General features: G+C 68.3%; 46 protein-coding genes and 1 tRNA gene. 27 read left to right on the top strand and 20 right to left on the bottom strand.

Annotated features, from left to right (window positions below; genetic code table 11):
* Nucleotides 1–127: 127 nt before the first annotated feature.
* The 3 genes from MOQ72_RS35060 (at nucleotide 128) to MOQ72_RS35070 (ending at nucleotide 3536) form a co-directional block, all read left to right on the top strand.
* A complete protein-coding gene (locus MOQ72_RS35060; RefSeq protein WP_242190130.1) occupies nucleotides 128–1381 on the top strand; it encodes an aromatic ring-hydroxylating oxygenase subunit alpha in 1254 nt (417 codons plus the stop codon).
* Complete coding sequence (locus MOQ72_RS35065; protein ID WP_242190131.1) at nucleotides 1378–2445, top strand: FAD-binding oxidoreductase; 1068 nt, start codon at nucleotides 1378–1380, stop codon at nucleotides 2443–2445. The genes MOQ72_RS35060 and MOQ72_RS35065 overlap by 4 nt, the downstream gene beginning before the upstream one ends.
* Nucleotides 2446–2609: 164 nt before the next feature.
* Nucleotides 2610–3536 (top strand): acyl-CoA desaturase, encoded by a 927-nt coding sequence (locus MOQ72_RS35070; RefSeq protein WP_242190132.1) that lies wholly within the window; start codon nucleotides 2610–2612, stop codon nucleotides 3534–3536.
* A 5-nt stretch (nucleotides 3537–3541) separates the two neighbouring features.
* Here the strand turns inward: MOQ72_RS35070 and MOQ72_RS35075 are convergent, their stop codons facing one another.
* Nucleotides 3542–3745 carry a hypothetical protein gene (locus tag MOQ72_RS35075; RefSeq protein WP_242190133.1) on the bottom strand — a complete coding sequence of 68 codons (204 nt, stop codon included), beginning with the start codon at nucleotides 3743–3745 and terminating at the stop codon, nucleotides 3542–3544.
* A 123-nt stretch (nucleotides 3746–3868) separates the two neighbouring features.
* On the opposite strand from MOQ72_RS35075, the gene MOQ72_RS35080 reads away from it, so the two are divergent.
* Nucleotides 3869–4831, top strand: a complete 963-nt coding sequence (locus MOQ72_RS35080) for a GlxA family transcriptional regulator (protein ID WP_242190134.1) — start codon at nucleotides 3869–3871, stop codon at nucleotides 4829–4831.
* Nucleotides 4832–4838: 7 nt separating this feature from the next.
* Here the strand turns inward: MOQ72_RS35080 and MOQ72_RS35085 are convergent, their stop codons facing one another.
* The 5 genes from MOQ72_RS35085 to MOQ72_RS35105 form a co-directional block, all read right to left on the bottom strand.
* Nucleotides 4839–5228, bottom strand: coding sequence for a TraR/DksA family transcriptional regulator (locus MOQ72_RS35085; RefSeq protein WP_242190135.1), 390 nt, complete (start codon nucleotides 5226–5228; stop codon nucleotides 4839–4841).
* A gap of 146 nt (nucleotides 5229–5374) precedes the next feature.
* The gene (locus MOQ72_RS35090; protein ID WP_242190136.1) at nucleotides 5375–6397 is read right to left on the bottom strand and encodes a TerC family protein; all 1023 of its coding nucleotides are present in this window, start codon (nucleotides 6395–6397) and stop codon (nucleotides 5375–5377) included.
* 370 nt (nucleotides 6398–6767) lie between these two features.
* The gene (locus tag MOQ72_RS35095) at nucleotides 6768–7439 is read right to left on the bottom strand and encodes a class I SAM-dependent methyltransferase (protein WP_242190137.1); all 672 of its coding nucleotides are present in this window, start codon (nucleotides 7437–7439) and stop codon (nucleotides 6768–6770) included.
* Complete coding sequence (locus MOQ72_RS35100; protein ID WP_372495611.1) at nucleotides 7436–8104, bottom strand: TIGR04282 family arsenosugar biosynthesis glycosyltransferase; 669 nt, start codon at nucleotides 8102–8104, stop codon at nucleotides 7436–7438. The genes MOQ72_RS35095 and MOQ72_RS35100 overlap by 4 nt, the downstream gene beginning before the upstream one ends.
* The gene (locus tag MOQ72_RS35105) at nucleotides 8098–8751 is read right to left on the bottom strand and encodes a glycosyltransferase family 2 protein (protein ID WP_277955157.1); all 654 of its coding nucleotides are present in this window, start codon (nucleotides 8749–8751) and stop codon (nucleotides 8098–8100) included. The genes MOQ72_RS35100 and MOQ72_RS35105 overlap by 7 nt, the downstream gene beginning before the upstream one ends.
* Before the next feature lie 143 nt (nucleotides 8752–8894).
* On the opposite strand from MOQ72_RS35105, the gene MOQ72_RS35110 reads away from it, so the two are divergent.
* The 3 genes from MOQ72_RS35110 (at nucleotide 8895) to MOQ72_RS35120 (ending at nucleotide 12024) form a co-directional block, all read left to right on the top strand.
* Nucleotides 8895–10220, top strand: a complete 1326-nt coding sequence (locus MOQ72_RS35110) for a hypothetical protein (protein WP_242190139.1) — start codon at nucleotides 8895–8897, stop codon at nucleotides 10218–10220.
* A 4-nt stretch (nucleotides 10221–10224) separates the two neighbouring features.
* Entirely contained in the window at nucleotides 10225–10920 is a 696-nt protein-coding gene (locus MOQ72_RS35115) for a response regulator transcription factor (protein ID WP_242190140.1), read from the top strand.
* 66 nt (nucleotides 10921–10986) lie between these two features.
* A complete protein-coding gene (locus tag MOQ72_RS35120; RefSeq protein ID WP_242190141.1) occupies nucleotides 10987–12024 on the top strand; it encodes a sensor histidine kinase in 1038 nt (345 codons plus the stop codon).
* On the opposite strand, the gene MOQ72_RS35125 is transcribed toward MOQ72_RS35120, so the two are convergent.
* Entirely contained in the window at nucleotides 11995–13059 is a 1065-nt protein-coding gene (locus MOQ72_RS35125) for an NAD-dependent epimerase/dehydratase family protein (protein ID WP_242190142.1), read from the bottom strand. The genes MOQ72_RS35120 and MOQ72_RS35125 overlap by 30 nt on opposite strands.
* A 148-nt stretch (nucleotides 13060–13207) precedes the next feature.
* Between MOQ72_RS35125 and MOQ72_RS35130 the strand changes: the two genes are divergently transcribed.
* The 5 genes from MOQ72_RS35130 to MOQ72_RS35150 all read left to right on the top strand — a co-directional run bounded on the left by MOQ72_RS35130 (nucleotide 13208) and on the right by MOQ72_RS35150 (nucleotide 19195).
* Entirely contained in the window at nucleotides 13208–14731 is a 1524-nt protein-coding gene (locus tag MOQ72_RS35130) for a molybdopterin-dependent oxidoreductase (protein WP_242190143.1), read from the top strand.
* Between the two features lie 96 nt (nucleotides 14732–14827).
* Nucleotides 14828–15073, top strand: coding sequence for a hypothetical protein (locus MOQ72_RS35135; protein ID WP_242190144.1), 246 nt, complete (start codon nucleotides 14828–14830; stop codon nucleotides 15071–15073).
* A 61-nt stretch (nucleotides 15074–15134) separates the two neighbouring features.
* Entirely contained in the window at nucleotides 15135–16862 is a 1728-nt protein-coding gene (locus MOQ72_RS35140; protein WP_242190145.1) for an IlvD/Edd family dehydratase, read from the top strand.
* A gap of 105 nt (nucleotides 16863–16967) precedes the next feature.
* Nucleotides 16968–17834: an AAA family ATPase gene (locus MOQ72_RS35145; RefSeq protein ID WP_242190173.1), complete on the top strand. Its 867-nt coding sequence runs from the start codon at nucleotides 16968–16970 to the stop codon at nucleotides 17832–17834.
* Entirely contained in the window at nucleotides 17831–19195 is a 1365-nt protein-coding gene (locus MOQ72_RS35150; protein ID WP_242190146.1) for a vWA domain-containing protein, read from the top strand. The genes MOQ72_RS35145 and MOQ72_RS35150 overlap by 4 nt, the downstream gene beginning before the upstream one ends.
* Nucleotides 19196–19288: 93 nt before the next feature.
* Here MOQ72_RS35150 and MOQ72_RS35155 read toward each other — a convergent pair whose 3' ends face one another.
* Nucleotides 19289–19630, bottom strand: a complete 342-nt coding sequence (locus MOQ72_RS35155) for a bifunctional 3-phenylpropionate/cinnamic acid dioxygenase ferredoxin subunit (RefSeq protein WP_242190147.1) — start codon at nucleotides 19628–19630, stop codon at nucleotides 19289–19291.
* Nucleotides 19631–20024: 394 nt separating this feature from the next.
* Between MOQ72_RS35155 and MOQ72_RS35160 the strand changes: the two genes are divergently transcribed.
* The 3 genes from MOQ72_RS35160 (at nucleotide 20025) to MOQ72_RS35170 (ending at nucleotide 24096) form a co-directional block, all read left to right on the top strand.
* Nucleotides 20025–22481 carry a GcvT family protein gene (locus tag MOQ72_RS35160; protein WP_242190148.1) on the top strand — a complete coding sequence of 819 codons (2457 nt, stop codon included), beginning with the start codon at nucleotides 20025–20027 and terminating at the stop codon, nucleotides 22479–22481.
* Nucleotides 22482–22511: 30 nt separating this feature from the next.
* Entirely contained in the window at nucleotides 22512–23642 is a 1131-nt protein-coding gene (locus tag MOQ72_RS35165; protein ID WP_242190149.1) for an aromatic ring-hydroxylating oxygenase subunit alpha, read from the top strand.
* 208 nt (nucleotides 23643–23850) lie between these two features.
* Nucleotides 23851–24096: a DUF2188 domain-containing protein gene (locus MOQ72_RS35170; protein ID WP_242190150.1), complete on the top strand. Its 246-nt coding sequence runs from the start codon at nucleotides 23851–23853 to the stop codon at nucleotides 24094–24096.
* A gap of 70 nt (nucleotides 24097–24166) precedes the next feature.
* Here the strand turns inward: MOQ72_RS35170 and MOQ72_RS35175 are convergent, their stop codons facing one another.
* The gene (locus MOQ72_RS35175) at nucleotides 24167–24616 is read right to left on the bottom strand and encodes a DUF3574 domain-containing protein (protein ID WP_242190151.1); all 450 of its coding nucleotides are present in this window, start codon (nucleotides 24614–24616) and stop codon (nucleotides 24167–24169) included.
* A gap of 505 nt (nucleotides 24617–25121) precedes the next feature.
* Between MOQ72_RS35175 and lnt the strand changes: the two genes are divergently transcribed.
* Together lnt and MOQ72_RS35185 are read left to right on the top strand one after the other, a co-directional pair.
* Nucleotides 25122–26606, top strand: a complete 1485-nt coding sequence (gene lnt, locus MOQ72_RS35180) for an apolipoprotein N-acyltransferase (RefSeq protein WP_242190152.1) — start codon at nucleotides 25122–25124, stop codon at nucleotides 26604–26606.
* A gap of 54 nt (nucleotides 26607–26660) precedes the next feature.
* Nucleotides 26661–27446, top strand: a complete 786-nt coding sequence (locus tag MOQ72_RS35185; protein WP_242190153.1) for a polyprenol monophosphomannose synthase — start codon at nucleotides 26661–26663, stop codon at nucleotides 27444–27446.
* A gap of 61 nt (nucleotides 27447–27507) precedes the next feature.
* On the opposite strand, the gene MOQ72_RS35190 is transcribed toward MOQ72_RS35185, so the two are convergent.
* The 3 genes from MOQ72_RS35190 to MOQ72_RS35200 all read right to left on the bottom strand — a co-directional run bounded on the left by MOQ72_RS35190 (nucleotide 27508) and on the right by MOQ72_RS35200 (nucleotide 30776).
* Complete coding sequence (locus MOQ72_RS35190; protein ID WP_242190154.1) at nucleotides 27508–27843, bottom strand: RNA polymerase-binding protein RbpA; 336 nt, start codon at nucleotides 27841–27843, stop codon at nucleotides 27508–27510.
* A 495-nt stretch (nucleotides 27844–28338) separates the two neighbouring features.
* On the bottom strand, nucleotides 28339–29748 hold the full coding sequence (locus tag MOQ72_RS35195; RefSeq protein WP_242190155.1) for an MFS transporter: 1410 nt from the start codon (nucleotides 29746–29748) through the stop codon (nucleotides 28339–28341).
* Between the two features lie 239 nt (nucleotides 29749–29987).
* Nucleotides 29988–30776 (bottom strand): glycerophosphodiester phosphodiesterase family protein, encoded by a 789-nt coding sequence (locus tag MOQ72_RS35200; protein WP_242190156.1) that lies wholly within the window; start codon nucleotides 30774–30776, stop codon nucleotides 29988–29990.
* 68 nt (nucleotides 30777–30844) lie between these two features.
* On the opposite strand from MOQ72_RS35200, the gene MOQ72_RS35205 reads away from it, so the two are divergent.
* Entirely contained in the window at nucleotides 30845–31198 is a 354-nt protein-coding gene (locus MOQ72_RS35205) for a hypothetical protein (RefSeq protein ID WP_242190157.1), read from the top strand.
* Nucleotides 31199–31274: 76 nt separating this feature from the next.
* Nucleotides 31275–31925: a VOC family protein gene (locus MOQ72_RS35210; RefSeq protein ID WP_242190158.1), complete on the top strand. Its 651-nt coding sequence runs from the start codon at nucleotides 31275–31277 to the stop codon at nucleotides 31923–31925.
* On the opposite strand, the gene MOQ72_RS35215 is transcribed toward MOQ72_RS35210, so the two are convergent.
* Together MOQ72_RS35215 and MOQ72_RS35220 are read right to left on the bottom strand one after the other, a co-directional pair.
* Nucleotides 31922–32881: a tyrosine-type recombinase/integrase gene (locus MOQ72_RS35215; protein ID WP_242190159.1), complete on the bottom strand. Its 960-nt coding sequence runs from the start codon at nucleotides 32879–32881 to the stop codon at nucleotides 31922–31924. The two genes, MOQ72_RS35210 and MOQ72_RS35215, sit on opposite strands and share 4 nt — an antisense overlap.
* 54 nt (nucleotides 32882–32935) lie before the next feature.
* Complete coding sequence (locus tag MOQ72_RS35220; protein ID WP_242190160.1) at nucleotides 32936–34291, bottom strand: M20/M25/M40 family metallo-hydrolase; 1356 nt, start codon at nucleotides 34289–34291, stop codon at nucleotides 32936–32938.
* Nucleotides 34292–34408: 117 nt separating this feature from the next.
* Between MOQ72_RS35220 and MOQ72_RS35225 the strand changes: the two genes are divergently transcribed.
* The 3 genes from MOQ72_RS35225 (at nucleotide 34409) to MOQ72_RS35235 (ending at nucleotide 36155) form a co-directional block, all read left to right on the top strand.
* Nucleotides 34409–34494 (top strand) — tRNA-Leu (locus tag MOQ72_RS35225).
* Nucleotides 34495–34704: 210 nt separating this feature from the next.
* Nucleotides 34705–35076, top strand: coding sequence for an AbrB/MazE/SpoVT family DNA-binding domain-containing protein (locus tag MOQ72_RS35230; RefSeq protein WP_242190161.1), 372 nt, complete (start codon nucleotides 34705–34707; stop codon nucleotides 35074–35076).
* Nucleotides 35073–36155 carry a tyrosine-type recombinase/integrase gene (locus tag MOQ72_RS35235; RefSeq protein ID WP_242190162.1) on the top strand — a complete coding sequence of 361 codons (1083 nt, stop codon included), beginning with the start codon at nucleotides 35073–35075 and terminating at the stop codon, nucleotides 36153–36155. The genes MOQ72_RS35230 and MOQ72_RS35235 overlap by 4 nt, the downstream gene beginning before the upstream one ends.
* A gap of 87 nt (nucleotides 36156–36242) precedes the next feature.
* Here MOQ72_RS35235 and MOQ72_RS35240 read toward each other — a convergent pair whose 3' ends face one another.
* The 5 genes from MOQ72_RS35240 to MOQ72_RS35260 form a co-directional block, all read right to left on the bottom strand.
* A complete protein-coding gene (locus MOQ72_RS35240) occupies nucleotides 36243–36665 on the bottom strand; it encodes a hypothetical protein (RefSeq protein ID WP_242190163.1) in 423 nt (140 codons plus the stop codon).
* 126 nt (nucleotides 36666–36791) lie between these two features.
* Nucleotides 36792–38162, bottom strand: coding sequence for an NF041680 family putative transposase (locus tag MOQ72_RS35245; RefSeq protein ID WP_242190164.1), 1371 nt, complete (start codon nucleotides 38160–38162; stop codon nucleotides 36792–36794).
* A 202-nt stretch (nucleotides 38163–38364) separates the two neighbouring features.
* Complete coding sequence (locus tag MOQ72_RS35250) at nucleotides 38365–38988, bottom strand: hypothetical protein (protein ID WP_242190165.1); 624 nt, start codon at nucleotides 38986–38988, stop codon at nucleotides 38365–38367.
* A 5-nt stretch (nucleotides 38989–38993) separates the two neighbouring features.
* Nucleotides 38994–40274 (bottom strand): putative T7SS-secreted protein, encoded by a 1281-nt coding sequence (locus MOQ72_RS35255; protein WP_242190166.1) that lies wholly within the window; start codon nucleotides 40272–40274, stop codon nucleotides 38994–38996.
* A complete protein-coding gene (locus MOQ72_RS35260; RefSeq protein ID WP_242190167.1) occupies nucleotides 40274–40597 on the bottom strand; it encodes a hypothetical protein in 324 nt (107 codons plus the stop codon). The genes MOQ72_RS35255 and MOQ72_RS35260 overlap by 1 nt, the downstream gene beginning before the upstream one ends.
* 946 nt (nucleotides 40598–41543) lie before the next feature.
* Here MOQ72_RS35260 and MOQ72_RS45820 point away from each other — a divergent pair.
* Genes MOQ72_RS45820 through MOQ72_RS35270 form a run of 3 tightly spaced genes read left to right on the top strand, consistent with a single transcriptional unit; the run spans nucleotide 41544 to nucleotide 42533 of the window.
* Nucleotides 41544–42113, top strand: a complete 570-nt coding sequence (locus MOQ72_RS45820) for a site-specific integrase (RefSeq protein ID WP_372495613.1) — start codon at nucleotides 41544–41546, stop codon at nucleotides 42111–42113.
* Nucleotides 42004–42342, top strand: coding sequence for a site-specific integrase (locus MOQ72_RS35265; RefSeq protein WP_242190168.1), 339 nt, complete (start codon nucleotides 42004–42006; stop codon nucleotides 42340–42342). Before MOQ72_RS45820 ends, MOQ72_RS35265 begins: the two co-directional genes overlap by 110 nt.
* Nucleotides 42339–42533, top strand: coding sequence for a hypothetical protein (locus MOQ72_RS35270; protein WP_242190169.1), 195 nt, complete (start codon nucleotides 42339–42341; stop codon nucleotides 42531–42533). Before MOQ72_RS35265 ends, MOQ72_RS35270 begins: the two co-directional genes overlap by 4 nt.
* A 12-nt stretch (nucleotides 42534–42545) precedes the next feature.
* Here MOQ72_RS35270 and MOQ72_RS35275 read toward each other — a convergent pair whose 3' ends face one another.
* Nucleotides 42546–42776, bottom strand: a complete 231-nt coding sequence (locus MOQ72_RS35275; RefSeq protein ID WP_242190170.1) for a CHC2 zinc finger domain-containing protein — start codon at nucleotides 42774–42776, stop codon at nucleotides 42546–42548.
* A gap of 91 nt (nucleotides 42777–42867) precedes the next feature.
* On the opposite strand from MOQ72_RS35275, the gene MOQ72_RS35280 reads away from it, so the two are divergent.
* Together MOQ72_RS35280 and MOQ72_RS35285 are read left to right on the top strand one after the other, a co-directional pair.
* Nucleotides 42868–43818: a hypothetical protein gene (locus MOQ72_RS35280; RefSeq protein ID WP_242190171.1), complete on the top strand. Its 951-nt coding sequence runs from the start codon at nucleotides 42868–42870 to the stop codon at nucleotides 43816–43818.
* 605 nt (nucleotides 43819–44423) lie between these two features.
* Nucleotides 44424–45096 (top strand): helix-turn-helix domain-containing protein (locus tag MOQ72_RS35285; RefSeq protein ID WP_372495612.1); only part of this gene is annotated, 673 nt, incomplete at its 3' end.

Consider the following 45096-nt stretch of genomic DNA (forward strand, 5'->3'; position numbering starts at 1 on the left):
GGGGGGGGGGGGTGTTGTCGCTCGTTGGGGGGGGGGGGGGTGGGGTGGGGGGGGCCGGCCGGGGGCGGGCCCCCCCCCCCCCCCCCCCCCCCCCACCCCAACGACAGGATTCGAGAGGAGTTCAGACGTGACACTGGCGGACACCAGCACAACGGCGCCGGATCTCATCGCCCGCCGAGCCGTCGGCCGCAGCCTCGAAGCGCCGTTCTACACCAGCCGGGATTTCTTCGACCTCGACATCGCGGCGATCTTCGGCGCGCACTGGATCTTCGTGGCCACCGATGCCGAACTGCCCGAACCGGGCGACTACCGCAGTGTGGCGCTCGGACCGCACTCGGTCATCATCGTGCGCGACGACGACGCGAATCTCCGGTCGTTCCACAACGTCTGCCGACACCGCGGGTCGCGGGTCCTGGACCAGGAGCGCGGGTCGGTCGGCAACATCGTCTGCGGCTACCACAAGTGGACCTACGGCTTGGACGGCACGCTGTTGCACGCGCCGTCCCAGCCGCCCGACTTCGACCCCGCCTGCTTCGGGCTAAAACCCGTGCACGTCCGCAGCGTCGCCGGGCTCGTGTTCGTCTGCCTCGCCGAGCAACCGCCAACCGACTTCGTCGACGTGGCCGGACGCATCGAGCCGTACCTGCTGCCGCACCGGCTGCGCGAAGCCAAGGTCGCGGCGCAGGTCGACCTCGTCGAGGAGGGCAACTGGAAGCTCGCCATGGAGAACAACCGGGAGTGCTACCACTGCGACGGTCATCCCGAACTGCTGCGCTCTTTCTTCCCCACCTACGGCTACACCGAGGACAACCTCCCACCGCGGCTGCGCCCCGCGCACGAGCGCTACCTGCGGGTCGACGCCGAGTTGCGCCAGACCTGCGAACAGCTCGGACTCCCCTACCAGCTCATCGAGGAGTTGGACACCCGCACCACCGGATTCCGCATCCAGCGCGATCCGCTCGACCTCGCCGGTGAATCCTTCACCGCGGACGGCACAGCGGCGTGCCGACGCCTGCTGGGCGACTTCCCGACACCACGCCTCGGGCACCTGTCCCTGCACTTGCAGCCCAACGCGTGGTTCCACTTCGTCAGCGACCACGCGATCACCTTCTCGGCGCTCCCGCTCGCCCCGGACCGGACGCTGTTGCGCGCCACGTGGCTCGTCCATCCGGAAGCCGTGCCGGGCGTGGACTACGACCCGGACACGCTGCTCAAGGTCTGGACCGCCACGAACGAGCAGGACGCCGAACTGGTCGCCCGCGCGCAGCGCGGCGTCAGCAGCCCAGCGTACGAACCCGGCCCGTACGCACCGACCGAGTACCAGGTCGAGGCGTTCTGCAACTGGTACATCACCCGTCTCCGAGCGCATCTGCGGCGATGAGCGACGTGCGAACCTTCCGAGCGCTGGTCGGTCAGCAGGTCTGGGACGGCGCAGCGGATCAGCGGCTGGTCTGCAAGCAGGTCCAGCGCGTCACCGGCGACGTGAAGTCGTTCCTCCTCGAACCCGTCGAGCCAGCGCTGTTCCACCACGACCCGGGCCAGCACCTCACCATCGCGGTCGACATCGACGGTCAGGAGATCCGCCGGTGCTACACCATCTCCTCGCCGCCGACCCGGCCGCACCGCGTCGCGATCACCGTGAAGCGGGTGCCCGGTGGGCTGGTCTCGAATTGGCTGCACGATCACCTGGTGCCCGGCGCGGTGCTGCGCGCGCGGGGGCCGTTCGGCGAGTTCTCGATGATCCGGCACCCCGCGGCCAAATACCTCTTCCTCTCCGCGGGCAGCGGAGTGACGCCGCTGATGTCGATGACCAGGACGATCCACGACCTGGCCTGGCCCGCCGACGTGGTCTTCGTGCACAGCGCCCGCACACCGGACGACATCATCTTCCGGCAGGAGTTGGCGTTCATCGAGGCGACCGCCGAACAGGTACGGGTCAGCCACGTTTGCGAAGCAGACGGGCCGACCGAGCGGTGGAACGGCCACCGCGGTCGTCTGAACGTCGAACTGCTGCGGCGGATCGCGCCCGACTTCCTCGACCGCGAAGTGTTCACCTGTGGTCCGACGGGCTATCTGAGCGCGGTGCGAACCATGCTCGCCGCAGTCGGTTTCCCGATGGATCGCCACCACCAGGAGAGCTTCACCGGCACCGCGCCCGCTGCCGAAACGTCCAGCGCGGATGGTCGGTTCACCGTGGAGTTCACCCGCAGCGGCCGGACCGTTGAGTGCGACACCGGCACGACCGTGCTCGATGCGGCGGCATTTTCCGGCCTGACCCTGCCGTCCTCGTGCGGGCAGGGCATGTGCGGCACTTGCCGAGCGACCTTGGTGAAGGGATCGGTGGAAATGCGGCACAACGGCGGCATCAGCCCTCGCGACCGCGCGGCGGACAAGATCTTGCTGTGCTGCGCGAAGCCCATGGAAGATCTCGTGATCGACGCCTGAGCCCCAGGCGAGCGCGCCGCTGGCGACCGGATGTAGCGGGGCATCAACTTCAGTTCACCTTCGCTTGCGGCGCAGTTCGTTGTCCGGGGCGGCATTTGCGGGTTTCGTGGTGTTCAGCGACCGCCGCCGGAGTTCCGGCCTGGCCGATTCGAGGTTCCACTGCCATGGACGCCACTGGGACGGCTGGCCGCAAGCCCTTGCTGGCCGGACGTCGCCCACTCGCCCCGCACCTGTCGGTCTACGTGTTCATCCTCGGCCCGTTGCTGGGCCTGATCGCCGCCGTCCCGATCGCGTGGGGGTGGGGGCTGCACTGGTGGGACGCGCTGCTCGCGCTCGGCTGGTACGTGCTGACCATCCTCGGCGTGACGGTCGGCTACCACCGCTACTTCACGCACGGCGCGTTCCGCGCGAAGCGTTGGCTGCGCATCACGCTGGCGGTCGTCGGGAGCATGGCGGTGCAGGGGCCGATCCTGCACTGGGTCGCCGACCACCGGAGGCACCACGCGTTCGCCGACCGGGAGGGCGATCCGCACTCGCCGTGGGCGTTCGGCACCTCCCCCGCCGCGCTGGTGCGCGGGTTCTGGCACGCGCACCTGGGCTGGATCTTCGACCGGGATCTGACGAACCAGCAGCGGTTCGTGCCGGATCTGTTGGCGGACAAGGACATTCGCCTTATCCACCGGCTCTTCGGCCCGCTGACGGTGCTCACCTTCGCGCTGCCCGCGCTAACCGGTTGGCTGATCACCGGCACCTGGTGGGGTGCTGCGACGGCTTTCTTCTGGGCCGGGTTGGTGCGCGTCGCTTTCCTGCACCACGTGACCTGGTCGGTGAACTCGATCTGCCACCTGGTCGGCGATCGGCCGTTCCACAGCCGGGACAAGGCCGCGAACTTCTGGCCGCTGGCGGTGCTGAGCATGGGCGAGTCGTGGCACAACCTGCACCACGCCGATCCGACCTGCGCGCGGCACGGCGTCCAGCCCGGCCAGATCGACATCTCCGCGCGGTTGATCTGGATCTTCGAGAAGTTCGGCTGGGTCAGCCACGTCCGGTGGCCGACCCAGCAGCGGCTGGCGCGCTTGGCCGCGCAGTGAGCTGATCACGACTCGGCGAGCGGGAGCACTCCGCCGCGCAGCGTCCAGCGGCGGGTGATCGGATTGCGGACCCAGCGCAGTTCGTCCTCCTGTTCCCACGGCTGCAAGTTCGCGAGGTGCTGGGACCAAAGGCAGTTCTGGATCGCGATGTACTCCCGGATTCCGGCGAACGAGTTGTGCGGTGGCCTGTCCTGAAGTGGCGCGTTCATGGTGCGTCATCCCTGAAGTGCGGGGTGGATGCGTGATGGCACTAAGTGTGCGGTGCACCATTTCCTGCCAACAGTGGCAGCGATGCCGTTGTGCGACAAAATCCTGCCAGCTATGTTTGAGACATGCTCCGCACCGTGGCAGCGGTCGTCATGGACGGCGCCGCGCCGTTCGAACTGGGCGTGCTGTGCGAGGTGTTTGGCCTCGACCGTACCGCCGACGGCGTGCCGCCCATCGAATTCCGGGTGTGCGGACCACATCCTGGAACGCCGCTGGCCACGTCCGTGGGAATGAGCATCGTGCCTGACCACGGCCTCGACGGGCTGGCCGGAGCCGACGTCGTGGCGGTGCCCGCGTGCCGGATCCGGGACGTCTACCCGCCGCAGCTGCTCGCCGGTCTGCGCGACGCCGAGGCCAACGGGGCCACGCTGCTCTCGGTGTGCACCGGGGCGTTCGTGCTCGGCGCCGCCGGGATCCTGGACGGTCGGCGGTGCACCACCCACTGGTTCCACGAGGCCGATTTCCGCCGCCGGTTCCCCACCGCCCAGATTGATCCCAACGTGCTCTACGTCGATGACGGCAACGTGGTCACCAGCGCGGGTACCGCCGCTGGTATCGATGCCTGCCTGCACCTGGTGCGCCGCGAACTCGGTTCGGCCGTCGCGACGACCATCGCCCGCCGGATGGTGGTTCCGCCGCAGCGCGACGGCGGGCAGCGGCAGTTCATCGACCTGCCAGTGCCCGAGTACACCGGCGACAGCCTCCAGCCGCTGCTGACCTGGCTGCAGGAAACGCTGGACACCGAGCACACCGTCGCGGACCTCGCCGAGCGGGCTCGGATGTCACCGCGCACGTTCGCGCGGCGGTTCGTCGCCGAAACCGGCACCACGCCGAACCAGTGGCTCGCCACCCAACGCGTGCTGCACGCCCGGCGGCTGCTCGAAGACACCGAACTGGGCCTCGACCAAATCGCACGCGAGTGCGGCTTCAGCACTGCCGCGCTGCTGCGCCACCACTTCCGGCGAATCGTGGGTGTCACGCCGCGCGACTACCGGCGCACCTTCTCCGGCGCGCTGAGCTCCGCCTGATCCCGGCTCAGCGCCGGGCGGCCGATGCGCAGGCGATGCACGTCGTGGTGGCCGGTAGCGCCTCCAGTCGCTCGCGAGCGATGGGCTTCCCGCACCGCTCGCACACCCCGTAGGTGCCCTCGTCCAACCGGGCGGCCGCCCGCTCCAGCGCGTTGAGGTCCCGCCTGGCGTCCACGAGCATGCCCTGCAGCTGGGCTCGCTCGTACGCGATGGTCGCGCCCTCCGGGTCGTGCTCGTCGTCGGTGCCCGTCCACGTCGAGACGTCGCCGATGGACTCCAAGTGGCGTTGCAGCGCCTCGATCCGCGCCATCGCGCTCGCGCGTTCCTCGGCCAGCAGTTCCTGCGCCGCCCGCTGCTCCAGACCGGACGGCACGCCCCGCGGTGGCCGGTCGTTCATAAGAAGGTGAACGCACCCGCCCAGCCACCTATTCCGGGCCATGAGTGCGCGGTTACGCCCACACGACCCCATTCAGGTGAGGAGTGAGGGGCACCCTTTACCAACTTACTTGGTAAAGGGTGCCCCTCACCTCGTCTCTGCCATCGTCAGGCGTTGCGGTCGCCGCTGTGCGCGGGCTCCAGTTCCTCGGCCGATTCTTCGGCGGCCTTCGCCTTCGCGGTCGCGCGGGAGCGCAGCAGGCTCGCGACGGTCGTCACCCCGAGGGTCAGCACGATGAAACCCAGCGAGGTGGCGATGCCGATGTTCGGGATCGCGAAGCGGATCTCGTCGATGTGCGAGCCGTGCAGCGCTTCGATGATCAGCTTCAGCCCGATGAACCCGAGGACCACCGCTAAGCCGTAGCTGAGGTACACGAGCCGGTCGAGCAGGCCGCCGATGACGAAGTAGAGCTGCCGCAGCCCCATCAGCGCGAAGGCGTTCGCGGTGAAGATGATGAAGCCGTCCTTGGTGAGCCCGAAGATCGCGGGCATGGAGTCCAGCGCGAAGATGACGTTGGCCAACCCGAGCGCGGAAACCACCACGATCATCGGGGTGAACATCCGCCGACCGTCGACGCGGGTGATCATCTTGCCGCCGTCGTAGGAATCGGTGGTGGGCAGCACCCGCTGCAGGGCCCGGACGACCGCGTTGTCCGGATCTTCCGGCTCGTCACCGGAACCGTCCCTGGCCACCTTCACCGCGGTGTAGATCAGGAAGGCGCCGAAGATGTAGAACACCCAGTTGAAGGCGTTGAGGGCGGCGACCCCGGCCGCGATGCACACGGCCCGCAGCACCAGGGACAGCACGATGCCGATGAACAGCACCCGGTGCTGGTGCTCCTTCGGCACGGCGAACCGCGACATGATGATCACGAACACGAACAGGTTGTCGATCGAGAGGCTGTACTCGGTCACGTAACCCGCGAAGAACTCGGCCCCACTGGTGGACCCGGCGAAGACCAGCAGCAGGACACCGAAGACGGCCGCGAGCGCGACGTAGAACGCGACCCACAGGCTCGCTTCCTTGACCCCGACCGCATGTGGTCGGCGCCCGACGAGTACCAAGTCCCCCACGATCAGGGCGGCCAGCACCGCCAGAGTCGCGATCCACACCCAGACCGGGAAGTTCATCGAGACGTCACCTCCGTACACCAGCACGCGTCAGGGCCGGAGGTCCGTTCCGGCGCTTTTGGTCCGATTTGCCAGATCCCATTCCGGCAATTTGCATGCAGTATACTGTATGGCATTGGGTCCAAGGTGACTACTGCGACAATTCCGGCAATACATTGGAAAATGCGCCCATTCGGAGCAGAAGTGCCGACCAACAAAGGAGTTTCACGTCAATAGACCGATTTGTTCACAAACGTGCGATCCTGGCGAAAGCTGCCGCTTCCTACCGGTATGTCGATAATCCACAAAGGACATAAAAGGGACCCGCATCGCTGGATCATCAACGCCGCCGCAGGTTGAAGTCAACGTTGGTAATGACACACCGTGGCGGTCAGCGGTCGTGCGCCTGCTCCGCCCGCACCGCAGTGCGTTCCGCCCGAGTCATCCGAGCCGACTCCAGCACCGCGAACCACCGGCCGTCGTGCTCCGCGATCTCGTGCAGTTCGAACCCGGCCGCGACCGCCAGCGGACCGATCGCGTCCGCGCCCACGATGGCCCAGCGGAAACTGGGGCCGGGCCGGTCGATGTGCACGACTTGACCGGTTCCCCGCCACAACCCGGTCCCCGGCGGCTCGACCTCCACCCAGGCGTGCCCACCGGGCCGCAACAGCTGGTGCACGCGGCGCAGCAGCGCTCGCGGATCTCCCCCGATGCCGATGTTGCCGTCGATGAGCAGCGCCTCGCGCCAGTTGCCCGCACCCGGAACCGGGCGAAACACGTCACGGCACAGCGCCACGGCCCTCCGGCTGATGGTGAGGTGGACGGCGAGCGGTGACGTGTCGATGCCGAGGGCAATCACCCCACTACCGGTGAGCGCCGCGGTGAGCCGACCGGGCCCGCAACCGATGTCGAGCGTCGGGCCTCGGCAGGCGCGCAACAGGTACTCGTCGGCGGCATCGGGCGCCGCGGACCAGCGGTGCCCGGACAGCGGCCGGACGGTGCCATCGTTGGTGAGCAGGGTGCAGTGGCCGCCTCGCAGGGCGACGTCGAATTCACTGCTCATCGGCGGCAGCCAGCTGGCAGGCTCGCCGCAAAGCGGGACCGCGGCAACGAATCCGCGACGCGCAGCGCATCCGCCATGGTGTCCACATCGGACAGTTCAGGAAGCGGTGCGACCCGCAGACCCGCCGCGTGCAGGGCTGCCAAGGTCCGTGCGCCAGTGTCGTTGCGAGAGGTGGGAATTCCGCGCAGCAGACAAGCTGTGGCTGCCGAACGGAACCCGGCCACCCACCACCCTCCGTCGTCGGCCAGACCGAGCGCGGCGTCCGCGACGCGGGTCGCGGCGCACGCCTCGGCGAGGAGTTCGGGCGTCACCTGCGGGGTGTCCATCCCGATCTGCACGATCGGCAGGCCGGGGTGCGCAGCCGCGGTGTCGGCGTGCGCGGCGGCCAACCGCTCGGGAAAGCTGTCGCCGCGTTGCGCGAGAAACGTCCATCCGCAAAGCGCGTCGCGCAGCTCGGTCGAACAGGCTGCCGCGTTCAGGTCCCCGGTCATCGCGACCACCGGCTGGACACCAGGTGTGCGCACCACCGCGTCCAATGTGTCCAGCAGGCTCGCGGCGGCGATGTGAGCCGCCTCCTCGTGCGTCGCGGGCGGGCACAGCCGCGTCTTCGCCAAGCCGGGAACGGGGGCCTTCGCCACCACCAGAAGCGCCGTCGTACTCACCACAACACCCCCGCCATGTCCCGCACGGCACGGACCGTGCCGCGCACCGAACCGGAGACCTTCGAGCGGGTCCCGGACGCGCGGGGCCGGTACGCGATGTCCAATTCGTGCACCCGCCAGTTCGCTTCCGCCGCCTTGCACAGCAGTTCGAGCGGGTAGCCGAACGCGCGGTCGGCGATCTCCAGCCGCAGCAGGTCGACCCGCCGGGCGGCGCGGATCGGGGCGATGTCGTGCACCGGCAGACCCCGGCGCCGCAGCAGTCCGGCGATCAGCGCGTTGCCCGCCCGCGCGTGCCACGGCCACGCCGCCGCGGACACCGGGACGCGCCGTCCGACCGCCAGATCCACTTTCCCCTGGCGCACCAAGGCGACCAGTGCGGGCAGCACACCGGGGTCCATCGAGCCGTCGCAGTCCAGGAAGCAGACGAACTCAGCCGTGGCCGCCGTCAGACCCGCGTGCACCGCCGCCCCGTAACCGCGCCGCGGCTCGCGGACCACCACCGCGCCGTGCGACTGCGCCACGTCCGCCGAACCGTCTTCGGATCCGTTGTCCACCACCAGCGGGCGGAACCCGAGCGGCATCGCGGCGAGCACACCGGGCAGTGCGGCGGCCTCGTCCAAGCACGGCAACACCACGTCCACGTCGTCCATGGCAGTCAGTGAAGCTCACTGTGGACTGTTCGAAAACTCGTACCGTGCTTAAGGAATCATTACGCCCATCAGGTTATTACGAGGTTCTGACGAATCGCGCCGAGGCGTTGGCACGCGGCTTCGGCGGGATTACCTTCGCAGCGGTGCAACTCCTCCCCCGGCGCAACACCGACCAGCGGTCGCGCGCCGATCTGATCGCGCTCGCCGTCGCTGTCATCGCGGTCGCGACAGCGGCGGTTGCCGGTTTCCTGCTGAACAGCGCGGGCGCCCCGCTCTACGCGGACGCCGCGCCGCTGTTCGGGTACTGGTTACCCCATGTCGGACCCGGTACACCGCTGGCCCTGAGCACCGCGGTCGCCGTCGTCGTCTGGGGACCCGCGTTGGCCGCCCGCCTCTCGTGGGGCAGGCTGCTGGCTGCTGGGTACCCCGCCGCGTTGCTGTGGACGTTCTCGCTGGCGATGATCGACGGCTGGCAGCACGGCATCGCCGAGCGGCTCACCGACTGGACGGAGTACCTGCACGATGTCCCTCGGGTGACCGACATCGGCGCCATGCTCCGCGGCTTCACGGAGCACATCCTGGCTGGTCGGCCCGATTCCTGGACGGTGCACGTCTCCGGGCATCCGCCGGGAGTGCTGCTGAGCTACGTCTGGCTCGACCGGATCGGACTCGGCGGCGGGGCGTCGGCCGCGATCGTGTCGATGCTGATCGGCGCGCTGGCGGCGGTAGCGGTACCGGTGACCGTGCGAGCCCTGGCCGGGGTGGCGGCGGCCCGCGCGGTCTTGCCGTTCGTGGTCCTGTTCCCAGGCGCGGTGTGGGTCGGGGTGTCCGCCGACGGGATGTTCACCGGGATCACCACCACCGGAGTGGCGCTGCTGGCCGTGGCATCGATCCGGATGGGCTGGAAGGCCGACCTCGCGGCGCTGCTCGCCGGAGTCCTGTTGGGGTTCGGGCTGTTCCTGAACTACGGCCTGGTGCTGATGTTGCCATTCGTGTGCGTGGTGGTGCTGCGCACGCGTGGGATCCGTGCGCTGCTGCTCGCGGCCGTCGGCGTGGTCGGGGTCGTCGCGGCGTTCGCGCTGCACGGGTTCTGGTGGCTGGACGGTTACCACCTGGTCGTCCAGCGCTACCACCAGGGCGATTACGCCCAACGGCCGTACAGTTATTGGGTGGGCGGCAACATCGCCGCGCTGCTGATCTCAGCCGGTCCGCTGGCCGCTGTGGCAGTCCGCCGCGCAGTCCTGGACCGGGGCGCGGCGGCGTGGCTGGTGGGGGCCGCCGCGGTGGCGATCCTGGCCGCCGACATCTCCGGGCTGAGCAAGGCCGAAGTGGAGCGGATCTGGCTGCCGTTCGCGGTGTGGTTCGCTGCCGGAGCCGCGCTGCTGCCCACCCGGCACCACCGGTGGTGGCTGGCCGGGCAGGCGGTGACCGCGCTGGCGGTGAACCACTTGATCGCGACGAATTGGTGAGCCGATGACGAAAGCCGAGGCGGGACGGGTGCTGGTGGTCGACGACGACCACGCCGTCCGCGACGTGGTCCGCAGGTACCTGGAGCGGTCCGGGTACGAGGTGGGCCTGGCCGGTGACGGCGAGACCGCGCTGCGGCAGTTCGCCGAGCGGGAACCGGATCTCGTGGTGTTGGACCTGATGTTGCCGGGCATCGGCGGGCTGGAGGTGTGCCGCCGGGTGCGGGCGCGCAGCCAGGTCCCGGTGGTGATGCTGACCGCGCTGGGCGAGGAGTCCGACCGGGTGCTCGGGCTGGAGCTCGGTGCCGACGACTACGTCGTCAAGCCGTTCAGCCCGCGCGAACTGGCCTTGCGGGTCGGGTCGGTGCTGCGGCGCTCCCGCAACGCGCCTGCCGCCGCGGACGAAACCCTCGCCGACGGTGATCTGCGGCTGCACCTGGAAGCGCGGCGGTGCACGTTGGACGGTGCCGAGCTGTCGCTGACCGGCCGCGAGTTCGACCTCCTGGCGTTCCTGCTGCGCAATCCGGGCCGGGCCTTCACCCGCGCGGAACTGCTGGAGGCGGTGTGGGGCTGGAGCTTCGGCGACCACTCCACCGTGACCGTCCACATGAGACGATTGCGGGAGAAGATCGAACCGGACCCCGCCCGGCCCCGCCGGATCTGCACGGTCTGGGGCGTGGGCTACCGGTACGACCGGTCGTGAGCGGCAATGGTCGCTCCAGCGACCACAACCACTCACGACCGTCGAAGAGCAGGATGAGAACGCACCATGGACGTGATCACCGAACTCACGCACGTCGTGCCCTACGCGGTCGGCCTGTCGCTGCCGGTCGCGCTGGTGGGCGCGGGGTTGCTCTACGTGCTGCGGCAGCGCTCGCTGGCCACGGCGTTGACCGTGCTCGTGCTGGTCCCGCTGGTGGCCACCTTGGCCGGAGTCCTCGGCGTCACCGGGTTCATGTTCGGCCCGCTGCTGACGACGGTCGTGGTGATCTGCACGGCGGTCGCCGTGGTGACCGTGCCCGTCGCGGTGCTGCTCGGCCGCAGCATCGCCCGGCGCAGTGTGTGGGAACGGGAGGCGCGGTCGCGGGAACGGGCCGCTGAAGCGTCCCGGCGCGAACTGGTCGCGTGGATCAGCCACGACCTGCGCACCCCGCTGGCCGGGATCCGCGCGATGGCCGAGGCGCTGGCCGACGGCGTGGTCGACGAGCCGAGCGAGGTGTGCGACTACGCCGCCCGCATCCGGGCGGAGACCGAACGGTTGTCGGGCATGGTGGAGGATCTTTTCGAGCTGTCCCGGATCACCGCTGGCGCGGTCGAGCTCGACTTCTCCGCCGTCCCGCTGCGGGACGTCGTCAGCGAGGCGGTCGCGGTGGAGAACCCGCTGGCGCAACGCCGGGGAATCCGGTTGCGCACCGAGACCAGCGACTGGCCGGTGGTCACCGGTAGCGATCCCGAACTCGCCCGCGTGGTGCGGAACCTGCTGTCCAACGCGATCCGCCACACGCCGCCGGAGGGCTCCGTGGTGCTGGCGGCCGGTAGCGACGGCACGCAGGCATGGTTGCGCGTCGACGACGCCTGCGGCGGAATCGCGCCCAACGAGTTGGAACGGGTCTTCGACGTGGCCTTCCGGGGCAACAAGTCGCGGCCGCGGCACGACGCGGCGCTGGAACCGGCGGGCGCCGGGCTCGGCCTGGCGATCGCGCGCGGACTCGTGCAGGCCCACCACGGCACCATCACCGCCCACAACCACGGCCCCGGCTGCCGCTTCGAGGTCCGACTACCGCTGTCCCCCGCGCACCGCGGCTGACTCGCGCAGCGGGGCGTGCGCGAAATCCTTGACCCCGCGGGTGAAATCAACCTCGGCTCGAAAACCCAGCACGCGCGCGGCCTTCGCTGGATCGGCCACGATGTGCCGCACGTCGTTGGGTCGCGCGCCACCGACGATGCGCGGCGCCGGTCCCCCGCACGCGCGGGCGAGCTCGCGCGCGAGGTCGCCGATCGTGTGCGGCTGGCCGGAGCAGATGTTGAGCGCGTCGAGCGCACCGGACGGCGGCTCGGCTTCCACCGCCGCGAGGTTGGCGGCGGCGACATCGGTGACGTGCACGAAATCCCGCCGCTGGCGGCCGTCTTCCAGCACGGTCGGCGCTCGGCCGTCGTGCAGCGCGGAACGGAACAGCGACGCCACGCCCGCATACGGGGTGCCGCTGGGCATCCACGGCCCGTAAACGTTGTGGTACCGCAAGGCCCACACGCCACCGCCGGTCTGCCGGGCCCACGCGGCGGCCAGGTGTTCTTGGGCCAGCTTGGTCGCCGCGTAGGTGCTGCGCGGGTCGAGCACGGCGTCCTCGGGCACCAATTCGGGTTCCAGCCACGCGTCGCAGCTCGGGCATCGGGGCTCGTACTGCTCGGCGTCGAGATCTTCGGCGCGTCGCGGCGCGGGACGAACCAGCGAGTGCTGCGGGCAGCGGTACCGGCCTTCGCCGTAGACGACCATCGACGACGCCAGCACCAGGCGATGCACCCCGCTCCCGTGCATGGCTGCGAGCAGCACGGCGGTGCCGTAGTCGTTGTGGGAGGCGTAGTCGGGCATGTCCGACGGATCGACGCCGTGGCCGACCATCGCGGCCTGGTGGCACACCACGTCCACCCCGTCGAGCAGCCTGGTCAGCACGTCGGAATCACGGACGTCGCCGTGCACCAACCGGTGCCGCGACCGGAGGATGGTGCCATGCGCCTGCGGCAGGAAAGCGTCGAGCAGCACGACGTCGTGGCCGCGCTCGGCCAACGCGTCGGCGACCGCTGATCCGATGAACCCGGCGCCGCCGGTTACCAGAATTCGCACGCCCCGACGGTAAGGCCGACCAGCACCATCCGACGGGTCGAGCGGTGCGACGTCATCATTCCGTCAGATTTCGCCACACCCTTACGCTTGTCTTACGAGTGCGGTTGCGCTGGTGGCGAATTCCGTTCCGGGGACGTCGAATGGTGGCATGACCCCGGTTCCCCTGCCACGGCTGCGCGCCGCCGTGGTCGGTCTGCTCGCCACCGCCGCGGCGCTCGGTGCTGGCCAGCTCGTGGCGGGCATCGCGTCCGCCCGCACCTCGCCGTTCATCGCCGTCGGCGACGCCGCGATCGACCTGACCCCGCCTGCGGTGAAGGACTTCGCGATCGGGCTGTTCGGCACCGCCGACAAGCTGGTGCTGCTGACCGGGATGGCCGTCGTGATCGCCGCGCTGGCGGTGGCGGCCGGGCTGCTGTCCCGGTGGCACTGGTGGCCGGGTGCGACCGTGATCGGGGTGTTCGGGCTGGTCGGGGTGGCGGCGACGCTGACCGGGCCGGAAGCCGAGGTGGCCGCGTCGCTGACCGCCCTGGTGGTCGGGGTCGTGGCGTTCGGGTGGCTGCACCACGTCGCCGGACTGGCGGCCACCAGCCCGGTGGCGGTGAGCGAGGACCGGCGGCGGTTCCTGATCACCTCGACCCTGGTGGTCCTCGGCGCGGGCGCCGCCGGGGTCGCCGGTGGCTTCCTGCAGCGGGGTGCGGGCGTGACGTCCTCGCAGCTCGCGGTCGCGGCGCGGATCCCGAAGGTCCCGGCTCCGCCGGTCCCGCCCGGCGCGGACTTCGTCGCGTCCGGCACACCGACGTTCCTGACCGCGAACCGGGACTTCTACCGGATCGACACCGCCCTGGTCGTGCCGCAACTGCGCGCCGAGGACTGGCGCTTCCGGCTGCACGGGATGGTGCGGCGCGAACTGGTGCTGAGCTTCGACGAACTGATCCAGCGCCGGTTGGAAGCCCGCCAGATCACGCTCGCCTGCGTGTCCAACGAGGTGGGTGGTGACCTGATCTCCACCGCGACGTTCGTCGGCGTACCGGTGCGGGATCTGCTGCTGGAGGCCGGAGTTCAACCGGGTGCCCAGCAGTTGTTCACCACCAGCGTCGACGGCTACACCGCGGGTACGCCGCTGGACGTGCTGCTGGAACCGGACCGGGGTGCGCTGCTGGCCGTCGGCATGAACGGCGAACCGCTGCCCACCGAGCACGGTTTCCCGATCCGGATGGTCGTTCCTGGGCTCTACGGATACGTCTCGGCGACCAAGTGGCTCGTGGACGCCGAAGTCACCACCTTCGACCGCGCGCACTACTGGCAGCAGCGGGGCTGGTCCCAGCAGGCGCCGATCAAGACCGAATCCCGCATCGACCGACCACGAGCACAGGCGTCGGTGGCCGCTGGGCAGGTGACCGTGGCCGGTATCGCCTGGGCGCAGCACACCGGCGTCGAGCGGGTCGAGGTCCGGGCCGACGACGGCGCCTGGCAAGCCGCCGAACTCGCCACCGACGTCAGCCGGGACACCTGGCGGATGTGGCGCACCACCCTCGACCTGCCGCCGGGCGAGCACGTCGTGGAATGCCGGGCCACCGACCGCACCGGCGAAACGCAGACGCCGCAACGACAACCGGTCGTGCCCGACGGCGCCACCGGCTGGCACGCGGTCCAGTTCACCTGCACCGGATAACGGTTGCTGGTCGGGCCTTTCCGCCCTGCCGACCGGGCCGCGACGTTGCCACACTGGCGGCTGGATGTCGACGACGTCGGGAGGGGGCTGGGGGCGATGCCCGACGCGTTATTCGAACTCAACAACCGGGAACGGGCCACCCTGCGCGCGGTCGCCGCGGGTCGCGTCCAGATCACCTGCAGTTGTGAGCCGGACTTGTACATCGACGGCATGGCGTTCTGCGATCAGCACACGGCACGCCGACTCGTGCACGACGGCCTGATGCGCCCGGCCAGCGCCGGTCAACCAGGCGAGTTGGTGGAGGCCGAGCTCACCACACCAGGCACCGAACAAATCGGCTGAGGACTCCCGGGCACCTGCCTGCGAAGATCGGGTGGTTGGTGCTCAACCGGAGGAGTCGAAGATGGCGGGTGCGCAGTCGGGCATGCGGGGCAGTCTGGTCGGTTACGGGGACGCCGAGTTCTCGTTGTTCCTGCGCAAGGCATTCATCAAAGGTGCCGGGTACACCGACGACGTGCTGGATCGGCTGGTCGTCGGGATCGTCGACACCGGTAGCGGATTCAACCCGTGCCACGGCAACGTGCCGCAGCTGCTCGACGCGGTCAAACGCGGTGTCCTGCTCTCCGGCGGGTTTCCGGTGGAGTTCCCGACGATCTCCCTGCACGAGAGCTTCTCGTACCCGACCAGCATGTTCCTGCGAAACCTCATGTCGATGGACACCGAGGAGATGATCCGGGCGCTGCCGGTGGACGCGGTGGTGCTCATCGGTGGCTGCGACAAGACCGTGCCCGCCCAGCTGATGGGCGCGGCCTCGGCGGGCAAACCGGCGATCCAGCTGGTCACCGGGTCGATGCTGACCGGCTCGCACCACGGCCGCACGGTCGGCGCCTGCACCGACTGCCGCGCATTCTGGGGGCACTACCGAGCCGGGGAGATCGACGACGCGGAGATCGCCGAGGTCAACGGTCGCCTGGTGGGCAGCGTGGGCACCTGTTCGGTGGCCGGAACCGCGAGCACGATGGCCTGCATCGCCGAAGCGCTGGGCATCGCGTTGCCCGGCAGCGCCGCGCCGCCCGCGGTCACCGCCGACCGGTCCCGCATCGCCGAACTCACCGGACGGCGAGCCGTGGAGTTGGCGCGGGAGGGCCTGGCGATCGACCAGATCCTCACCGCCGAGGCGTTCGAGAACGCGCTGCGCGTGCTGCTGGCGGTGGGCGGGTCGACGAACGCCGTGGTCCACCTGGCGGCCGTGGCGGGGCGGCTGGGATTCAGCCTCGACCTGGCGCGCTTCGACCGGATGAGCCGGGAAACTCCCGTGCTGGTGAACCTCAAACCCGCCGGGAACCACTACATGGAGGACCTGCACCGCGCCGGTGGGGTACCGCGAGTGCTGCAGGAGCTGCGCGAGCTGCTCAACCTCGACGCGCTGACGGTCACCGGACGCACCCTCGGCGAGGAACTCGCCGAGGCACCACCGACCTTCCCCCAGGACGTGATCCGGCCGCGCACGAACCCGATCTACCCGACCGGCGGAATCGCCGTCCTGCGCGGGAACCTGGCTCCAGGTGGCGCGATCATCAAGCAGGCGGCGGCCTCCCCCGACCTGCTGGAACACCGGGGCCGCGCGGTCGTCTTCGAAAACGCGGCCGACCTCGCCGACCGGATCGACGACGAAGACCTCGACGTCGAGCCCGAGGACGTGCTGGTGCTCAAGAACATCGGACCGATCGGCGCTCCCGGCATGCCCGAGGCCGGTTACCTGCCGATCCCGAAGAAACTCGCCCGCCAGGGCGTCAAGGACATGGTCCGCATTTCCGACGGCCGCATGTCCGGCACCGCAGCGGGCACGATCGTCCTGCACGTCTCACCGGAAGCCGCCATTGGCGGTGCGCTCAAGCACGTCCGGACCGGCGATGTGATCCGGCTCAGCGTCGCCGACCGCGTGCTCGAACTGGAAGTGCCCGACGAAGAACTCCAGCGCCGAGCCGACGCCGAACAGTCCACATCGGACACCGCGCCGCGCCGGGGTTACGCGAAGCTCTACGCGGACCAGGTCACCCAAGCCGAGGAGGGCTGCGACTTCCGCTTCCTGCAAGCCGAAACGTACCGGGGCAGCGTTCCCCGCCGATGACCGCACCGGCTCCGCATCACATTGACAAGCGGGTCCATCTAGGCAACCGTTCGGCGAGGGCTGGTGCGGACGGGAGTTGAGCGGATGACCAACGACGGCGCGCGGATGGCCGGGACCGGGTTCTTCAGCTCCGTGGACGACGTGTCCGCGAAGCTGGCCGAGGCGGGATACCTCGCTTCGACCGCGGTCGCCACCACGGTGTTCCTCGCCGACCGGCTCGGCAAGCCGCTGCTCGTGGAAGGTCCGGCTGGCGTCGGCAAGACCGAACTGGCCAAGGCGGTCGCCCAGGTCGGCGGCGCGCGCCTGGTCCGGTTGCAGTGCTACGAAGGCGTCGATGAGGCCCGCGCGCTCTACGAGTGGAACCACGCCAAGCAACTGCTGCGGATCACCGCTGGGCGGGATGAGACCTGGGACGAGGCCCGCACCGACATCTTCAGCGAAGAATTCCTGCTCGCGCGCCCGCTGCTGACCGCCATCCGAGGCAGCGAACCGACGGTGCTGCTGATCGACGAGACCGACAAGGCCGACATCGAGGTCGAAGGGCTGCTGCTCGAAGTGCTCAGCGACTTCCAGGTCACCGTGCCCGAACTGGGCACCATCACCGCGGCCCGCCGCCCGTTCGTCGTGCTCACCTCCAACGCCACCCGCGAGCTGTCCGAGGCGCTGCGCCGCCGCTGCCTGTTCCTGCACATCGACTTCCCCGACGCCGAACTCGAACAGCGGATCGTCCGGCTCAAGGTGCCTGGTCTCGACGACGTGCTGGCCAACTCCCTGGTCGAGGTCGTCGGCGCGCTGCGCGCGATGGGGCTGCGGAAGGCCCCATCGGTGGCCGAGACCATCGACTGGGCCCGCACGCTGCTCGCCCTCGGCGCGGACACCCTCGATGAGGCGGTCGTCCGCGACAGCCTCGGCGTGGTCCTCAAGCACCAGGACGACGTCCGCAAAGCAGCCGAAAAGCTGGCTGTGACATGACCGGGATCGCGGGCGGCGTTGCCCAGCGGCTGACCGGATTCGCCGAAGCGCTGCGGTCCCACGGGATCTCGATCGGTCCCGGCGAAACCGTCGACGCCGCTGCCGCGCTGGAGGTCCTCGGCCTGGCCGACCGGGAACGGGTCCGCGAAGGGCTGGCCGCGGCGCTGCTGCACGCTGACGGGCAGCGGCCGGTGTTCGACGCGACCTTCGACCTCTTCTTCCCGCTGGGCGTCGGTCTACCGGAAGGTGCGCGCTCCGATTCCGAACCCGCCAGCCTCGATCAGCGGCTGGTCGACGCACTCGCCGCAAACGATCAAGCGGCGCTGACCCAACTCGCCGGTGAGGCGGTGGAAACGCTCGGCCGCTTCGGTTCCGCCAACGGCTCGGACGGCTGGTCCGCGCACCAGGCGCTCGACCGGCTGCAACCGCAGACGCTGCTGACTCGCGTGCTCGCCGCGCTGCGCGCCGGAGATGCCCCCGACTTCACCGATCGGCTCGACCGGGACGAGATCCGCCGCCGCATCGAAGCCTTCCGCAATCGGGTGCGCGCCGAAGCCCGCCGCCGGATGGCCGAACTGCGCGGGCCGGAGCGGATCGCGCAGCACGCCATCACCCCCAGCGCTGACCGGATCGATTTCCTCAACGCTGGCCGGGACCAGCTGGCCGAGCTGCGCCGGGCGGTGCAGCCGCTGGCCCGCAAGCTCGCCACCCGGTTGGCGGCGCGCCGTCGGCAGGCCGCGCGCGGTCAGATCGACCTGCGCCGGACGCTGCGCGGTTCGCTGTCCACCGGCGGGGTTCCGCTGCACCCCGTCTACCGCCGCCACCGACCGGCTCGCCCGGAGATCGTGCTGCTGTGCGACGTCTCCGGCTCGGTGGCCGGTTTCGCGAACTTCACCATGCTGCTGGTGCAGGCGCTGCACGACCAGTTCAGCAAGGTCCGGGTGTTCGCCTTCGTCAACCGCACCGATGAGGTGACCGGGCTGATCTCCACCGGGGACGCCGATCCGGTGGAACTCGGCCGCCGGATCCGCACCGAGGCGGTGGTGACCAGCTGGCACGACAGCAGCGACTACGGTGCGGCGCTCGGCGAATTCACCGACCGCCACATCGAAGCGGTCGGCCCGCGCACCTCGGTGCTCATCCTCGGCGACGCCCGGACGAACGGCTGGGACCCGAACCTGCCCGCGCTGCGGCGGATCGTCGACCAAGCGCGCCGGGTGCACTGGCTCAACCCCGAGCCGACCGCCCGCTGGTCAACGGGCGACTCGGCGGCCGACGCCTACGCCGAAGCCGTCGAAATGCACCAATGCCGCAACGCCCGCCGACTCAGCGAACTCGTCGCCCGACTGCTCCCGGTCTGACAACGCACCGATCCACAACGGAAACCGACAGTGAAAAAGGCTTCCGAGGTTCCGACCCGCACCGCCACGCAAAGCGAGTACGAAAACGGACTTTCAGGCGACGCCCTCGACTTCGCGCATGAGCTCGTGGGCCCGTGCCGCGACGTGGACGTGGACGATGCCGCCGTCGATGGTCACCGGGTGGGTGCGCACTGGGCGTTTGGCTGGCAGATTGAGCGGGATCCCGGTGCGCAGGTCGAAGGACGCCGCGTGCAGCGGGCACTCGACGAAGCAGCCTTCGACGAAGCCGTCGGACAGTGCCGCATCCTGGTGCGTGCACGTGTCATCCACCGCGTAGAACTCCCCGTCGGCGTTGAACACGGCGATCGGGACATCGGCGAAGAACCGGATCGACTCGCCGGGCGGCAACTCCTCGACACGGCAGACCGCGACCATCGTCAGCCCTCCTTGGTTGTTGCGTATAACAGAACATAGACCGTTATACGCAACAGAATCCATCAGCGGCGGATGGCCGTCAAGAGGTCCAGCGATGCTCGTCCGGTCGTCTTTTCCACTTGCCACATGGACTTTGTTGCCGGGGAGTAACACCAGAACCACCTCCGGCGGGGTTCGTGACGCCGATGCGCGACACCTCTTGACAGCGGACGAGGTGATCCGCACAGTTGTCTCGCATTAAGCAACTAGTCGTGTGATACGCAACTATGCACGATCTCGGCCCTCCCAGAAGCGGCCATCTGTCGGAGATCCCCGCAGCGCGACGGCCGCCGGTGCCGCCATCCGCCGCGCAAACCCGAGCTCGCAGAACAGGTCTTCGAAAGGACGAGTGCTGGTGACACATCCTCCCGTACCCCGAGTGGTCATCATCGGCGCTGGCATCGTCGGGTGCTCGCTCGCCGACGAACTCACCGAGCGCGGCTGGACGAACGTGACCGTCGTCGAGCAGGGACCGCTGTTCGCCACCGGCGGCTCCAGCTCGCACGCACCCGGCCTGGTCTTCCGGACCAACGCCGCCAAAACGCTGACCGAGTTCGCCGACTACACCGTGCGCAAGTTCGGCGGCCTGAACCTGGCCGGGCAGCCCTGCTTCCAGCAGGTCGGCGGGCTCGAACTGGCCACCACCCCAGCGCGCTGGGACGACCTGCAGCGCAAGCACGGACTGGCCACCTCCTGGCGCATCCGGTCCGAACTGCTCACCCCGCAGGAATGCGTGCGGCTGTGGCCGACGATCGACCGCGAGCGGATCCTCGGCGGTTTCCACACCCCGGAGGACGGCCTGGCGAAAGCGCTGCGGGCGTGCGAAGCCCAGGCCCGCCGCGCGATCGCCAGGGGCGCGATTTTCCTGGCGCACCACAAGGTCCTCGACATCGAGCAGCGTGGCGGTCGCGTCAGCAGCGTGGTGACCGACTGCGGTGCGCTTCCGGCCGACATCGTGGTCTGCGCCGCAGGTCTATGGGGCCCGAAGATCGGCCGGATGCTCGGGGTGGACGTGCCGCTGTTGCCGATGGCCCACCAGTACGCCAAGACCACGCAACTCGCCGAACTCGCCGGGCGCAACGACGAATTTCACGACGCGCGCCGCCCGATCCTGCGCCACCAGGACGCCGACCTGTACTTCCGGGAGCACGTCGACCGCCTCGGCATCGGCTCCTACGCGCACCGCCCGATGCCGGTCGACCTCGCCGAACTGCCCAGCTCCGCGGAAGCGCGGGGCATGCCGTCGATGCTGGAGTTCACCGACGCCGACTTCGAACCCTCCTGGCAGCACGCGGTCGAGCTGCTGCCAGCCCTGCGGGACAGCAAGGTCGAGGAAGGCTTCAACGGGATCATGTCGTTCACCACCGACGGCATGCCGCTGCTGGGCGAATCCCGGCAGGTGCCCGGTTTCTGGCTGGCCGAAGCGGTTTGGGTGACGCACTCGGCCGGGGTCGCCCGCGCGCTCGCCGAGTGGATGATCGACGGCCGCTCGACGACGGACCTGCACGAGTGCGACGTGCACCGCTTCGAGCAGGTGCAGCTCGGCGACGACTACGTGCACGAGCGCGCAGCGCAGTCCTTCGTCGAGGTCTACGACATCCTGCACCCGCTGCAACCCGCCGAGCACCCGAGACCGTTGCGCACCAGCCCGTTCTACCCGCGCCAGCAGGAGCTCGGCGCGTTCTTCCTCGAAGCAGGAGGCTGGGAACGCCCGCACTGGTACGAGGCCAACGCTCCGCTCGCCGAAGGACTCGCCCTGCCGCAGCGGGGAGCGTGGGCCTCGCGGTACTGGTCGCCGATCGCCGCGGCGGAAGCCGGGGCGACCCGCGAGCGGGTGGCGCTGTACGACATGACTCCGTTGAAGCGCCTGGAAATCTCCGGTCCCGGCGCGCTGGAATTCCTGCAACGGATGACCACCAACCAGATGGATCGCAAGCCGGGCGCGGTCAGCTACGCACTGCTGCTCGACGAGGCTGGCGGAGTGCGCAGCGATCTGACCGTGGCGCGGTTGGCGCACGACCACTTCCAGGTCGGGGTCAACGGCAACCTCGACCTCGACTGGCTCCTGCGGCACGCCCCGACCGACGGTTCTGTGCTCGTCCGCGACATCACCGCCGGGACCTGCTGCGTCGGCGTGTGGGGACCGCGAGCGCGGGACCTCGTCCAGCCGCTGACCCGCGAGGACTTCTCGCACCAGGGCCTGGGCTACTTCAAGGCGCGACGCGCCACCATCGCCGGGGTGCCGGTGACCGCGATGCGCGTGTCCTACGTGGGCGAGCTCGGCTGGGAGCTCTACGCCGACGCCGACGGTGGCCTGCGGTTGTGGGACGCGCTGTGGGAGGCCGGGCAGGACCTCGGCGTCGCCGCCGCCGGTCGCAGCGCGTTCAACAGCCTCCGGCTGGAGAAGGGCTACCGGGCCTGGGGCACGGACATGACCGCCGAGCACAACCCGTACGAGGCCGGTGTCGGCTTCGCGGTCCGGTTGGACAAGGGCGATTTCGTCGGCCGCCGCGCCCTGGCCGAGCTCGCCGATCAGCCACCGCGTCGCAGGCTCGTCCCGCTGCTGTTCGACCACCCGGAACACGTGGTGCTGGGCAAGGAACCGGTGCACCTCGCGGACTCCGCCATCGGCTACGTCACCAGCGCCGCCTATGGCTACACGATCGGCCGCTCGATCGCCTACGCCTGGCTGCCCGCGCCCGCCGCCGCGCCCGGCACCCGCGTCGAGGTCGAATACTTCGCCGAAAAACTCCCGGCCACGGTCGCCGCGGAACCGCTGTTCGACCCCGAAATGGCCCGAATCCGACGCTGAATCCCCGCTCCCGAAATCGAGGTGCATCCGATGACCGCGACCGGATTGCCGCAGAGCCTGATGGCCACGCTGGCGGGCCAGTACTACACCGACCCGGCGATCTTCTCGCTGGAGCAGTCCCGCATCTTCGAATCGAGCTGGTGCTGCGCGGTGCGCTGCGACGACCTGGCCTCCCCCGGCGCGTTCCGCACTGTGCGGATCGGTCGGGAGAACGTGCTCATCGCACGCGACCGCAACGGCTCGCTCAACGCCTTCCTCAACGTGTGCCGACACCGCGGAGCGCGGCTGTGCACCGAGTCGGCAGGCCAGGTCAGGCGCTCGTTGCAATGCCCGTACCACGCCTGGACCTACGGTCTGGACGGCAAGCTGATCGCCGCCCCTAACCTGCAGGGCATGCCGGACGTCGACCGGGCCGAATACGGCCTGCACCGGCTGCACCTGCGGGAATGGTTGGGCTACGCGTGGGTGTGCCTGGCCGACTCGCCACCGTCCTTCGAGGACACCGTGATCGCCGATGTCACCGAGCGGTTGGGCGACGCCAACGCGATCGATGCCTACCAGATCGGTTCGCTGCGCCTGGGCAGGCGAATCGAGTACGACGTGCGGGCGAACTGGAAGCAGATCATCGAGAACTTCATGGAGTGCTACCACTGCGCGACGATCCACCCCGAACTGACCGAGGTGCTGCCGGAATTCGCCGACGGCTTCGCCGCGCAGTACTACGTCGGCCACGGCGCCGAATTCGGCGCCGAAGTGGCGGGGTTCACCGTCGACGGCAGCGCGGGCCTGGAACGCTTGCCCGGAGTGGGCGATCACCTGGACCGCCGCTACTTCGCGATCACGGTGCGCCCGCAGGTGTTCATCAACCTGGTGCCGGACCACGTGATCCTGCACCGGATGTTCCCGATCGCGCCGGACCGCACGCTGGTCGAGTGCGACTGGTTGTACTTGCCGGACGTGGTGGATTCCGGGTGCGATCTGTCCCGCTCGGTCGAGCTTTTCCACCGGGTCAACCAACAGGATTTCGACGCCTGCGAACGCTGCCAGCTGGCCATGGACTCCCGCGCCTATTCCCGTGGCGGCGTCCTGGTGCCCAGCGAACACCACATCGGCGCCTTCCACGAGTGGGTGCTGGGCAAGATCGGTGACGCGGTGGCCTGACCCGGCGCAGTCGACGTGAGGTGGCGGACCCCGACCGGGATCCGCCACCTCTTCGCGTCATACGTGTGATGCACAACACATAGACAGTCCCGGCAGGCCCATGTGTACATGTGTACATAGCTGGTCAATGCGGCGGACAGTTCCTGATGACTTCGAAGTGGCTCCGCCCCAGCCCAAAGCCCCAGTCCTGCGGTGAAGGAGTTCGGCGATGGCGACGTGGCACGTACGGCCGGTACCGGGCCGCGGATGGCAGGTCCTCACGCCGGGATACACCCAGGCGTGCGCGATCAAGAGCGACCGCCAGACGGCGGTGGAAGCCGCGTGCCAGCGAATCGCCGACGAAGGCGGCGGCGAAGTCGCCGTCTACGACGACATGGGCGGCGCACCCGCCAAGGTATTGGTGGCAGCCAGCTTGGACCCCTACCGCAGCACCTGGAGCCCGCTCACCGCTTGACCGGCAGGGCGATGAAGCGTGGCGGGCGAGACCATCTTCTGGCCCGCCACGCCGTTGCCCGGTCGAAGCCTCAGAAGTCGACGGCGGTCCGGTCGTCGACCCTGGCCACTGATTCCTGTCCGAAGTTCTGGTTGTACGCCGCGCGGATCCGCTCGATCTTCGGGTCGTTGACATCGTGCTCGGCGACCGGGTACAGCAACGTCAGCTCGTAGGAACGCTCCCGCTCGATCACCCCGTGGACGTCGCGGTACTGGCCGTAGCCGTCTTGAACCGTCAGTCCCGCCGGGAACTGCGGGGTGACGAACTCGTCGATGAACGCCCGGAACTCCTCGTCGGTCACCGGTTGCCCGCCGTCGGGACGAGCGGTGCCGAAGAACAGGCTGGTCGCCAGGTACGGACTGCCGTCGGACTGGGAAGCCGGTGTCCCGTCACCGAAAGCGGCGTAGGCAGCAGGCGCTCCCAGCCCGATCGCGGCGGCAGCGAGAACCGCAACGGTCAGGCGCGCAGGGGGTTTCGTCATCCGATCTCTCCATCCACAGTGGATTTGGCTGTCCACAGGGCTATCGACCGGCACGCACCCCGCCTTGAGCGCCCGCGCTGGGCCCCGGTACCAGCCAGGAAGGTCTCGATGCTGGTCGCGAGTGCCACCAGGGTTTCATCGATCGCGTAGTCGCCCGCGTTGCGCAAGACATGGTCGATTCGCCACGGCCACGTCGAAGACGAGCCCCACGAGTCACCCGAGCCCAACCGTTCACAGTTCGCCCGAATAACACGGTTCGCGCACTTGACCCGTTGTGCCCGGTACGCCCAGGACGGTTGCGGCCGGGCGGCGCGGCGTACATTTGTTTGGTGCGCGCTGGGGCTGCCCGCGCACGAGCACGAGTACGTTTCCGTCCTGGCCTGGCTGGGACCGCGGCACCGAGAAGGTTGATCGGGTGGTTGTCCCCACGGCTAGTACGGAACGCGCGGCACGACCGGGTCGCGGCAAGGCTGGAGGGCGATCCGCCGGTGCGGTCTGGTTGCGCATGCTCGCGGTCGTCGTCGCCGGGTTCGTGCTGTACGCCGGATCGCCGCCGCGCGACCTGTGGTGGGTCGCGCCGATCGCGTTCGCGGTGTTCGCCGCCGTGGTCGCCCGTCGGCGGGCACGCGCCGGGTTCGGCTACGGCCTGCTGTTCGGATTCGCCTACCTGCTGCCGCTGCTGGGCTGGCTGCAGGACTTCCTCGGCGCGGACTTCGGCCCGTGGCCGTGGCTGGGGGTGGCCGGAGTCCAGGCGCTGTTCATCGGACTCGCCGGGGCTGGGATGGCGCGGGTCAGCCGACTGCCGGGCGCCCCGGTGTGGATGGCGGCGGTGTTCGTCGCCGCCGAGGCGCTGCGCTCGGCCGTGCCGTTCGGCGGATTCCCGTGGGGACGACTGGCGTTCACCCAAGACACCGGCGTGTTCCTGCCGCTGGCTGCGCTCGGCGGCACCGCACTGGTGTCGTTCGTGGTCGCCCTCGTCGGCGGCGGCCTGGCCGAGCTCGCCTGCCGGGTGCGCACCCCGCGCCGCTGGGCAGCTCCGCTGGCGGCCGTGCTCGTGCCGGTCGTGGCCGGGTTGGCCATGCTGCCGTTCATCGGCACCGACCCCAACGCCGGAACGGCCAAGGTCGCGATCGTGCAGGGAAACGCGCCGAACCTCGGACTCGGCCTGCTCTACGAGGACGACGTCCTGCACACCAACCACATCAACGCCGCGCAGCGGCTCGTCGACGACGTGGCGGCCGGGCGGGTGCCGCGACCGGACTTCGTCGTGCTGCCCGAACAGGTCGGCAGCTGGGGCCCCAGCCAGACCGACCCGGACCTGTCCAGCATCGCCGCGCAACTCGGCGTCCCGCTGGTGGTCGGCGGGCTCGGCGAGGACCGCGATGGCCAGCTGCACAACGAGATCCTCAAGTGGGACCCGGTTTCCGGCGCCGATCAGCGCTACATCAAGCAGCACTTGGTGCCCTTCGCCGAGACGATTCCGATGCGCCCGGTGGCACGGCTGGTCAGCCCGTTCGTGGACCGCTTCCGCCAGGACATGATGCCCGGCCACCAGCCCGGCGTGCTCGACGTCGCGGGCGTCAAGCTGGGCGTCGGGATCTGCTACGACGTCGCCTACGACGACGTGTTCACCGGCGCGGCGCGCGACGGCGCGACGCTGCTCGCGGTGCCGACCAACAACGCCTGGTACGGCCACTCCGAGATGAGCTACCAGCAGCTGGCGATGTCCCGGCTGCGCGCGGTGGAGCACGGGCGGGCGGTCCTGGTGTCGGCGACCAGCGGGGTCAGCGCCGTGGTGCTACCGGACGGCAGCGTGACCCAGCAGACCCAGCAGTTCACCGCGCAGAACCTCGTCGCCGAGGTCCCGCTGCGCTCGACGCAAACCCCCGCCACCATGCTGGGCAGCATTCCGATGTGGACGCTGGTCGTGCTCGGTGTCGGCGCGGTACTGCTCACCTGGTGGCGGCCCCGGCGGGCAGTCGACGCCTGATCCCGATCGAAACGAGCGCACAGCCGGTCGAGCGAACCGGCCAGGAGGACATGGATGGCGAACCAGCAAGCCCCCGAAGGTGATACCGACTCGGTGCTGGTGGTGATCCCCACCTACAACGAGCGGGACAACCTGGAGCCGATCGTGCGACGGCTGTTCGCCGCCGTGCCTACGGCGCACCTGCTGGTCGTCGATGACAACAGCCCGGACGGCACCGGCGAGACCGCCGACGAACTCGCCGCGGGCGACGAACGGATGCACGTGCTGCACCGGACCGAGAAGGCCGGGCTCGGCGCGGCGTACGTGGCGGGCTTCGAATGGGCGCTGGCCCGGAGCTACGCCGCGATCGTCGAGATGGACGCCGACGGTTCGCACTCACCCGAGGACCTCCCCCGGCTGATCGGCATGCTCGGACCGGACGGGACCGGCGCCGACGTCGTGCTGGGTTCGCGCTACGTGCCCGGCGGGCGGACGGTGAACTGGCCGCTGTACCGGGAGCTGCTGTCCCGCGGCGCGAACGTCTACTCCAAACTGGCGCTCGGCCTGTCGGTCAACGACATCACTTCCGGTTACCGTGTGTACCGGCGCGAGGTCCTGGAGAAGCTCCGGCTGCACAGCATCGCTTCGCAGGGTTACTGCTTCCAGGTGGATCTGACGTTGCGCGCGGTGCAGGCCGGGTTCGTGGTGGTCGAGACGCCGATCACGTTCGTGGAGCGCGAGATCGGCAGCTCGAAGATGAGCGGCGCTGTCGTGCGCGAGGCGCTGCTGCGGGTGACGACGTGGGGCCTGCGCCGCCGCGGCCACCAAGCAGCCGACGTGCTGCGGTCGTTCCTGCGCTGAACACACCGAAGCGCCTGGACCCAACTGTCCCAGGCGCTTCGTCGAATCCGGTGCTCAACGGCTAGCCGCGCCGCTCCCGCAGCAGGTCCAGGCGCTCGTTGAGCAGCTCCTCAAGTTCCGGGATGGTGCGTCGCTCCAGCAGCATGTCCCAGTGGGTGCGCGGCGGCTTGGCCTTCTTCTGCTCCGGCTCGTTGCCGTCGATGATCTTCGACTCGGTGCCGTGCAGACGGCATTCCCAGGTCGGCGGCACTTCGGCGTCGTCGGAGAAGGGCACCTCGAACTCGTGGCTCTTGGGGCAGGCGTAGCGCACCGTCCGGCGCGGTGCGAGGTCGTGGTTACGGTCGGTCTCGTAGCTCACCGCTCCGAGCCGGCTGCCACGCAGAACGCGGTCGGCCATGACGGTTCCTTTCACTTCGGCCCGGGGCCGAGCCCGGGCGGTTGTGCTCACCGTGTGCAACGACGGAGGACCCGCCATCTGTTCCCGGTGCAGTGCTTCTGGTTGCCGTCGGTGACGTTGTTCACCCATCAACGACGGCTTCTTCCTAGAGATGCAGTCGGTCTTCGTTCGTGACGCGTTATCCCACTCGCAATCTATAGGTGCGTTCGAACGGGTGATAGTGCCAGATGGTGAGTCACTATGGCCAAGCCAGGCCTGGGGAAACCGGCCAGAGTGGGACGGAGATCACGACACGGACGGCAGGCTTGACAAGTAAATCGGTAACTGAATGTAGCGGCATTTGGTTCCTTGCTGTCACAACGCTGTGTACCGGCATATTCCAAGAAGGCTGCCGACTCCGGACGGGCCCGTCACCAGCATGGAGCAATGCGGCCCCGGTGGCGAGGCAGGTGCGGATAGTTACACACCGCACACGCACGGTCGCCACCGCGCCGCTCAGAGGACCTTCGGCGCGGGGTTTCCGACCGCCTCGATCGCCCGCCGCACCGGCACCAGCGCGACCAGCACCAACCCGACGGCGAAGAACACCACCAGCGAGATGATCGCCAGCCGGAACGATCCGGTCGCCTGCCCGACCCCGGCGAACACCAGCGGTCCCAACCACGACGTGGACCGCTCGCCCACCTCGTACAGCGAGAAGTACTCGGCCTCCCGACCGGGTGGCACCATTTGGCTGAACAGCGAGCGGGACAAGGCGTTGGTGCCGCCGAGCACCAGGCCGATGCCCACCGCCAGGCCGTAGAACTGCATGTCCTGCCCGGCCTGCACGAAGTACGCCGCCACCAGCACCACCAGCCAGGTGGCGAGGCTGATCAGGATCGTCTTCTTCGCGCCGATGCGCCGCGCCACCATCCCGTGCAGCATCCCGCCGACGAAGGCGATGAACTGCACGATGAGCAGCGTGATGATCAGCGAGTCCTGCGGCAGCTTGAGCTCCAGGTTGCCGTACTGGGCCGAAACCTGGGCGACCGTGGAGATCCCGTCGGTGTAGATCCAGTACGCGCCGAGGAACGCCAGCGTCAGCGGGAAGTGCTTCGCCTGCCGGAAGGTGGTGATCAACTGCTTGAAACCAGCCGTGACGGCAGAAGCTCCGCGCTCGGTGCCCTCCGGTGCGTGGTGCCGACGCAGCGCGGTCAGCGGCAGCAGCGTGAACACCGCCCACCAGATGCCCGACGACAGGAAGATCAGGCGCACCGCGGCGTCGGAGTCGAGCCCGACCGAGTCGTGCCCGAGGTAGATCACCAGGTGCATGGCCAACGCGACACCACCGCCCAGATAGCCGATGGCCCAGCCGCGGGTGGACACCTGGTCCCGCTCGTCGGCGTCGGCGATCTCCGGCAGGAACGAGTAGTAGACCACCACCGAAGCGCCGAAGCAGATGTTGGCGAGGATGAACAGCGCGACTCCGAGCTGCCAGTCCTGGCCGCCCACCAGCGCCAACAGCCCGGTGGTCGCCGCGCCGCCGAAGGCGAAGGCCGCGAGCATCAGCCGCTTGCTCTGCGTCCGGTCCGCGATCGCACCGGTGATCGGCAGCACGACCACCTGCACCACGGTGGCCACCGACAGCAGGTAGCCCCACAGCGAACCGGCCGGGAACGTCAGCCCGAGCACCGAGATGTCGCACTGCACCAACGAGTTGCCCTGCGGGCAGGCGTCCGGGCCGTTGCGCGCGACGTCCGCCCTGGCGGCCTCGGTGGCCACCGAGGTCAGGTACAGCGACAGGAAGACCGTGGTCACCGATGTCGGGAACACCGAGTTGGCCCAGTCGTACCAGCACCAACCGCGCTGTTCCCGGCGCCGCCTCCGCGCGGCATCCGGTGCCAGATCGCTGTCCATCAGGCTCATCCGTTCGGTCCTCCGGCCAATGTCACTCGATTGGGGGTAATCGGACCTTACTGGCTCAACGAATACGGCGGAGGTCCGTGCGGGGACAATGCGTAGTTCCACGCAGAAAGCACCCGAGCCGCCCCGCTTCGAGGGGAAATCTCGGACGCCGTCGCGCTCCAGGACTCCCGCGACACGGGAACTGCCGCCGAAGGGCTGGCCTGACGTCGAAATGCACAGTTGAGCACGGTCGCACTTCCCTATCCGCCGAATTCCGGCTGCGGCTCGCCGAAGCGCTCCCGCAACACCTCACGCAGCACGTCTGGCCGATCGGTGACCAGCCCATCGACGCCGAGATCCAGCAGCGACCGCATCACGGTGGCGTCGTCGACGGTCCAGGCGTGGATCTCAAGCCCCCAACGATGAGCCTGGCGGACGAACCCGGAATCGATCAACCGCAACGGCCCAACCTCCGGGGGAACCTGAGCAGCCCCGCCCATGACCGCCGAGCGCAGCGGCCACCCACCCCACCTCGAAGCCAGCCAGAGCAGCCCGGCCGACCGGCGCCCGGTCGAGGTCAGCAACTTCGGCCCGCCGCCGCGACGCAGCGCGACCACCCGATGCTCGGCGAACGACGCCAAGCACACCCGATCCCAAGCGTCGTGCGCGCGCAGCGTCCGCAGCACCGGCCCCACCGCCGAATCCTCCTTGACGTCGATGTTGAAGAACGCCTCCGGCAACTCCTCAAGCGCGGCGTCCAACCGGCACACCGGTTCCCGGCCGCCGATCAACGCCGAGCTGACAGCCGACCACGGCAGCCGCCGGATGGTGCCGCGACCGTCGGTGGTGCGCTCCAAAGTCGGATCGTGGTTGACCACCACAACGCCGTCAGCGGTCGCGTGCACATCGGTCTCGATGTACTGGTACCCCTCGGCGACGGCGCGGCGGAACGCGCTCAGCGAGTTCTCCAAATCATGCAGTTCTCCGAGATGCCAGCCGCGGTGGGCGAACGCGCGGGGCCGGGGACCGAGCAAGAAAGGATGCGTCACGCCCGCAACTCTGCCTGATCGGCGTGCCTGCGCTGCGCAGGCGGGGCCATTGACTAACGTGATCGATCGTGGATACCTCGGCACCACCGCCACGCCGCCAGCGTCAAGTCCGGCACTGCGCCTGGTGCGGGCGGCGTGTCCCGGAATCCGGACGCCAGGGACGTCCACGCCTGTACTGCGCGCAGTCCTGCCGCCAGCGCGCCTACGAACGCCGCACCGCAGTGCAGCGCGGCGGTCTGCCGGAAGACTCGGTGGTGCTCTCCGCGGCCGAGCTCGCGGACCTGCAGGACCGGCTGTTCCAACTGCGGTGCGCGGCCGAAGACGTCGTCACCGCGGTCGAGGACACCGCTGACCACGCGGAGTTGCGCAAGCTCGCGTGCCAAGTCGTGGACGTGGCATGCGAACTCGAACGGTTGAGGTGAGGACGAACGGAGCATTGTGCGTACCCGCCGGGATGACCAAGATGAGTTGGTCCCCATCGGTGGCGAGGAATCGACGGTGCCCGCACGTCCCGTGGTCCGCGGCCTGCGCCGCGCCGAACTGATCAGCCTGGATCCGACGGCTTCGGCGGTCTTCTACCGGGCGCTGCTCGACTGGACACCGGCGCCCGCCGGAATCGGCCTCGACTGCTGGGTGGGCAACCGGCGCTGCGCGGTGATGCGCGCGCCACGAGCCGACGAACAGCCCGGCTGGCGGCTGGTGTTCGCCGGAACCTCCCAGGACGGCTCGCTGACCGGCCCGGACGACACGACCGCACTGGTCGCGAAGGGACGCGCCCAGCACGGCCCCTGGGCACCGAGGCCACGACCGGGCGAACCCTGCTGGATCGAACTGCGCACCACCGACCCGCAACGCGCCGACCTGTTCTGGGCCGACACGCTGAACTGGGTGGTGCGCACCGATCGGCCAGGCTCCGACTACGTGGTCGGCGGACGGCCGCTGGCCTCCCGCACGAAGCGGCGATCGGCGGGCTGGGGCTGGTTGTGCTTCTTCGCGGTAACCGACGTCGACGCCGCCGGTGCCCAGGTGCTCGAACTCGGCGGCACGATCACCGACCAGGATGAGCACCCACTGCTGGGCCACACCGTCGTGATCGCCGACCCGGCTGGGGCGACGATCGGTCTGGCCAGCAGCAACACCTGGGGCTAGAACAACTCGCCGAGGACGTGCAGCGTGCGGTTCGCACGCACGGACAGCCGCTGCTCGCGGGCGGTCACGTCGATGTAGGTCTGGCTGGAGTTGATCGAGGAGTGCCCGAGCAGCTTGGCGATCTCGGCGGCGCTCGCCCCGTCCTCGGCGAGCCGGGTCGCGAAGGTGTGCCGCAGCGCGTGCACCATCGCCCCCGGCTGCACCCGATCGGAAAGCCCCGCGGCACGCAAGGACTGCCGCACCAGGTACTGCAAGCCGCCCCGGCGCAGCGGCTCGCCGTGGTGGTCGACGAACAACGGCTCACCACCGGGCAGCCGATCGCCGAACCGAGACCGCCGCGACCGCAAATAGGTCTGGATCAACGCATCCAGGCTGTCCTCGATCGGAATCGACCGGTTCTTCCCGCCCTTGCCGTGGACGTGCAACCGGCGGTCCCCAGCCCGACCGGCCAACGACGCGACGGTGAGCTCCAACAACTCGGCCGAACGCACCCCGGTGCACAACAGCGTGGACAGCAGGGCGAGATCGCGCTCCGGCCACGGATTGCGCGCCCGCCGAGCCCCAGCGGCGACCGTCCGCAGCAGCCGCTCGGGAGTGTCCTCGCCCTGCAGCGGCTTCGGCGTGGCGGGCAAGCTGCGCGGCTTCGGCACCACCTGCATCGGATTGCCCGGCACCGCACCCTCGACCACCAGGAACCCGAAGAACCCGTTCCAAGTCGACCAAGCACGGGTCACCGACGACGCGGAGCGAGCGGCGGCGAACCGGGCGAACGCCGACCGCAGCACCGACGCGTTTACCCGGTCCACCGGCAACCGGTCGGCATCGGTGCCGGTGAGGTCCACCAGCTCACCGGCCACCGACTCCAGATCGCGGCGATAAGCGCGCAGCGAGTTGGCCGCGAGCTTCCTGGCCTGCAGGTGTTCCAGGTAGATCTCGATCAAGCGCGCGACGTCCACGAAGCACCTCCCCGATGATCAACTCGGGTAGATGAAACCAGACCGCACCGACACTCAGCTGCTGCGGATGAACCGGTCCAGAACGCGCGTGCCGAACCGCAGCGACTCCACCGGAACCCGCTCGTCCACGCCGTGGAACAACGCGCTGAAGTCGAGGTCGGCGGGCAGCCGCAACGGCGAGAACCCGTAGCAGTTCATGCCCAACCGGCTGAACGACTTCGCGTCGGTCCCACCGGACATCATGTAGGGCAGCGTCTTCGCGCCGGGATCCTCGGCGAGCAGCGCGGCGGTCATCGCATCGACGATGCGCCCCTCGAACTTGGTCTCCACCGGCGGCAACCCGACCCACTCCCGCTCCACGTCGGGGCCGAGCAACTCGGCGAGCTCGCGGTCGAACGCCTCCTCCCGACCGGGCAGGATCCGGCAGTCCACGGCGGCCTCGGCGACCGAAGGAATCACGTTGTGCTTGTAACCGGCGGTGAGCATCGTCGGATTGGCGGTGTCGCGCAGCGTCGCGCCGACGATCCTCGACAGGTTGCCGAGCTTGGCGACCGCACCCTCGATGTCGTCCGCCGGGAAGTCCCAACCGGTGATCTCGGTGACACCATCGAGGAACTCGCGAACGGAGTCGGTCAGCACCAGCGGGAAGCGGTGCGTCCCGAGCTTGGCAACGGCGTGGGAGAGCTTGGTGACGGCGTTGTCCTCGTGCACCATCGAGCCGTGCCCGGCGCGAGCCCGCACCCGCAGCTTCAACCACCGAATGCCCTTCTCGGCGGACTGGATCAGGTAGGCGCGCACGCCGTCCTTGAGAGTGACGGAGAACCCGCCAACCTCGCTGATCGCCTCGGTGCAACCCTCAAACAGCTCGGGGCGATGATCGGCCAACCACTGCGCCCCGTGGAAACCACCGGCCTCCTCGTCGGCCACGAAAGCGAAGACGACGTCCCGCGGCGGGGTGATGCCATCGCGCTTGAGCCGCCGTGCCACGGCGAGGCTCATGGCCAACATGTCCTTCATGTCAACCGCGCCGCGCCCCCACACGTAACCGTCCTGAACGGCCCCGGAGAGGGGATGAACGGACCACTCGGCGGGATCGGCGGGCACGACGTCCAGGTGCCCGTGCACCAGCAGCCCACCACGCGCCGAATCGGCACCGGGCAACCGCGCGACGACGTTGCCCCGGCCAGGATGGTCACCGGACTCGACGTAGGTGACGTCGTACCCGACCTCGCTGAGCTTGCCCGCCACGTACTCAGCGGCAACCCGCTCCCCAACGAGGGTCTCGGGGTCGCCCGTATTGGTGGTATCGATGCCGATCAGGTCGCTGGCAAGACCAACCACCTCGTCCTCGGCCACCTGCAACCCAGCATCGTGATCAGTCCCGGAAATACCCACATCGCGCTCGCTCACCAGGCATTTCTATCACCTGAGCAACCACGAGGGGGGTCCCGTTGGGCATAGGTTGACCATGGGCTAACCTAGTCACACAACACAACGGGGCTGCCCACCAAAGGGCGGCCCTGAAGCGTCCGAGTGGCGGAATGGCAGACGCGCTAGCTTGAGGTGCTAGTGCCCTATTAACGGGCGTGGGGGTTCAAGTCCCCCCTCGGACACAAAAATGTGGCATCCCTGCTACATCTCACGTGCCAGTGGTTGAAGGCACTCCAACACGCTGAATCAGCGCCCCCATGGCTACCCCGCCGTCTGTGGTGGGGATGGTTCCCATGATCAAGCCGGTGGTTCCATCAACGACCCCCGTGCGGCAGGGCAACCAGTCGGTCACAGGTCGCTCCGGGGCCACTGGTGCCCGGCGAGCGCTCCCCTTGCCCGCAATCCCGGAACCACGCAGCCGTGACGCGGTCTACGGGCTGGCGGCTGTCGACAGCCGGGGCCGGGTTGCCGATCACGCAGTGCTGCGTGCCCTCGGCTGGACACCCGGCACACGGCTGGCCATCCGCGAGACCCATCACCTCCTGATCATCCAGACCGACTCCCACGGCGTGTTCCGTGTCACCAAGCAGGGGCACCTGCGGCTTCCCGCTCCGGTCCGGCACTGCTGCGACCTACGACCTGGGGACCGGGTCCTTCTGACCGCCGAACCCGCCAGGGGCGTCCTCGTCGTTCATCCGCCCGCTGTGCTGGATGACATGGTCGCGGACTGCCATTCCAGGCTGCTGGGCGGTGATCTCGCATGACTCCCCACCCCACAGGCCCGTCGAACCCGTCTTCGGCTGATCTGGACGCAGCACGGCTGCTGCTGGCCCGCATGGGCGTGTCGGCCGAGGAGCTTCTCACCACGCCTGCGGACGGGCCGCCGGTGCCCACGTTCGCCGAATACATCCCGATCGTCTCGGCTGCGGTCACCGACGGCACCCGCCGCGTCTATGGCTCCTACTGGAACCGCATCCACGACCACTGGGGCCATCGACGTCTCGACGAACCCACCCCCTCGGAAATCAAGCAGCTCGTCGAGCACATCAAGACCCACGTCGTCGCCCGCCGCAACGCACGCGGCGGCCGCAGCGCCGGCGAACACCTCATCGCCGCCCTCCGATGCCTCTACCGCCACGCCGAAAACGACGCACTCATCACCCCTGCCAACAACCCCGCCAGCAAAGTCGACAAACCCCGCCGACTCCCCTCCACCCGCCAAGCCGTCGCCGACACCCGACTCGCCGAAATCAACCACATCGCCGCCACCACCGGCAACGACCCCGCACTCGACACCCTCATCCTCCGACTCCACACCGAAACAGCCTGCCGCCGCGGCGGCGCCCTCGCCCTACGCCCCCAAGACCTCGACCCCACCCAATGCCTGATCTTCCTCAGAGAAAAAGGCGAAACCGTCCGCTGGCAACCCGTCTCCCCCACCCTGATGACCCACCTGCAGCACCACGCCGAACAACGCGGCGCCCCACGCACCGGGCAGCTACTGCGCTACACCAACAGCCGACCGATCACCACCCGCCGCTACGACCACCTCTGGAACCGCATCGGCACCCGCCTCCCCTGGGCCGCCACCCAACAAATCTCCACCCACTGGCTCCGCCACACCACCCTCACCTGGGTCGAACGCAACTTCGGCTACGCCATCGCCCGCGCGTACGCTGGCCACACCGAAAGCAGTAGTGGCGACGCTGGAACCACCACCACCTACATCCGCGCCACCATCGAAGAAATCGCCACCGCACTCGCGGCCCTCACCAGCGAATCACACCCACTCGCTCAACCAGACCACACCGCGGCCCACAAAATTAATTTCAATAAACGCTGAACGCATCCTTGATGCTGAATCCACATGCGACAATAACCAGAGAAGCCATAGGCCAGGCGGCCCTACCAATGGTTCGTCAGCGGTGGGTCATCCGGTTGTCGGGTTCAGCGGAAACTCCGGGATGTCTGACCAGTTCAGGGATTCGCCCAGGTGAGCCGCCACGACATCGGCGATGTGCTGAGCGCCAGCGATGTAGATGCGGGCACACGTGATCGCTCCGGCCAGCACCAACGAGTACTTCCCGTTCTGGGCTTGGCGAAGGACAGACGACGCTGGAGGCGCGTCCTTGCGAACCGGCCCTGGCCACACCTCACTACGCCAACCACTTGCAAGACCGTGCGCCAGACAGTGACGCACCTGCATCCACCCTTTCGCATCACGTCGTGCTTGATCCCAGGTCGACGAGTGCTCAGCGAAGAACGTCGTCTTTTCCGGTGGCTGCGGGAGCCAGACGTCAACCTTGAAGTCGCGCCCAACCTGGCCTTTGAGGTTCGGGAACTCCCGGTGCACCAGCGCCTCGAACTCCGCAAGGTCCGGTTCGAGAGGTTCACTTTCTTGACGATCTGCGCAAAGCTCTGCCCCTGCCGATAGAGCACCGTGGCGAAGAAATCCTCGACAAAGCTCTTAGCTTGCGTTTTAAGGTTTTTGTTGGGTTGTTTTGATTGCTGGGTGGCGTGGTGCTGGGCCTGTGCTGCTGCCTGGGGGGCGTCCTGGGCCTGGTCGGCTGGGTTTTGGTGGTCTGGTGATCACTGGCAGGTGGGTGTGGGTGCGTCGAAATCCCCGGCGGATTCGGGTGGGCGTGAGTGTGTGTGGCTCGCGGGGCTTTTCCCAGGGCAGGCGCTGGTCGGTGACCAGGGTACGGGCCAGGCGTAGCTGGGTGAGGGCCACCACGATCAGCCAGGTCCATCGGTCGGCTTGTTCGGGCAGTCGGACGCCCGGTGTGGTCCAGCCCAGGGTGTTCTTGGCGAATCGCAGGGTGTGCTCGATGTCGAATCGCCGGAGGTAAGCCCGCCACACCAGGTCCAGGTCGGGGGTATGGGGCCCGGAGTGCCACAGCCAGAGGGTGGTGGCGTTGGTGCGGGTCGAGGGCTTGGGTAACCGTTGTACGTCGACGCGGATGACCGTGCCTTCCACGATCGGTGGCCGGTGCATGCCAGCCCAGTGGCCCCGACAGCCGAGTTTAGGGTGCAGCCGCGACCATCCGCGCACTCTCACCTGGCCGTATCTGTTGTCGGTGATGGTCAACTGCTGGTCAGGCGTGCCCCAGGTGGCGGGATCCTTGCAGGCGAATCGCTGGCCGTGGCGGGGCGGACGGCCTGGCTTACCATCGGCCCGCACGGCCGGGGCCGGACCGTGGAATACCCGGTCATTTTTGATCCGTACCAGCACCTGGGCCCGGTCGCCGCGTAGCTCCCAGGACAAGGCGATGGGGTCGTAACCTGCGTCGAAGACGAACACCGGGAACCCACCGGTGTCCTGGAGTCGGCCCAGCAGGGTGCGGATTTGGGTGACCGTGACCGCCACTGTGCTCTGGCCGGGGCGGATACGCTGGGCGTCCATCGGCGCAGTCCAGGAGTTCGCCGCGTGGTTCAACTGGCAGATCCACTGATATGACCAACCCGCCACGATCGGCTGTCCCGCCGAGTGCTTCGAGGGATGGTAGTAGAAACCCCGCTGTGGTGAGGTTTCCGCATCGCAACGCTCCACAGTGGAAGCGTCTACCGCGAAAACCAGCGGCCAGTCCGCCGGGCGGTGTGCTGCCAGCACAGCGCGCAGTGCGTCCTCATCGATACGCCTCCGAGCCAATGCCTCATACAAGCTGCCGTGCCCGCGCCGGAATTCCGGCTCCAGGCACAACCGCACCAGAGACGACACCGGCCCCTCGGCGCACAGCACAGCATCCGCCAGCTCGAACAACGCATCCGAACGCGTAACCAGACACCGGTAAAACTCCCGCCGGAACCCCGACAGCTCCCCGCACCCGTTGACCCGGTCGGCATCGTGCACACTACTCACAGCAGCCCTTGTGTTGATCTTCTTCCATCAGCAAGAAGCATGATCAACCAAGGGCTGCTGCCATGAACAACCAGGCACCAAACACCAACCCCACACCTTAAAACGCAAGCTAAGAGCGGTCATGGCGACGGCACGAGGACGCCGCCGTGCCACAGCGCAGACGGACAGGGTTTTGTGTGCGCTGCGGTTTGTGTCAGGGCTGCTCGGTGATGTTCAACGAGGCGAGCGTGTTCTCCCGGTCGCGGATGTAGGCGAGGTCGGTGACCACCGCGGGGCGGAACCAGTTCAGGACAGCGGCCAGCGCATCCCGTTCAGGACGATTCACCGGGATCTGCCGGGTAACGAGGCTTGCCGACAGCTCGTTGATCAGCATCGCCCATTCACCGACACGGCTCAGTGTCCGATACTCCTCCACCCGGTCAGACGGGAGGCGATCGGCCAACTGCTCTAGGAGGGCCTGCGAATCCGTACTGAGCTTGCGCAGATCATCATGAGTGATGACCCGTGGCTGATCGGAGACCTGGATCGCAGCAAGTGTCTGGTCACGGTTGCGGACGTAGTCGTTATCGCCGGCGTCGGGGCAGGCCGCGTCGAGCAGCTGGGCCAGTGTTTCCTTTTCGGCCGGTGTCACTTCGGTGCGGCGACTGACCAGCATCTTGCAGATTTCGTTGAGCAGCGACACCGACTCGCCGGCTTCGCCCAGAGCGCGGTAGGAGGCCAACCGACGCTGCGGGAGCCGGTCGGCGAGCTGCTCCAGCAACTCCCGCACCGCCTCGTTCAGTTTGGCTGCCTGCATGGTCGTTGTGTCTCCGCTCACTCGCTTCAGGGTACCGGGTGCGGGTTGCCGAACTCGTCGTTCTGAACGACGCCCTCCCCGCGCACCGGGTAGCCGGTTTTGACCTGTCCCTCTGGGGTCACGTAGCCCTCGATCTCCACGCCGTCCCTGGTTCCGCTGAACCTGTAGTTCCCGCTGTCCGAGAGCACTGGCGGGCTGTCCGGGTTCTTCGCGACCCCCTCGACAGCCTCGATGATCTGGGAGTCGTCCCAAGACTCGGGGAACTCGGTCTTGTTCGGGATTCCTGTGCCGTAGAAGTGACCACCGGTTCCATCGGCGCCGCCATCAAGGATGTGGATCTGATCAATCTCCGGGGTATGGATGTCGGCCGGGTTCGGCGTGTCCCCGACGACCTGGTCCCAGGCCGTGGCCTCAGTGGACTGCGTCGGCAGATCGTTACTGTTGTCGGTGTCGATGGGCTCGATCGCGTCATCGCCTGCCGCTTCGGTGGCCATGCCCGCGATCGAGGCCCCCACCATGCCGACTCCGGTCGCAACACCAGCCGCGGAGGCGACACCAAGCGGACCTCCGGCCACGACGCCGACTCCGCTGGCATCCAGCACCCCACTGGCAGCCACACCAGCAGCGCTGACGGCCGTGAGCGCCGCCCCACCCACAGCGCCGAGGATCATTTCAGGATGGTTGACCGCGGCATTGCCCGCCGAGGCCAGAGCATTCAGCGCGTGGGCACCGGCGGTACCGACCGCGCTCGCCGCCTGCTCCAGCCACGTGGGTTCCTCCGGTGCCCGGTCGCGGGCCTTGCCCACGGCATCGGCTGCGACCTCGCCCGCGGTAGCCAACTGGGCCCGAGCGCGGTCGAGCATGTCTCGGGCGGTTTGTCGCGTGGCCTCACCAGGATCAGCAAAGGGAACCACCGCAGTGCCGGGCGGCGCGTGCTGCACGGCCTTGTCGTGCTCGGCGGCAGCGTGGCGGGTAGCGGCTTGCCCCTCGTCCCACAGCCGGATCGCCTCAGTGGCCTGGCCCTGAGCCCACGTCATTGTCGAGATGTAGGTCTCCAGCGCCTTGCTCGCCGCGTGGAAACAATCGCCGGCCTCCAGCCACCTGGCCGGCTCACCATCGAAAGCGTCACGGAACTGGTCGGCTGCTTCTCCGCTCCAACCCTCCTCGGTGTCAATGCGTTGAAGTCCCGCCCCGGCCTCGTGCAGAAGATCGCCGTAGATCGTCATCGACCAGACGGTCGTACGGATGCTGTCGGTGTTTCCCGGTATCAGGGCCTTCGGGTCGCCGCTCTCACCGAGCTCGGCCATCACCGGACCGCCGGATCATCGCCACTGCCCTGCAGGATCTCATCAAAACGGTCCCGCGCACCCTGATCTAACGCCTCGTAGGACGTGACGCACTCGGCGAGCCGCCCGGAAATCTCCTGGGCATCTTTGGCGAGATTCTCCACCCCCAGCGACCAGCGAGTGCAGAAGTCCTCGACCGTGTCGGCGAGCCGACCATGGCCCATCGCCGCCTTGTCGCAGTCGATGTCACTGACCTTGCGGCGGCTCACCTGTTCCAACGTCCCAGCCACCCCGTCCGCCGCGTCTTTCAACGCCGCGAGATCAACGCGGAATCCCTCCGCCACAGGCCCCGATCCTCCCCGGAATCGTTCAATCCGACCGCCCCACAGGCTAAACACCGGCGGCCACCCCCGGACCGGTTCCCTTCTACATCGCCCAATTGGATCAAGACACACAAGGACGCTCATGACTCGCTTTCCAGGTACGCCAGCCTGCTCGTCGGACGCCGACGGTGACGGTGACGGTGACGCGGCGATGATCGGAGGACGGCCGGTCCGGGCCGCGTTGTGGGGGTACGCGGTAGTCGGCGTGGTGAGGAACGATACCGAAGGCGACCTGCCGAAAACCTGATCGCTGCATAGCATCGTGAACTCGTACCTGCCTCTGTTGGGAGCAACGCGATGACCGAGCGGGCTGACCGGAGAGATCCGTGGCCTTTCCGCACCTCGTCCTCCGCACACCGCGACTGGAACTCGGCCCTATGACGACGAAGGACTGCTCGAACTCGCCGAAGTCGCCATCGCGGCAGTGCACCCGCCGGACGGGCTGCCCTTGGGCAGGCCGTGGCGCGACGAGTCGACCGAGGACATCGCCCGGGGCTTGGTACAAGCGCTCTGGCGTGATCGCGCGAACCTCAGCCCCGCGAACTGGTCGCTGAACTTCCTCATCCGCCGAGACGGCCAAGTGATCGGATTCCAAGGCATCTCCGCTGACCAGTTCGCGATCAAGCCCGGGGTCACGACCGCGTCGTGGCTTGGACCCGTTGACCGGACTACGGGGCGACACGCCGGGGCGGTCGGTGCTGCGGTTGGTGGTTGATCGGTAGAAGTCACGCGATCTATCCCGATAGGAGGTTGTGTGAGTTCGCTGGATGAGGTCGAGCGGGACATCCCCCGGATCGTGCTACCCCGATGGGGCCAGGTGACCACAGTGGATGACCCAGTGCCCTGGCAGGTCATCGACCACGCCGGAACACCAGTGGAACCGATCCAATGGTTCTTCCGCGATTTCGTGGCTCGTGGACACTCGACGTCGAACCTGCACAGCTACGGCTATGACCTGCTGCGCTGGTGGCGCTGGCTGCGCGCCATTGAGGTGGACTGGGACAAGGCGACCTCGGCGGAAATCCGTGATTATGTCCTGTGGCTGCGGCAGACACAGAAGCCGCGAAATCATGCCCGGACCCGGTCGGCAGCTATAGCGGGTCAGGTGAACCCGGTGACCCGCAAGCAGAACTCGGCGATACCTATGAGGCTCGGACGGTGCGGCATTCGAATGCGGTGCTGCGCAGCTTCTACGAGTATTGGATCGACCGCGGCGAGGGTCCGCTGGTCAATCCGGTCGCCTTGGGCCGGGCCGGTCGTCGACCGAATGCGCATCACAACCCGTTGGGGCCGTTCCGGCCGGAGAGCCGGATCCGCTACAACCCGAAACTGTCCAAACCGAAACCCCGGGCGATGCCGAATGAGCGGTGGAACGACCTGTTCGCCTGCCTTCGGTCGAACCGGGATCGGGCCTGTTGGCGTTGGCCGTCAGCAATGGCGCTCGGGCCGCCGAGCTGCTGGGCATGCGTGGCGTTGACGTCGACTGGGGTGAACAGCTGATCCGGGTCTGCCGGAAGGGAAGTGGTGCTACGCAGTGGCTTCCGGCCAGCCCGGAAGCGTTCGTGTGGCTTCGCCTCTACCTCGCCGATCTGGGCGCACCGTTGGAGCCGAACGACCCGGTGTGGTGGACCCTGCGTCGCCGCGATCACGGGCACGGGTTGCGGCGGCAGCCGATGAACTACGAAGCGCTGCGGGCGGTGTTTTGACGGGTCAACGCCCTGCTGGGCACCAGGACGAACGTATCCAGGAAGCCAAGATCAACGGCTGGTCCGGCGAAATCGAGGGCTTGAACGTCAGTTTGGAAGCGGCAAGCCGCAAGTTGGTCAGCCTCGACCGGATGCGCGACCGGCAACCCACCGGCCCGGTCAACCTCGGCATACCGATCATCACCACCTGATCACCGGGCTCGCTACGGCCGGTCGAACCTAGCGGTGAAGGCGGCGGCGTCGCCGCCTTCACCGCAGCCGAAACAATGGAAGGTGCCGTGGCTCGGTCGCACCCGGAACATCGACGATCCACAGAACGGACATGCCCCGCGCAACTGACCAGCACCATGCTGTCGCAGCACGACGTGCTGGCTCACCGCCTCGACGATGTCGTCCGGATCGGGTTGCTGGCCAGCTGCGATCGCCACCGACATGCCCACCAGCCTAAGCCCCACGCACGACGCATACGGCAGTGCTGCGGGCGCCAGCAGCTCCACTGCCCCGGGCTTGGCTAGTGTCAGGCCCATGGACCAGAAGTCACTCCAGTCATCCTCGCGACGCTGGATGCAAGCCGCGTTCGAGGCGTTCGGCCGCGGCGAGTCCCTCGACTTCGCTGTCCACCATGCCGGCGTCGGCTTGGAGCACCTGCTGAAGGCATACCTCTGCTCTCTGCACCCGGCACTGATCATCGAAGCAACGCATTGGGCCTCGCTGCTGCACGCAGTCGGGCACGGCGACCGCTCAGGCGTCCCGGCAAGCCGCACCAAATCCATCGGGCTGAAGGTGGCGTTCGATCGCACGCGAGCGTTGCTCAAGCCCAAGATCACGGTCGCCGATCCGGCATTCGAGCGGGTCTTCGCAGCTCGGAACGGTGTTGCGCATGTTGGCACACACGATGCCGACGCCGCGCGAGCAGTGCTCGGCACCTGCATCAGAATCGCCACGCCCGTCCTGGCCGAGCTCGAGATCGACCTAGAGCGCTACTGGGGTCACTACACCGCCCTCGTCGATAAGCTAGCCGACGAGCGGAACAACGAACTGCGTGTCACGTTCGAGGCCAAAATCGCACGAGCGAAGCGCGCGTTCCAGCAGCGATTCGATGACCTCCCGTCGCCGCAACGGGAAAGCGTGGTCGCCGCGTTCGGGGCAACTCGCTCCGTCTATACCGGCTACGACGTGTCAATCGGCTGCCCCGCATGCGAGGGCACCGGATGGGTGCACAGCACGGACGGTGCAGTCGTTGACTGGCGCAATGCCACCGAGAATGAGGCCGGGGAATCAGTGCCTGCGGTGACGATCTACGCGTCCGCCTTCAGTTGCGCCGTCTGTGGCCTGGAACTCGAAGGCGACGAGCTTGACCTCGCCGATCTTGAGAAGGAACACCATCTCGACGTCGACAACCCCGAGGACTACTACCCGGTTGACGAGGATCTCGCTTACGAGAGCTGGCGCGACGACCAACTAACTGAGTCATAACGGACAACTCTTAGTCCGGAAAAGGATGCCGTTTCAGGGCGCAGGACTCGGCACCGAGGCCCGCGCGGCCGTGCTCATCCTGACCTTCGACTACCTGGCTGACTCGCTGGACCTGACCAACTTCGGCACCGAATACGTCAAACCGGACCAGGTCGTCCTGCCGATCGTGACCGCCGACAGCCACCACGTTCCTCACCTGCAACTCGCAGATCTCGTCGTTGCCGCCACCACAGCCGCCTACGCCGGACACCCGAGCGGCTTGGACCTGGCTCCGCTGCTACCGCCACTCATGCACCGACACAAACTCAACTGCGTCAACGGCGCTGGAATCGTTCTGGGGCCCCAAGCACATGAACCTCTCCAAGCTGATCGACGGATCGCCCCCTCGTGCGCGGGGAGCACCCGGCCAGCCCCACCGTGCGCGGCTTGTGCAAGGGACCATCCCCGCATCCGCGGGGAGCACGTGATACCCAGCCTGCCGCCAATGGATTGGTACGGATCATCCCCGCGTCTGCGGGGAGCACCCTGTGCCGTGCCATAAGTCGCCACTCGGTCGGCGACCTGGGGTTTCGCTGAGTTCCGTGATCAAGCCATGATCGCTGGTCATGGTGTTTCGACTGCTGTACATGGCACTGGTGACGATGTTCGGTTGGCTGGGGCTGCTCACCCGGCGTGCCGCGGCCAAGGACGTCGAGATCCTCGTGTTGCGGCATGAGCTGACGGCGTTACGCCGCCAGGTCGGTCGGCGGCCGCAGCTGTCGTGGCCGGATCGCGGCATCCTGTCCGCGCTGACCCGCCTGCCGCCTCGCAGCCTGCGACTGGGGCGGATCGTCACACCCTCAACGCTCCTGGCGTGGCATCGGCATCTGATCATCAAGAAGTGGACCTACCAGCAGCGGTCAGGCCGCCCACCGATCAGCACGGAACTCCGCGATCTGATCGTCCGTTTGGCGCAGGAAAACCCCAGGTGGGGGCACCGGCGCATCCAGGGCGAGTTGATCGGCCTGGGGCATCACGTCGGTGCGGGCACGATCCGCCGCATCCTGCGGCAGTCCCGTATCGGCCCCGCACCACGCGGCACATACACGTCCTGGCGCAGCTTCCTGCGAGCTCAGGCATCCGGACTGCTGGCTGTCGATTTCTTCCACCTTGACACCATCAGCCTTCGTCGGCTGTATGTCCTGTTCGCCATGGAGGTCCGCACCCGCGCCGTGCATATCCTCGGGGTCACCGCGCACCCGACCGGAGCCTGGACCACCCAGGCCGCCCGCAACCTGG

The organism is Saccharopolyspora soli, assembly GCF_022678645.1.
In the GTDB taxonomy this organism is placed as follows: domain Bacteria; phylum Actinomycetota; class Actinomycetes; order Mycobacteriales; family Pseudonocardiaceae; genus Saccharopolyspora; species Saccharopolyspora soli.

Bases quoted from the DNA above. Each gene is read 5' to 3' on its own strand.
- MOQ72_RS35065 (WP_242190131.1), top strand. From the start codon at position 1,378: ATGAGCGACGTGCGAACCTTCCGAGCGCTGGTCGGTCAGCAGGTCTGG.
- MOQ72_RS35070 (WP_242190132.1), top strand. From the start codon at position 2,610: ATGGACGCCACTGGGACGGCTGGCCGCAAGCCCTTGCTGGCCGGACGT.
- MOQ72_RS35075 (WP_242190133.1), bottom strand. From the start codon at position 3,745: ATGAACGCGCCACTTCAGGACAGGCCACCGCACAACTCGTTCGCCGGA.
- MOQ72_RS35080 (WP_242190134.1), top strand. From the start codon at position 3,869: ATGCTCCGCACCGTGGCAGCGGTCGTCATGGACGGCGCCGCGCCGTTC.
- MOQ72_RS35085 (WP_242190135.1), bottom strand. From the start codon at position 5,228: ATGAACGACCGGCCACCGCGGGGCGTGCCGTCCGGTCTGGAGCAGCGG.
- MOQ72_RS35090 (WP_242190136.1), bottom strand. From the start codon at position 6,397: ATGAACTTCCCGGTCTGGGTGTGGATCGCGACTCTGGCGGTGCTGGCC.
- MOQ72_RS35095 (WP_242190137.1), bottom strand. From the start codon at position 7,439: ATGAGCAGTGAATTCGACGTCGCCCTGCGAGGCGGCCACTGCACCCTG.
- MOQ72_RS35105 (WP_277955157.1), bottom strand. From the start codon at position 8,751: ATGGACGACGTGGACGTGGTGTTGCCGTGCTTGGACGAGGCCGCCGCA.
- MOQ72_RS35115 (WP_242190140.1), top strand. From the start codon at position 10,225: ATGACGAAAGCCGAGGCGGGACGGGTGCTGGTGGTCGACGACGACCAC.
- MOQ72_RS35120 (WP_242190141.1), top strand. From the start codon at position 10,987: ATGGACGTGATCACCGAACTCACGCACGTCGTGCCCTACGCGGTCGGC.
- MOQ72_RS35130 (WP_242190143.1), top strand. From the start codon at position 13,208: ATGACCCCGGTTCCCCTGCCACGGCTGCGCGCCGCCGTGGTCGGTCTG.
- MOQ72_RS35135 (WP_242190144.1), top strand. From the start codon at position 14,828: ATGCCCGACGCGTTATTCGAACTCAACAACCGGGAACGGGCCACCCTG.
- MOQ72_RS35140 (WP_242190145.1), top strand. From the start codon at position 15,135: ATGGCGGGTGCGCAGTCGGGCATGCGGGGCAGTCTGGTCGGTTACGGG.
- MOQ72_RS35145 (WP_242190173.1), top strand. From the start codon at position 16,968: ATGGCCGGGACCGGGTTCTTCAGCTCCGTGGACGACGTGTCCGCGAAG.
- MOQ72_RS35150 (WP_242190146.1), top strand. From the start codon at position 17,831: ATGACCGGGATCGCGGGCGGCGTTGCCCAGCGGCTGACCGGATTCGCC.
- MOQ72_RS35155 (WP_242190147.1), bottom strand. From the start codon at position 19,630: ATGGTCGCGGTCTGCCGTGTCGAGGAGTTGCCGCCCGGCGAGTCGATC.
- MOQ72_RS35165 (WP_242190149.1), top strand. From the start codon at position 22,512: ATGACCGCGACCGGATTGCCGCAGAGCCTGATGGCCACGCTGGCGGGC.
- MOQ72_RS35170 (WP_242190150.1), top strand. From the start codon at position 23,851: ATGGCGACGTGGCACGTACGGCCGGTACCGGGCCGCGGATGGCAGGTC.
- MOQ72_RS35175 (WP_242190151.1), bottom strand. From the start codon at position 24,616: ATGACGAAACCCCCTGCGCGCCTGACCGTTGCGGTTCTCGCTGCCGCC.
- lnt (WP_242190152.1), top strand. From the start codon at position 25,122: ATGCTCGCGGTCGTCGTCGCCGGGTTCGTGCTGTACGCCGGATCGCCG.
- MOQ72_RS35185 (WP_242190153.1), top strand. From the start codon at position 26,661: ATGGCGAACCAGCAAGCCCCCGAAGGTGATACCGACTCGGTGCTGGTG.
- MOQ72_RS35190 (WP_242190154.1), bottom strand. From the start codon at position 27,843: ATGGCCGACCGCGTTCTGCGTGGCAGCCGGCTCGGAGCGGTGAGCTAC.
- MOQ72_RS35195 (WP_242190155.1), bottom strand. From the start codon at position 29,748: ATGAGCCTGATGGACAGCGATCTGGCACCGGATGCCGCGCGGAGGCGG.
- MOQ72_RS35235 (WP_242190162.1), top strand. From the start codon at position 35,073: ATGACTCCCCACCCCACAGGCCCGTCGAACCCGTCTTCGGCTGATCTG.
- MOQ72_RS35255 (WP_242190166.1), bottom strand. From the start codon at position 40,274: ATGGCCGAGCTCGGTGAGAGCGGCGACCCGAAGGCCCTGATACCGGGA.
- MOQ72_RS35275 (WP_242190170.1), bottom strand. From the start codon at position 42,776: ATGTCGGTGGCGATCGCAGCTGGCCAGCAACCCGATCCGGACGACATC.
- MOQ72_RS35280 (WP_242190171.1), top strand. From the start codon at position 42,868: ATGGACCAGAAGTCACTCCAGTCATCCTCGCGACGCTGGATGCAAGCC.